This is a genomic window from Octadecabacter sp. B2R22 (genome assembly GCF_018861045.1).
Lineage (GTDB): Bacteria > Pseudomonadota > Alphaproteobacteria > Rhodobacterales > Rhodobacteraceae > Octadecabacter.
In genome coordinates, this window is record NZ_JAHKQJ010000010.1 from 111,760 (window position 1) to 168,888 (window position 57,129).

Below are 57,129 nucleotides of genomic sequence, written 5' to 3' on the forward strand. Positions count from 1 at the left end.
TTGAGCCATTGCGGCGAACGGCGGCTTTGAGCCCAAATTAGCCATAATTGCCAAGTCCAAATTTTTGTTTCCGGCCCCTGAAAGCAGAATGGCATACAGAATTTAGCTGCACATTTCGCAGTTTAACGAAACAATAGCCTGAAATGCTGAGCATTGTTGACGGAACCTCAAGATCTGGCTGAGAAAATCATAATGCGGTTGCGAAAGTCCTTAAAGTTCGACTAGAATTTGCGACAATTCAGAGAAACATTAATAAGGTCATACGCATGAAACATTTTCTACTTTCTTCAGCGCTATTAGTAGCATTAGGGACGACTGCAGGGGCTGCCACGCTATCCAACCTAGCCGACGAAAATAGTACAATAGCTGCTTGGGGTAGCACCGGCACTCATTTCTATGGGCAGACCGTTACGCTTGGCGCGGCATCTTCTCTGGATTCTGTGCAGTTCCGTATCGACGACGGCGGGGATGTTACAACGTTTGACCTGCATGTTTACGCATGGGACGGTTCGACGACGACTGGCGCGAATTTGGCGAGCAACGCAGGCGCCACAGCTGGTGTGGACGGGATGTCCGACGTGAGCGTTTTGACCGGCGGAATCTCTTTGAACGCGGGTCAATGGCTGGTCGGGTTCCAAGCTCTGGCCGGTGGTGCGAGTCAACTTTGGGGCGGCGTTGATGACAGTTCTGGCGGGTATGCTGGCGGCGAGTTTGTTTTTCAGAACAATAGCGGTGATAGCTCCGACCTTCTCGGCGGCAGTTTTGATACCTGGTCTGTCGAAGACACTGCGTTCGCATTTGAGTTTGATGAGTTGCCTAGCGTGCCTTCCGTCCCGCTACCTGCTGGCGGATTGCTTCTTCTTTCCGGCCTTGGCGGCATCGCGGCCATCAAACGCCGCAAAAAGCGCGCCGCGCAGCTGTAATTCGCTCAATCCAGCTTGGAACCATTCGTTCCAGCGCACACGATATTGCCCAAGGGGTGTCGGTTTATTCCGATGCCCCTTTTGCTAGTTGGGGGGATTTTCGATTGCGGCCTATGTCGAGCCACGTCGAACGGCAGCAAAGTCCGCATAGCAGCCGTGACTACCTCACCGGATCAAATAACGCGTCTTCCAGCGTGCAGTCGCGGATAACGTCGGAACCGCAAGTGCGCAGTTGGAGGTCCCGTGTCAGGCAAATACGTGCTTCTTGGATGCGCTGGCTCCGGCAGGTGATGGTAATCTCGTCGGCATCCAGCCCTTCGTTTTCGCGCATGAAGGCTTCTTCGATGAGCGACGCAGGCAAGGTGACTGGATCTTCCAAGCGCCGAAATACTGCGGGGCGGGTGACGTTTTCATAGGCCTGACGTGACAATGCGTAATAGTCATCGGGTGACAGGCCAGAACAACTGCCGTGTTTGTTCCACTGGTGCCATGCCAAGCCGCTGGTTCCCATGATGTCGGCCATTGCGGCGGTATCTGTGCGTGACGGATTGCGGAACGTGTGGCGGCAATCAGCAGGCCAGCCGTTTTCGTATTGCGGCCAAAGCCCGTGCAGCACCCAGCCGAAATCTTTGTCGTCATCGCATTGCGGCGAGTTGCGAGAATCGCCCTCGATCGCGCACCACGTTGGGGACCATGACAGGGACAAAACGTAGTAATCAAACTCTCCGGCGACGTCTTGTGCCTTGGCAGGAAGGGCGATCACACAGAGCAGGGCAAGCATTCGCAGCATTTGGGGTCTTTCCATAAATCAACTTCGCCCTTATATAGCAGTTAAGTTCCCCGACAATGTGAACCCGGCCCGATGCGGTCAGCCCCTTCAAGGGCGTGGGACAGGCATGTCGATTGATGTAGGAGAAGACGAGATGAGCGGCACACCGATTATGGCCAAAGCCACAGCTGTTTGGCTGTGTGACAACACAACAATGACGTTCAAGCAGATCGCGGACTTTTGCGCGCTGCACGAACTTGAAGTCCAAGGCATCGCCGATGGTGATGTGGCGACCGGCGTCAAAGGGTTCGACCCGATTGCGAACAAACAGTTGACGCAAGAAGAGATCGACAAAGGCGAAGCTGATCCAAAGCACAAGCTGCAGTTGCTGTATAACCCAGCGTCCGAGGGCGAAGAAAAGCGTCGCGGTCCGCGTTACACACCGTTGTCCAAGCGTCAGGACCGCCCTGCGTCGATTTATTGGTTGGTTAAGTTCCACCCTGAATTGTCCGATGGTCAGGTGTCCAAGTTGGTCGGCACAACCAAGCCAACCATTCAGGCGATCCGTGAGCGGACGCACTGGAACATCAACAACATTGAACCCATCGATCCTGTTGCTTTGGGCCTGTGTAAACAGTCCGAACTTGATGCTGCTGTACAAAAGGCCGCTGCCAAGAAGCTGAAAGAAGGCGGCGTGATGTCTGATGACGAACGCCGGAAGCTGGTCAGCACTGAGCAGAGCCTTGGCCTCCCAGCTGAGCCAAAAATTCCGACCGCGATTGAAGGTCTTGAGACATTCTCATTGGGTACGGATATGCCAGAGCCAGAAGAAGACACGTCAGTTCCAGATGCTGACAGCTTCTTCAACTTGCCCGATGATGCGGGTAACGACGACGAAGACTAAGGTCTGCTGGTCGTAGCAATCTTGAAAGCTTCAGCTGAAATGCTGGGGCTTTTTTGGTTCTGGGATGAGGGTGTGTGCGGGTGCCGCCTAAGGTCAAAGCGCCTTACGGGCGTTTAGCGCGGCGGTGATCGTACCATCGTCGAGGTAGTCCAGCTCCCCACCTACGGGCACACCTTGAGCAAGTGACGTCACCTGCACGCCTTGCAATTCATCTGCGATGTAGTGGGCTGTCGTTTGGCCGTCTATCGTCGCGCCGAGCGCCAAAATGACTTCGGAGATCGATTCAGTTGTGATCCGGTCCCGCAATTTCGGGATGCGCAGTTCTTCGGGGCCGATGTCATCCAGTGCGGATAGGGTGCCGCCCAGAACGTGGTAGCGTCCTTTGAAGACGCCCGCACGTTCCATCGCCCAAAGGTCAGCGACGTCTTCGACGACGCAAATCTGGCCTATGTTGCGTTTCTCGCTTTCGCAGATACCGCAGATGTCGGCGGTGCCGATGTTACCGCAGTTCAGGCATTCGCGCGCTGTCGCGCCGACTGTTGTAAGGGCCTCTGCCAAAGGGTTCAGCAACTGCCCGCGTTTTTTGATGAGATGAAGCACCGCTCGACGCGCTGATCTTGGCCCAAGACCCGGAAGGCGGGCCATAAGATCAATCAGCGCATCGATATCTTTGGGGGCTTGGCTCACCTTAGAAGGGGAGCTTCATATCCGCCGGAAGACCCAAGCCATCCGTCAGTTTTGCCATTTCTTCTTGTGCTTTGTCGGACGCCTTGCCCTGTGCGTCCTTGATGGCAGCAAGGATCAGATCCTCAACAACTTCTTTGTCGTCGCCGTTGAATATGGACGGATCGATGTCGAGCGCCTTGAGTTCGCCCTTTGCGGATGCCGTCGCCTTAACCAGACCAGCGCCGCTTTCGCCGACAACCATCATGTCGTGAAGTTCTTCTTGCAACGCGCCCATCTGCTTTTGCATCTCTTGGGCTTTTTTCATCATTCCGGCCATATCGCCGAGGCCACCTAAACCTTTGAACATCTGTCTCTCCTCAATGTGTGTTGCGCCCTAGATAAGGGGGCGGGGTGCGCCCTGCAAGATACGGGGGCTTAGCTGTCCTCAAACGGATCCCATTCCTCGTCGACCTCTGGCAGCGCTTCGAGTTCGGCTTCCGCTTGCATCGATTGGTGCGATTTGATGTCGGTTATCTTAGCGTTCGGAAACTGGCTAAAGATTGCTTGGACGATAGGATGCGCCTTGGCCTTTTCGCGCAGGGCATTGGCTTCGGCGTCGCGCACTTCGGCGATCGTGTCTTCGCCGCCTTTGTTAACGACCGTTACGGCCCAACGGTTGCCCGTCCACGCCTGAAGCCGTGACCCAAGCCGTTGAGCGAGGTCATTGGTGGCGCTGGGGGAGGGAACGAATTCAATCCGGCCCGGTTGGTAAGCGGCCAGCCTAACGCCGGTTTCGACTTCGACAAGCAGTTTCACATCGCGATGACGGCGGATCAGTTCAACCACGTGATTAAACGTCGGGTAAAGGGCAAGCGCCTCATCGTTTGCAATGGCAAGGGCGGGGCCGCCTGCTGACATTGTTGTGCCGCTGGGGCCTGAATGCGTTGGTGCAGGCGCGCTGCCTTGTGCATTTGTCGTCGGGGCCGAGGGCGCTGGGCGAGCCCCACCGCCACCACCACCGGGTCCGGCGGGAGGCGTTGCGCCGTCAAGTTTGCGCACCAGTTCTTCTGGGCTAGGAAGGTCGGCGACATGCGTAAGCCGGATAATCGCCATTTCAGCGGCCATCATCGCATTCGGCGCAATTGCGACCTCTTCTAGGGATTTCAGCAGCATTTGCCAAAGGCGCGACAGCACTCGCATGGGCAGGTCTTGTGCCATCTGCGCGCCGCGTGTGCGTTCATCGGGACCAACTGTCGGGTCTTCGGCGGCGTCTGGGGTGATCTTGATGACGCTGACCCAGTGGGCGATTTCGGCCAAGTCCCGAAGGATCGCCATCGGGTCGGCCCCGCCAGAATATTGGCTGGACAGTTCGTGCAAGGCGTCGGCTGCCTGACCTTTCAGGATCATGTCAAACAGATCCAAAACGCGGCCTCGGTCCGCAAGCCCCAGCATGGCGCGCACTTGGTCGGCGGTGGTTTCCCCTGCGCCATGGCTGATCGCTTGATCGAGCAAGGACTGCGCATCGCGCGCAGACCCTTCAGCCGCACGGGTGATCAAAGCCAAGGCATCGTCGGTGATTTCTGCGCCCTCGGATGTCGCAATCTTGCGCAATAGGCCGATCTGGTCTTCGGGTTCGATCCTGCGCAAGTCAAACCGCTGGCAACGGGACAAGACAGTGACCGGAACTTTACGGATTTCCGTGGTCGCGAAGATGAATTTGACGTGTTCAGGCGGTTCTTCGAGCGTCTTGAGCAGCGCGTTGAACGCACTGGTCGACAGCATGTGAACCTCATCGATGATGTAGATTTTATAGCGGGCAGATGCCGCACGGTAATGAACGCTTTCGATAATCTCGCGGATGTCGCCGACACCTGTGCGCGATGCAGCATCCATTTCCATCACGTCAACATGGCGGCCTTCCATGATCGCCACGCAGTTTTCGCATTTGCCGCAGGGTTCGGTCGTTGGGCCACCTGTGCCGTCATCGCCGATACAGTTCATCCCCTTTGCGATGATCCGCGCGGTCGTGGTTTTACCCGTCCCGCGAATGCCGGTCATGATAAAAGCCTGCGCAATACGGTCCGCCGCAAAGGCGTTTTTCAGGGTGCGCACCATGGCGTCCTGTCCGACAAGATCGGCAAAAGTTTCGGGGCGGTATTTCCGCGCGAGGACTTGGTACTTTGGGGTGTCGGATTCGGTCATTTGGTTAAGCTACGCGTTGCCCGATCCGGCGTCCACTAGAGAGACCACAGAATAGCGCCAGTTCCGATTGCAGCCAGCGTCATGATTGCGGCAAGGATTGTGAATGTTGTAGACGATGTCGCCTCGAAATCATTCTCTTGCAGGCGTGACAAAGTCTTACAGGCATTGCGCCGCGCTGCCCAAAAAATCAGAACGGCGACGAGTAAGAAAATGGATGCCACCGCTTTGGCCGCCCATGTGGGTTCGAACGCCCCAAATACCGCTTTCATACCGATGGCGACACCAATCGCACCCAATCCGGTGCCCATCCAACTGGAATAAGTGCGTTCGTTGGCCATGGCGGTGCGGTCCTCGGCCATGTTTGTGCGATCTTGAGACGTTTTCTTTTCTTTCATTTGGCCATCTTAACGGCTGCCTTGTTCTTCTCAAGGTTTGCTCGTAGAATTTAGAGGCCCAAGAGGGGGGCATCCAGGTTCGCGGAAAGCTGATATCGGCACCCTTATCGATCTTAGAACAGACCATTTCGGTCTTTCTCATTGTCCCGAACAGCGAACCGTTGGGACCAATCGATGAGGAAGTCCTATGACAGACCCCCTAGAACAATTCCGCCGTGCGGCCAAAACGCTCAAATCTCGTTATGAAACGGGTGATGCTGATGCGCGTGCCCGATTGAAGGCCCACCCGCCAAGGTCTGCGGGCGATCTCAAGCATGCTGATTTTTTACACGTCATCGCGCAGGAAAACTCCTTCGCCAGCTGGCCGGCGATGAAAGATGCGATCGAGACGATGGGCCTTGATCGTGCAACCAAAGTCCAGCGACTGAAGATCGCGTTGTTTCATGGCCAGACGGGAGTGGTCCAACGATTGATTTCGAACACACCCGATCTGGCGGCAGGTCATTTTGGGTTGCTGTGTGCGCTTTTGGATGTGCAATCCGTTTGGGCGATGTTGAAAAAGGACCCAACGCTTGCCGCCAAGATGGCCGGACCTGTGCAGCCTTTGGTGCATTTGTGTAAATCGCGCATGTTTAGCGTTTGGCCAGAGAGGGCCGATGATGCTGTGGCGATTGCGGATATGCTTGTCGCGAACGGGGCTGACGTAAACGCGGGCACAGTTGAGAACGGCGCGCCGTTGTCCCCGCTTTATTGGGCGCTGGGCCATGCGGGGAACATGCCGCTGGCCGAATGGTTGCTTGAGAACGGGGCAAACCCAAACGATGGCGAAAGCCTGTACCATTCGACCGAGCTGGGCCACGCAGATGGCGTTCGGTTGTTGTTGACCCACGGTGCAGACCCCAAAAAGACCAATGCGTTGCCGCGAGCGATGGATTTTGACAATGCCGAGATGGTTGAACTTCTGTTGAAGGCAGGGGCTGATCCGAATGAGGGCACGGATGCGTGGACAGTTGGTTCGGGTGTTCAGCGTGGTGTGCCCGTTCTTCATCAGGCGGCGCGACGAATGAATTCAGGCGCGGTTTTGGATTTGTTGCTGGAATATGGCGCGGACCCGACAGCAACTTGGAATGGTCACAGTGCATATGCATTTTCGCGCGTGTTCGGCAATCACGCGTTGTGCAAGCGGATCGAAGCGCACGGAAGCGTATCGGAGCTGACCGAGATTGAGACACATCTTGCCGCGGCGGCGACAGGTAAACCGGTTGAGGGATTCATAGACCCCGCAAAAATTCCTGACGCATACCGAAATATCCTGCGCGAAGTGCTGCATTTGCCAGGAAAGCTACCCCATCTAAAGGCTTTGGTTGCCATAGGGTTGGAATGGGACCGCCCCGACGGTGAAGGAATAACGCCTGTTCAGGCGGCGGGTTGGGTCGGGTTGCCTGATGTGCTGGCGTATTTCCTTAAGCTTGATCCTGACCTTAGTCATGTGAACAATTACGGCGGTACTTTGCTGTCCACGATCATTCACGGTTCTGAAAACAATCCGAACCGTGGGGCGGCGGATTATGTCGCTTGCCTGCGATTAGTGCTTGATCATGGCGTCGCCTTACCGCGAAAAACGATCGAGATGGCGGGCGATGATGACGTTCGCAGAACCTTAGAAGACTGGGCGGCGGCAAAGCCGTCACAGGTGGTGGCACATGGAATTGGCTGAATTCGCGATTTACCCTGTAGCGGTCGGGGCAGGGCAGATTGCCCTGTCTGCGATACCGGGGCGTTATGGCACCTATGAGGATAACCTATCTGCGATCTTGCATTGGGGGCCTGATCTTGTGCTGACGATGACGGGACAGGCAGAACTGGACCGTGTCGGCGCGACGGATTTTGGGGCGGATTTGTCGGCGGCGGGTGTTGCGTGGCGGCATCTTCCGATTGTCGATTTCGGTGCTCCGAACGCCGATGTTATCGCGCTCTGGCCTGAAACATCGGCGCTTGCCCATGACGTTTTGGCGCAGGGCTGCAAGATATTGAGCCATTGTTTTGGTGGTTGCGGGCGGTCCGGAATGGTGGCGCTTCGGCTGATGATTGAAACGGGTGAAGCCCCTGACGCGGCGCTTGCGCGGCTGCGCGCTGTTCGGCCCTGTGCTGTTGAGCGCGACGCCCAGTTCGAATGGGCGTCTAACGGCGTTTAAAGCGGCCCTTTTCTGCGCCGTTGTCATACATCTTCTGCATCCGTTTCATATGGGCGCGGTTTTCGCCCACAGTCGCGGTGTTGAATCGGTTTTCTTTTTCCAGCTTGCGCCACCGTTCAAGACGATCCGCATCTAGGTCACCCGCATCAATAGCCGCACGAACGGCGCAGCCCGGTTCCGTGATATGGGCGCAGTCGTTGAATTTGCACTGGGTCGCAAGCTCGGTGATGTCGGAAAAGACTTCGTCGACACCCTCGGTCGCATCCACAAGGCGCAGTTCGCGCATCCCGGGGGTGTCGATGAGCCACCCGCCCGCAAGCGTGGGGCGCAGGTTGCGGTTGGTGGTTGTGTGGCGGCCCTTAGCGTCGTCTTCGCGGATGTCTTGGGTGGTGTCGGCAATCCCAGTCAGGCGGTTCTGGATGGTGGTTTTGCCCACGCCAGACGACCCGACCAAAGCCAAGGTCTGACCGTCCGAACACCACGCATTCACACGTTTTACATCTTCGTCATCCGTCGCATTGATCGCTACAGCGCTGAGCAAAGGGGATAGTTTTTCGGCTTGGCGCACGTAGGATTGCGGATCATCGCAGTGATCCGCTTTCGTCAGGATCACCAGCGGCAAACAACCGGACGCGGCGCACATCGCCAAATACCGTTCCAGCCGCGCCACGTTAAAATCTGCGTTGCAGCTTGTGACAATGCCGAGCGTGTCCACATTGGCGGCAATCAACTGCGGTTTGGATTCTTCGCCAGCGGCGCGGCGCGTGATTTCGGTGGTGCGTTCAAGTGGCCCTGATGCGGCTGCCCCTGTGGCAATAACCCAATCCCCAACCGCGTAGACGCCGGCTGATTCCGTTGGTGACAAAGACACATCACCCTTTGCGGAAAACCCGTCCAACCGTGAGCGATGCACCGCACTCACGCGAACAGGATGCTGTTCGTCGATCAGTTCGGCTTGCCGTGAAAAATGCGCCGTCCAGCCGAGGGATTTTAGATCAGTTGTCATGGAATGCAGTTATCTTATTTCTGGAGCTCACAAAAGCTGTGCTTTCGCTTCGTCAGAAACCGCGGCAAATGCGATGCATTTGTGCGGTAGGTGAGAGGTTGGACATCGACCCAAGTGGGGCTCGTTGTGGCTGCTTCCTTCCGGACCTGACCAGGTTGGCGAGGCACTTGCCCGCGCCAACCCCTCACCGCTCATATACGAACGAAGGGGCGCTCTTGCAAGGGATTCGGGAAAAGCAGGCTCGCAAGCGATGAGAGTGTTTGCACCAGACCCTTAGCCATGCGACCTAACAGGCATGAAACATGCAGAAACAGTGACATTCGGCGGCTCAGGACTTGATCGCGCGGCACATTTGCGCGCGGACGTAACTGCGTTGGAACAAAATCCAGATGCGCGGTGTATCCTGTTATGGCGGGGAAAACTGATGGTCGAGGGCGAAGGCTTGGGTCTTGCCCGTGTGCCTTTGGACCATCCTGTGTTGGCTGATGCCGGACCCGTGCGGGTGTTTATGGGGCTTGATGACGCGGGTCCTGTTTTTGCGGCAAACCTGATCAACTGGAACCCAGAGGTGCTGGACGAAGAGGCGATGAACACGTTTCTTGATCCCACTACCCAGCATCACCCTGCGATGCCGGACGCGAACCACGCTGCCGAATTACGTGCGATCATGACGACACTGACGCCGCGCGATGCTGAATTGGCAGCCACAGCACGAGCCGTTCTGCAATGGCACGATAGTCACCGTTTTTGTTCGACCTGTGGTGTTCGAAGCGTTTCCGATGACGCAGGGTGGAAAAGGACGTGCCCAGACTGCGGCACGTTCCATTTCCCGCGCACAGACCCTGTCGTGATTATGTTGATCCTATCGGGGGACAATGTGCTTGTCGGGCGCTCACCTGGTTGGCCCGAGGGAATGTATTCTTTGTTGGCAGGCTTCGTGGAGCCTGGCGAGACGATAGAAGCCGCTGTGCGCCGCGAAGTGTTCGAAGAAGCGGGCGTTGAGGTCGGTGAAGTGGACTATCTGGCCAGCCAACCTTGGGCTTTTCCATCATCCTTGATGATCGGCTGTCTGGGGCAGGCGACATCAACAAAGATCACCGTTGATCCTGTAGAGCTGGAAGACGCACGCTGGATTTCACGCGCTGAGATGGTGCAAGCGGCGAATGGGGAACACCCAGAGATAAAGCCCGCCAGAAACGGCGCAATCGCACATTTTCTGCTAGAGAACTGGCTGGCAAATACGCTAGATTAATCAAACGAAATTAAACAGGCTGACAAGGCCGGACGAACGAGCAGGACACCATGGAATTTAGCGCACACGACGACATCTCGGCTCCGATTGATTTTGTTTACTCACAGGTTACTGATTTCAAAAGGTTTGAACGCTCCATCATGCGCCGTGGCGGCGATGTTGAACGCCTTCACGGGGGTGACACAGCGACCGTGGGCACAAAATGGCGGGTGAATTTTCGTTTGCGTGATAAAGACCGGACCGTTGATGCCGAATTGGTTGAGGTTGATGCCCCGAACACATTGAAGATCGAAGTCACATCGCCCAGCATAGATGGCACGATGGTGGTTGATCTTATCTCACTGTCCAAAACCCACACCCGCCTGAGCGTTAAGGCGAAAGCCGTTGCAAAGACAATACCGGGTAAGCTGCTGTTTCAGTCCGTCCGGTTTGCGCGCGTTAAAACCGAGAACAAGTTCAAGATGATGGTAAAAGGCTTCGCCGAAGACGTCGAAGCCAAGCATGTCCGTTAATCACCCCGCCAAGACAATATCTTTTAAGACGATGGCTTTTCGTGGCGCCGTGGCGCAGCAGGAAAGACACCCATCAATCGGATGTGGTCAGTGAAGTAGTCCAACTCTTCCATCGCCAGCGCGACATTGCGGTCATCAGGGTGGCCTTCGACCTCGGCGTAGAATTGCGTCGCCGTGAACTGGCCACCAACCATGTAGCTTTCCAGCTTTGTCATGTTGACCCCATTGGTCGCGAACCCACCCATCGCTTTGTAAAGCGCGGCTGGAATGTTGCGAACGCGGAAGACGAAGCTTGTCACCATGCCATGTTTGCCACGACGTGACAGATCGGGCTCACGACCCATGATCAAGAAACGCGTTGTATTGCGGTCATGGTCCTCAATGTGGCGGGCCAGAATGTTCAAACCATAGATGCCTGCCGCCATTTCAGAGGCCAAAGCGCCCGCCGTCATGTCGTCGCCTGCTGCGACGTCCATCGCTGCGCGGGCATTGTCGGGGCTGATCATCGGTTCAATCCCGTTTTCGCGCAGAAATTTACCACACTGCGGGAGAATCACGATGTGACCGCTGGCTGTTCTGATCTGATCGACCTGTGCGCCGGGTTTGCCAAGCAGGTTGATGTGAACCCGAACAAAGGCTTCGTCGACAATGTGCAGCCCGCTTTCGGGCAGCAGCGTATGGACATCACCGACCCGCCCGTAGGTGGAATTCTCAACTGCGATCATGCCAAGATCGGCTTCGCCCTTGCGGACGGCTTCAATCGCGGCGTTGAACGTCGGGCAGGGGAGAGGTTCATAACTGGGGCGTGCTTCGACGCAGGCTTGGTGGCCGTAGGCGCCTGGTTCGCCCTGAAATGCGATGCGTTTTGTCATCTTTCTCCCCTATTTTCCATTTTTCGCACAAAATGGGCATTTGGTCGCGGTGCTACACCTTGATAAATGGCGAGGGAAGCGGATAGATGGCGCACAAACTAGGAAGCAAGTGGATCGCGACATGTTCGACACAATGACAATGACCAAAGTTCTTGGCGGCGTATGCGGCACACTATTGGTGTTTTTGCTGGGCAAATGGGCCGCAGAAGAGATTTATCACCCCGGTGGCCACGGTGACCACGAGCAGGCTTACGTGATTCCTGTTGAGGGTGCCGAAGATGCAGCACCCGTTGAAGAAGGCCCGGACTTCGCAGAAGTTTACGCAATGGCAGACGCAGCAGCAGGCGAAGGCCAGTGGCGTGCATGTGCGGCGTGTCACAAACTTGAACCAGGTGTTAACTCAACTGGCCCGGCATTGTACGGCGTTGTAGGCCGCGCTGTTGGTGGTGTTGCTGATTTCGGAAGCTATTCTGGTGCATTGAACGATGCGGCTGATGTTTGGACACCTGAGAACCTGAACGCGTTCCTTGAAAACCCACGTGGCTTCGCGCCGGGGACTGGCATGACATACAACGGCATGCGCAAGATCGAAGATCGCGCGAACCTTATCGCGTATCTCGACAGCCTCGACGGCTAAGTTAGACGCAATCGAATTTTTGAAAGGCCGCTCAGTTTGGGCGGTCTTTTGCGTTGTGGAATCCGAAAACTGGGCGGCTGTCGGCCTAAATCACGCAGTTGTCACGTAATCTCAACTTGAATGTTAGCCCTTCGCCGTCCTAGCTTATTTATAAGGAATTTTCCGCAAGCAGGAGCGCCAAATGGCCAAAGCACAACATCACTCTCATGCCCCACGATCCAAGGCGGCAGTTCAGACCCAACAATTGGGGCTTTCAAAATGGGGGATGTTGCTGGCTGGCTCAGTATTGGTAATTGGTGCGGCAAGCATGCTGCGCGCTGACAGCCATGAAGAAGTGATCATCTCGCATGGGTATACAAACTTCGGAGAGCTGAAATACCCAGTCGACATGGCGCATTTGGATTACGTCAATCCCGACGCCCCAAAAGGCGGCGAGATGAGCCTTTGGACCCAAGGCACGTTTGATACCTTCAATAATTTCACCCGTGAAGGCGCAACAGCAGCGGGCACAACGATCCTTTACGAAAGCATCATGACCGCCACGGCAGATGACCCATATGGGTCGTATTGTTATCTTTGCACCACGATCGAGTACCCAGAAAGCAAAGACTGGGTGATCTTCAATCTGCGCGATGATGTTACGTTTTCTGATGGTTCGGCGTTTACTGCCGAAGATGTGGTGTTTTTCCACGAGCTGATCATGGATCAAGGCTTGCCTGAATATGTGGCCGTTGTTGAAGGCTATGTTGAAAAGGTCGAAGTCCTCGACACGCACCGTGTGCGTTTCACCTTCACCCCCGAGGCTCCGCGCCGAGACGTGATCGGCATCGCCGGAAGCAACCGTGCGTTTTCCAAAGCGTGGTTTGCGGAAACTGGCGCTCGGCTTGATGAAAGCACGGATGTGCCGTTCCTTGGCACGGGGGCATATGTTCTTGGCAGTTACGACACCAATCGAAACGTTGTCTATCAACGGGATCCGAATTGGTGGGGCGCAGAGCACCCGATGAATGTCGGGCAGGCCAATTTCGATTCGATCCGCTATGAGTATTTCACGGATAGCGCTGCGGCGTTTGAGGCTTTCAAAGCGGGCGAATACACCTTCCGTCAAGAAAGCTCTTCGTTGCAGTGGGCCACAGGGTACGAGTTCCCTTCCATCGAAAACGGTTGGGTGCGCAAAGAAGAACTGCCAGACGGCACGATTGGCTCTGCGCAGGCGTTTATTTTCAACCTTCGGGACGAAAGATTTCAGGACCCTAAGGTGCGCGAAGCTATTCGTCTGATGTTCAACTTTGAATGGTCAAACGAAACCTTGTTCTACGGGCTTTATGATCGCGTCGAATCGTTCTGGCAGAATACCGACCTTCAGGCGCAAGGCGTGCCATCCGAAGCTGAGCTGGCTCTGCTTCAACCGCTCGTTGATGAGGGCCTGCTTGATGCTTCTATCTTGACGGATGAGGCCGTTTTGCCGCCGACATCGAGTGCGGGCCGCCCAACAGATCGCACGAACCTGCGTCTTGCATCCGCCCTTTTGGACGAAGCGGGCTGGATTGCCGGCGATGACGGGATGCGCCGTAAGGACGGACAAGTGCTTGAGGTGGAGTTCTTGTCAGCGTCCCCCGGTTTTGATCGCATCATTAACCCTTACGTCGAAAGCCTGCAGCGTTTGGGCGTGGACGCGACCCTGAACCGAGTGGATTTCGCGCAATACGTTGAGCGTCTGGATGCACCGTCTGATTTTGACATGATTACCCACACAATGACCCAAGGGTTTGAGCCGGGTAGCGGTCTGCGCCAATGGTTCGGGTCTGAAACGGCGGCGGACAGTTCGCGCAACCTGATGGGGCTTGAAGATCCTGCAGTTGATCGTCTTTTGACAAACGTCATCAACGCGACGGGTCTGGAAGAAATGACAGTCGGAACCCAAGCGATCGATCGCGTGTTGCGCGCCAAAGGGTTCTGGGTTCCACAGTGGTACAAGTCGACCCACACGGTCGCCTACTACGATATCTATGAGTATCCTGAAAACTTGCCGCCATTTTCGCTGGGGAATACGTCGTTCTGGTGGTACAACGCCGAAAGAGCAGAAGAATTAAAAGCTGCGGGCGCTTTCTAGGCTCCGACAGTTGGCAAAAAGACCAAAAAGGCTACGCTGAATGGGCGCCTATATCCTCAAACGATTGCTTCTTGTGATCCCGACGTTGCTTGGGATCATGATTATCAACTTCGTGCTGATTCAGTTCGTGCCCGGTGGCCCGATTGATCAAGTCATCGCGCAGATGGAAGGGGGCGGAGACGTCTTTGAAGGCATCTCTGGCGGCGGGTCAGAGCTGCTTGAGAACGAAAGCGGTGATAGCGTTGCATCCCGTGGTTTGCCGCAAGAATTTCTGGACCAGCTCCAAGTCGAATTCAATTTCGCACGGATCGTTTGCGATGTCGGGTTCACAGGTGAACCTGACCTAAGTGCGGATGAGTGTAATCCAGTCCCAATCCCCGCAATCGAACGTTTTTTCCTGATGATGTGGGATTACATGCGGTTCGATTTCGGTGAGAGCTATTTCCGGTCTGTGTCGGTCGTCGGCCTTGTCATGGAAAAGATGCCTGTATCAATTACGCTGGGCCTTTGGTCCACGTTGATTGCTTATATGGTTTCGATCCCGCTGGGCATTCGAAAGGCTGTTCGCGATGGGTCTTCGTTTGATACGTGGACCTCTGCGGCGATCATTGTTGGTTATGCGATACCCGGGTTCTTGTTCGCCATTCTGCTTATCGTTTTGTTTGCCTCGAACAACTGTTTCAGGCTGCCATTCGGAATATCGGATTTCTTCCGCGAAAACGTAACGTGGCTTTATAATTCGAACCCGACCTGCATGCGATTGTTCCCACTGCGGGGGCTAACGTCATCGGATTTTGACCAGCTGAGCACGTGGGGACAGATCAAGGATTACTTCCATCACATCGCACTGCCAGTGTTGGCCTCAACCATTTCAGCGTTTGCGACTTTGACGCTGCTGACCAAGAACAGCTTTTTGGATGAGATCAAGAAGCAGTATGTCATTACGGCCAAGGCCAAAGGCCTGTCAGAAGCGCGCGTTCTTTATGGCCATGTCTTCCGCAACGCGATGTTGATCGTGATCTCGGGCTTTCCGGCGCTGTTCATTGGCGTGTTTTTTGGTGGGTCCCTAATTATCGAAACGCTGTTCTCGTTGGATGGGCTTGGCCGTCTCGGGTTTGAAGCGACATTGCAACGCGACTATCCGGTGATGTTTGGCACGTTGTTTGCGTTCTCTCTCATGGGGTTGGTTGTCGGGATTATCACCGACATTACCTACGTGCTGATCGATCCGCGCATTGATTTCGAGAGGAGAGGGTGATGACTGACTTAGCTCCTCCTCCTCCGACAAAACGCTGGTATCATTTGTCGCCGTTGAACCGACGTCGCTGGACGAACTTCAAACGCAATCGCCGCGCGTTCTGGTCGCTTTGGATATTCCTGTTCCTGTTTGTGATGTCGCTGTTCGCCGAATTCCTTGCCAATGATAAACCGATCTTGGTCAGCTATCGCGGTGAAATCCGGATGCCGATTTTCCAGTTCTACTCAGAACGTGACTTCGGCGGGGATTTCCCGACACAGGCGGAATACAAAGACATTGAGGTCAAGTGCCTGATCGAAACCGGCGGGCTTGTCGATTGTTTTGACGAACCTGAAGCGCTTATCGAAGCAGCGCAAACCGGTATCGATGATCCTGATTTTGAAAAGGGTTGGCTGATCTGGCCACCCGTGCCCTACAGCTACAATACCATCGTCGACATTCCCGGTGTGGCCCCGTCGCCACCGGATGAAAACAACTGGCTGGGGACCGACGATACAAAACGTGACGTGGTCGCACGGGTGATCCACGGGTTCCGCCTTTCGATCTTGTTCACGATTATCGTTACGTCTTGCGCGTCGGTCATCGGGATCATCGCGGGTGCTGTTCAGGGATACTTTGGCGGCTGGGTTGATCTGGTGTTTCAGCGACTTCTGGAAATCTGGGGCTCAACCCCGTCGCTGTACGTGATCATCATTCTATTTGCGATTTTGGGGCGCAGTTTCTGGCTGCTTGTCTTCTTAACAATTCTGTTTGGCTGGCCCGCTTTGGTTGGCGTGGTGCGCGCCGAGTTCCTGCGCGCTCGAAATTTGGAATACGTCCGTGCGGCCAAGGCGCTGGGTGTTCGGGATCGCACGATAATGTTCCGCCACATGCTGCCAAACGCGATGGTGGCGACGCTGACGATGTTGCCGTTCTTGATTACAGGCACAATTGCGACACTGGCGTCTCTCGACTTTCTTGGCTTCGGCCTGCCATCCTCGGCCCCGTCACTGGGTGAAATGACACTACAAGCCAAACAAAACCTGCAAGCGCCTTGGTTGGGCCTGACAGCTTTCGTCACCTTTGCGGTTATGCTGTCGCTGCTCGTGTTTATCTTTGAGGGCGTGCGTGATGCCTTTGATCCGCGAAAGACATTCTCATGAGCGCCCGTGTCCTAGACGTTCAAAACCTCACGGTTGATTTTCGCCAAGACGGGGAAACCACCCACGCTGTGCGCGGTGTAACCTTCCATGTCGATAAGGGTGAGACGGTGGCGCTGGTGGGCGAGTCCGGTTCGGGTAAATCAGTGTCCGCACTGTCGACCGTGCAGTTGCTTGGTGACAGTGCGACCGTCGGTGGGTCTATCACCTATGAAGGCACCCAGATGGTCGGCGCACCTGAAAAAGACCTTCGACGTATTCGCGGCAACGACATCAGTTTCATTTTCCAAGAGCCGATGACGTCTCTCAACCCGCTGCACACCATCGAAAAACAGCTGCGCGAGTCGATTGAGCTGCACCAAGGATTGCGCGGCGATGCGGTGCGCGTCCGCATCATCGAACTGCTGACACAAGTGGGTATCCACGAAGCAGAGCGGCGTTTGATGTCTTATCCGCACCAGTTGTCTGGCGGGCAACGACAACGTGTCATGATCGCTATGGCGCTGGCCAACGGGCCTGAGATGCTGATTGCGGATGAGCCAACGACCGCGTTGGACGTAACGATCCAAGCGCAAATTCTTGAATTGCTGGCTGATCTGAAACGCGACCTTGGAATGTCGATGTTGTTTATCACCCATGACCTGACCATCGTGCGCAAGATTGCGGACCGTGTCTGTGTCATGAAAGACGGTGAGATCGTCGAGCAAGGCCAAACGGCCGAGATTTTTGCCAACCCGCAGCATCCCTATACCCGCACCCTTCTTGAAGCCGAAAGCACTGGCTACCCCGATCCAGTCGATCCCACTGCCAAAGTGGTCGCAAAGACGAAGAACCTGAAGATATGGTTCCCTCTGACGTCTGGCTTGTTGCGGCGCACAACGGGCTACGTGAAAGCGGTCAACGATGCGACGCTCGAAGTACGTGCTGGCGAGACGTTGGGTATTGTTGGTGAATCAGGGTCCGGTAAGACGACGCTGGCCCTTGCGATGATGCGTTTGATTTCATCGGAAGGGCGCATCGCCTTTATGGGGCAGGACCTTCAGGGCTTGAAAGAAGGCCAAATGCGTCCACTGCGGTCTGAGATGCAGATCGTGTTTCAGGATCCCTATGGGTCACTGTCGCCTCGTATGACGGTTGAACAGATCATCGCAGAAGGGCTGACAATTCACGGCACGGCGCAGGGTAAAAACTCGCGTGAGATGGTTGCGGACATCATGAAAGAAGTCGGCCTCGCGCCAGAATTGATGGACCGATATCCGCATGAGTTTTCGGGCGGGCAACGCCAACGGATCGCGATTGCGCGGGCCATGATCCTGCGACCAAAACTTCTGGTGCTTGATGAACCGACCTCGGCATTGGATATGACAGTGCAGGTGCAGATCGTCGAACTGCTACGTAATCTGCAAAAGAAGTATCAGCTGGCCTATCTGTTCATCAGCCACGATCTAAAGGTCGTCCGCGCGCTGTCCCACAAAGTCATCGTGATGAAACGCGGTGACGTGGTTGAGGCAGGGGATGCCGATGCTATTTTTGACAACCCACAAACAGAATACACCCGCGAACTGATGAAAGCGGCGTTTGACTAGGCTTCGTAGCTGACGGAGACGGGGGATAGACCTTCGATTTCACAAACGCATGTTTGCCCCCGCTCAATCGGACCGACGCCAGATGGCGTGCCTGTCATGATGACATCGCCGGGCTGAAGCGTGACGAGGCCAGACAGTGTGGCGATGATTTCGGGCACGGACCAGATCATCTGTGACAGATCACCATTCTGGCGCACGTCACCATCGACCAAACAGCGAATGGCGCCTGAAGTCGGGTGGCCGACCTCGGATACGGGGTGAACAAGACCGATGTTGGCGGATTGATCAAAACCTTTACCCATATCCCACGGCTTGCCGCGTTTCTTGGCAGCCCCCTGTAAATCGCGGCGCGTGAGATCGTTACCAACGGCATAGCCATAGATATGACGCAGCGCCTCTTCCTCAGCGATACTCGTGCCACCGCGCCCGATCACCACGACCAGTTCCGCCTCATGGTGGAGGTTCTCTGTCGCAAGCGGGAAGGGGATCGTGCGGCCTGACGGCACATATGCGCTGGCCGGCTTCATAAAGAAGATCGGCGGATCGGCCTTGGGATCGCCGCCCATTTCGGTGACGTGTTCCGCATAGTTTTGGCCGACACAGAAAATCCGGTGCATTCCGACATAGTGGTCGGCTTTGCTGCTTTTCAGTTTCGGGATGCCGGGTGCTTGTACGTCTAAAACCGCCATGGTGTTTCCTCGGGCTGTTATTCAGGCCCGATCATGAAACACGTGGTGCCACGGGCTTGCAAGCGTGCACATGCACGTTCCGCACCATCACGGGTCAACCCCATGAAATTGGCGTCAAAGCCGCGGCTGGATTGATTTACACGTCGCAATGATCCGTCCAGCGTGGACATTTCATTCAAAGCGACGCGCAAAAGTACACGTTCTGCCTGATACCGAGACCCGTAGCGGCCCACGTTCACACCCCAAAGACGACTGCCAGAGGTAGAGATGCGGGTGACGATTTCAGGTTCGTTCGGGGTCGGGCTGGCCTGTTGGACAGCGGCAAGAACGACATCGGAGGGTCGCGAAGGCGGCGCTTCGCTGGCTTCGGGCGCTGCTGCCGCGGTTTGAATAACGTCTGCGACGACGTCTTGGACCGCGTCAGCATTCACAGCGACAAGAGCTTCAGCAACTTCTGGAACATCAGGCACAGCACGTGCCTGTGGGCGTAGGGACCGCGCAACCAGACCGTTTACGCGAACTGTGCGGGCTGTCGTGCCTGGGGCAGGGGTGTCAGCGCCTGCGCTTTGCGGACCAACAGGGCGTGGACGGTCAATGCGGGCCGTACTTGGTGCGCGGGCAAAACCCATATCAAGCAATTCAGCAACGCGTGCGTTACGGGCAGCAGTGGAAGACCCGCCAAACATTGTTGCGATGATGCGTTCTTGTCCACGTTCAGCGGATGCAACAAGGTTGAACCCTGCGGCGCGTGTGTAACCAGTTTTGATGCCATCTGCGCCGCGATAGGCGTTCAGGAAACGGCGGTTTGTGTTGGCAACTTCGCGCACACCAGCGTCGGTCGTGATGCGGCCAAAGATGTTATAATACTGGGGATAATCGTAGATGATGTGACGACCAAGCACGGTCATATCGCGTGCGGTGGACAAATGGCCTGCTTCGGTCAGCCCGTGGGCATTGCGGAATGTTGTACGGCTCATGCCCATGGCTTGGGCTGTTGCTGTCATACGGCGGGCAAAGGCGGCTTCGTTGCCTTCCAAGGCAATCCCGATCGCGGTCGCGGCGTCATTGGCGGACTTAACGCCAGCAGCTCGGATCAAATAACGGAACTGGATACGTTGGCCTGTTACCAAACCCAATTTGCTGGGCGGTTCGTTCGCGGCCAACGGAGTGATTGTCACCATGTCATCTAGACTGATTTCACCGCGCTCAATTGCCTGAAACGCAATATAGAGCGTCATCATCTTGGTCAGGGACGCCGGATGCAACTGGGTGTCAGCATTGCGCGAATGCAAGACCTCACCTGTTCGGGCATCCATTACCATAGCGGCATAGGGCGCGGCTCGACCTGTGGCGGGCGCAAGTGCGGCCAACAGGAGTGTCATCAATAGAAGAATACCCGCCAACGCGGGGTGTTGAATACGACGTTTCACGCCACTGCCTCTTTACTGCCTCGTGAGCCCCAGTTTTGTCGGGGTCTCCTTATTATGGAATAAGGCTAACATAGGGCGACGGTTCAGAAAATACCTTATTTTCAAAGGCTTTTGGTGTGGCATCCCTGCACAGGTAGGGCTTGGGGAACCATATCTAGCGGTCGTCTTCAAAATTACCCCCTAGATGCTGAAATATGGCAACAATGCGGCAGGTGATAATATTGTTGTGACCGCGGGGCGTGGGACGTTGCCCCGCACGACGCGATGCAAAAAAAAACCGTTTACCGATCACGTCATTGCACGCCCCCTTTTCATAAGCCCCATGAAGGCTATATTAAGCGGCTGACATCACACTGAGCCGGCGAGTCGGCAAGGGAATCGATATGCTGCAAGACATCATCATGATGGCCGACAAGAATGAAGACGACGATGGTGACATCGGCGTTAAACTTGAAACGCGCCCAAAAACAAAACGCCCACCTTTATATAAGGTGATGATTTTGAACGATGATTATACTCCGATGGAGTTCGTTGTGCATGTCTTGGAACGCTATTTCGGCATGACCCATGACCAATCCGTAGAGCTGATGCTTACCGTTCACCAAAAAGGGTTGGCGGTTGTTGGTGTGTTTTCCCATGAAATTGCTGAGACTAAGGTGGCCCTTGTGATGGACCTTGCAGCACGTCACGAACACCCCCTGCAGTGCACAATGGAGAGAGAGTAGGCCGCGCGCCCTCTTAGCTCATGAAACATTCAAGATTATTCACCGCGCTGAGCGAAGGCCTGACATTGGACGGGCCGTTACATGTCTTACGTCCACCTATGGGGTATGACCTTGCTGGGCTCCAAAACGTCACCGTTGAGGCGACGTTCTTTGCAGATCATCAGTATTGGTCCTCTATGGGCATGATTGGTGATGGCGCTGGGTGCATTGGCACGCTCGTTGTTCTTCCCCGCTCAAAGACGCTCGCGCGGCAAATGGTTATGCAGGCCATCACTGCGGGCGGTACAGTAATCGTGGATGGCCAAAAGACTGACGGTGTTGAATCGATCTACAAAGACATTCGCAAAACCAGCGCGATCAATGGCGTCGTGACCAAGGGCCATGGACGGTTGTTTTGGTTTGAGGCTGGTAACGCCCCGAAATGGGACACTTCTGTCAAATCACCTGCGGGATACGAAACTGTGGCTGGCGTGTTTTCCGAGACCAAGATCGATGCGGGGTCCGCGCTGTTGGCACCCCAGTTGGACACTCTCAAGGGGGACGTGGCCGATTTGGGCGCTGGTTGGGGCTACTTGTCTCGCGAGATTCTGGCCCATGACGGTGTGACGCGGCTTGATATGGTTGAGGGGGAGCAAACCGCACTAAACTGTGCGATTGCCAATACCAATGATGCGCGCGCCCACGGGATCTGGGCTGACGCGCTGACCCATAAAGGGTCTTACGATGTTGTTGTGTCTAACCCGCCGTTTCATGCCGGCCGTGTTGGCGATCCGGATTTGGGCCGTGGTTTTATCGCCACGGCGGCGCGTATCCTGAAACCGCGCGGCGTGTTTTATATGGTCGCCAACCGCCACCTCCCTTATGAGGCCGATCTCGACGCAAAATTTGCGCGTGTCGAAGAACTGAACGGAACGGGCGCTTTCAAAACTTTCCGTGCGACTCGCCCTCGCCGATAATTCCCGCTAGCGTCGCATCATCTGCGCGGGCGAATAGGAGCCATCATGTCTTTTTCAATCGACGGTAAGACCGCTATCGTAACGGGGGCTGCCAATGGTGTTGGCCTCGCGATTGGGCGGCATTTTTTGTCTAAGGGTGCGAATGTTATCTTTGCGGATATGGACGAAGAACGACTAGAGGCGGAGCTTGGGGACGGTAAGGCCGAAACCGAAAGCTATCGAACGTTTGCATGTGATCTGCGAAAGAAGCTTTCCATCAACAACCTGCTGTCCATGACGATCGATAACTTTGAAAAGGTCGACATCCTTGTGAATGCGTCGCGTCAGATCGTGTCATCCGATCCGCTTGACCCAAAAGAAGACAACGTCGAAACGATGCTGAACCAGAACCTGATGACGTCCCTGCGCCTGACGCAAGCGATCTCGAAACGGATGATCAAGCAAGCAAGCGGAGACGAAGAAGAGACCGGAAATGTCGGGTCTATCATCAACCTCAGTTCAATCGCGGCACGACGGGCCAATCCTGATCTTCTGGGGTATTCGATCGCGACGGCGGCTCTTGATCAGATGACACGCTCGATGGCCGTGGCTTTGGCTCCGCACCGCATTCGGGTGAATGCAGTGGCGTTCGGGTCGGTTATGTCGTCCAGCCTCAAGCACCAGCTGCGCGACAATGAAGAGTATCGCAGCGACATTATCGACAACACACCGCTCGGCCGTATCGCGGGCCCGGGTGAGGTTTCAGACGCCGTGCAATACCTTGCGTCTGATGCGTCCAGCTTTGTAACCGGTCAGGTCATTACAGTGGATGGTGGCCGAACCTTGATTGATCCGGCCACAGCACCAGCACATTAGATCGCTTATTCTGGATGAACCGCGATACATTGCTGCGTGGTTGCCTGTGCCTGTTGCACGGCCGTTTCGCGGCGTTCGATAAACTGCGCAAGTTTGCGGCGCTCGTTGGCGATATCGATAGTGACAGGTTCACGACGGGTGAAGGTTTCGGTTTCGTCGCAGCGGTAACGGAATTTTGTGCCGTCTTCACGTACGCCTTCGCAGGTTCTACGCAAAACACGGACATCTTCGACCTCAACCAAGGCATAGCCGCGTTCGATATTGCCGCGCGTGGTCGCGATGAGTTGGTCCAGCGAGGCAACGGGGCGGTTCGCACCCGCGATGCAGCGTTCGCGCGGTGTGCCGCAAGCGGCCAGCGCGATGAGAGGGATTAAAACAAGGGTCTTGTGTAACATGGGTCTTCCTTTGGCAGCCAAATGGTCGCGTATGTTTGACAGGGTGTTGGCCTGCACGTTTAGTCAATGCTAGTGGTCATTGATAAGCAATAACAAGGGTGCGGATCATGGGTCTGGGTGACATGGAAACCGAAAAAAATGAAGCGTCTGCGTGGTTTCGAACCTTGCGTGATGAGATCGTAAAGACCTTTGAAAATTTAGAAGACAGCCAAGTCACCGGACCAATGTCTGACCAGCCCGCGGGTCGCTTTGAAATAAGCGAGACCAAACGCAGTGGTGACAGCGGCGAAGATGCTGGCGGCGGTTTGATGTCAGTGATGCGCGGTGGGCGTGTGTTCGAAAAGGTTGGCGTTAATATCTCGACTGTTTATGGAACTCTGGGCGAACGCGCGCAGGCTGCCATGATGGCCCGCAAGGGTTTGGCAGGCATGGCCGATGATCCACGGTTTTGGGCGTCGGGAATCAGTCTTGTAGCACATATGCAAAACCCGCACGCCCCTGCGGTTCATATGAATACGCGGATGTTCTGGACGCCGCATGCATGGTGGTTCGGCGGCGGGTCTGATTTGAACCCATGCCTTGAGTATGACGAAGACACAGCGCATTTTCACGCGACACAAAAAGCGTGGCTCGACCCACACGGAGAGGCGCATTACCCTAAGCTAAAGGCATGGGCAGATGAATATTTCTACATCCCCCACCGTCATCGCGCGCGCGGCGTTGGCGGCGTTTTCATGGATGATCATTGCACGGGTGACTGGGTGGCCGATTTCAAGCTGACACAGGATTTGGGCAATGCGTTTTTACCAGCTTATGTTCCGCTTGTTGAAAAACGCAAAGGCACGCAGTGGAACGATGCCGATAAGGACGCGCAGCTGGTGCATCGTGGGCTCTATGCGGAATACAATCTGGTTTATGATCGTGGCACAAAGTTTGGCCTCGAAACTGGCCATGATGCGAATGCAGTGTTGATGAGCCTGCCACCTTTGGCAAAATGGGTCTGACGGAACGACGCTCTTGAAGCCCTTCGGCCTCAAGACGCCCCGCCCGCCATCCCGTTAATTGCCGCGTACGGTATCGATCATCAATTGGACATTCTCAGGGTCTGCATCAGGCGTGATGCCGTGGCCGAGGTTGAAGATATGCGGGCCGTTGCTAAGCGCGTCGACAATGCGGCGCGTTTCGCTGACCAGATCATCTCCGCCCGTGACCATATGCGATGATTTCAGGTTACCTTGAACGCAGCCATTGATCTGAACTTTCTCTGCGGCCCAATGGGCAGTCACACCATCGTCCAGCGCGATGCAATCGGCGCCAATGGCTTCGTGTAGACCGACGTATTTTTCCCCTGCACCACGCGGGAAGGCGATGATCGGCGTGGTCGGGTGTTTCGCCTTAAGCGCGGCGACGATCCGAGCCATGGGTTTGATCGAATAATTCAGGAAGTCGGACCCCTGCAGGGATCCAGCCCAACTGTCGAAGAGTTTGACAACTTCGGCACCTGCTTTGATTTGTTCGGACAGATAATCAATTGTCCCTTCGGTGATGCGATCCAGAAGGGCTTCGAAGACGTCTTTATTCGCATCTTTTAACGCGTGGGCTGGCCCTTGGTCCGGTGTGCCTTTACCGGCGATCATATAGGTCGCGACTGTCCATGGTGCGCCTGCAAACCCGATGAGTGTGGTTTCTTCGGGCAACTCGCGGGACAGGATTTTGACGGTTTCATAGATCGGGGACAGCGTGTCGTGGATCGCGCTGACCGGTTTCAAGGCGTTGAGTTCAGCGGCGGAGGTGATTGTCGACAGCCGTGGCCCTTCGCCGGTTACAAACCATAGATCCGCGCCCAAAGCCTGAGGCAGCAACAAGATGTCCGCGAAAAGGATTGCGGCATCGAACCCATAACGGCGGATTGGTTGCAGGGTCACTTCGGCGGCGAGTTCTGGATTGTAGCACAGGGACAGGAAGTCACCTGCTTGTGCACGGGTTGCTTTGTATTCTGGAAGATAACGACCAGCCTGTCGCATCATCCAAATCGGTGGCGTTGGCAGTGTTTCTCCTGCGAGGGCTCGAAGTATGGTTTTTTGCGTGCTCATCTGGGCCTCCTAAAGTTGAAATGAGGTCTGTGGTTTGCAGCAGCGCAAGTCAAGGGATTGTAAGGCCGCAAGGGCGCGGCTAATTGTGCTTTATGGAATATGATATGCCCTCTGCCGCCGCGCCGCTGAAAATCGGCACCCGTGGATCACCGCTTGCGCTTGCTCAAGCTCATGAGACCAAAAACCGTTTGATGGCGGCGTTTGAACTGCCCGAGGACGCGTTTGAAATCTGCGTGATCAAGACCACGGGCGATGACCGGACGTTGATTGACGCGGACATCGCGCTCAAGACGATTGGCAATAAGGGATTGTTCACAAAAGAAATCGAAGAGGCCATGTTGGCGGGGCGCATCGATATTGCGGTGCATTCGACCAAGGACATGCCGGTTGAACAGCCCGACGGGTTGGTGTTGGATGTGTTCCTGCCGCGCGAAGATTCGCGAGATGCTTTTGTTTCGATCAAACACGCAGGGATCGCTGATTTGCCGCAGGGTGCTATTGTCGGCACGTCTAGTTTGCGCCGCCGAGCGCAATTGCTGGCCAAGCGGCCCGATCTGCAAGTGGTCGAATTTCGCGGCAATGTTCAGACCCGTCTGAAAAAACTAGGCGATGGTGTGGCTGACGCGACATTTTTGGCGATGGCGGGCCTGAACCGCATGGACATGGGCGTTCATGCGACGGGCGCCATAGATGTTGATGAGATGTTGCCCGCGATTGCCCAAGGCACGATCAGCATTGAGCGGCGCGCTGATGATCTGCGGGCGCGCGATATGTTGGCTGCGATCCACGATGTCGCCGCAGGTCAGCAGATGGCCGCCGAACGCGCGTTCTTGGGGGCGCTGGACGGGTCTTGTGAAACACCGATTGCAGGGCTGGCTTTGATTGAAGGTGATGAAATCTGGCTGCGCGGCGAGATTTTGAAACCGGATGGCAGTCAGGTGTTCACAGGTGAGCGGCGCGGTGCGATTGCGGATGGTGCGGCCATGGGCAAAGCACTGGCGCAGGAATTGTTAGCCCAAGCCGGGCCGGATTTTTTTGAGGCTGTTACTGAGGGTTGAGTGAAGTCCGCTCTGCGGACTTAGCTGCCGTCGCCGATAGCTTCCACGTTACCGATATTGTTTAAGTTTCCTGAAAACTCAACCTAAAGTGTGCAGCGTTCTAATATTGCATTTGCATTACTGATGGCTTGGTCTTTGAAAATCTGAGCAACGAAGTTGGCGGAAACGCAGGCAAAGGTATCGCTAACCGAAAAACTCTCATTGAAGAAAACTATAGTGATTTCGCCACCGTCACCATGAAGGGCATCCCCGAAAACAAATTTTAAGAAAGCAGGGTTAGGAGACCCAGCTTCTGCATAAATTTTCTGTGCGAAGCGCGGAAGATTGCCTAACTCCGTCGACCCTCCGTCAGCAATAAAAAACACCCATAGATTGGCCGCTGAATGAGAGTACCACTCCTTTGAAAGAGCTAGATTGGGATATGCCTCAAGAGCTTCTTCAAGCTCGTCGTTAAAGCCAAATGGCGGGTTGTGTGAAACCAACCGAATGACTTCCTCACCAACCATTGGCTGAGCACCAAGAGTTGTCGCGGCGATTAGTGCCATGGTGGTTACGCGTTTCATGTTGGTGTTCTTTTTTGCTGATCAATTTTCAGATAACTTAGTTTCCAAAACGTGACAAACTCAAACAACGTCATTTGTGGGCTGCGATACTTGGCCGAATACTTCTTCGAGCTGGTTGCATTCGGAAAGAAGATGAAAAGGTCGTTCTAATTCAGTGCCAAATTTCTAACATGAGCATGCCAAATACTGTGTTCGTTTGCAGTGCAGAAAAATGTCACTTTGGGCTCCAAGCAGACATGTGCATCACTTCTCTTTAATCCGGAATCATCTTCCCCGGATTGAGAATACCATTGGGGTCGAGGACCCCTTTGATTTTGCGCATCATATCCAACGCAACGGGGTCTTTGCGGCGGCGCATTGTGTTCAGCTTGGACAGGCCGACGCCGTGTTCGGCTGAAAAACTCCCGCCCAACTCTTCGACCACGTCTTCGATGGCTTCAACGATTTTATCCTTGAGGGCGGCGTCATCGCGGGATGGGTAGACGCTGTAGTGCACATTGCCGTCGCCGAGGTGGGCGACGAAGTTTGGCTCAAAACCCGCATCGAGCGCCGCCATGCGAACGGCTACCTTTTCAAAAAACGCAGGAACCAGATCAAGCGGCAGCGCGACGTCGGTGTCCACAATGGGCTGGCGCCAAAACGCGAGCTCGGCAGCGGCTTCGCGGCGGTCCCACATTTCGCGGCGCTGACCCTCATTCTGGGCGACGACCGCGTCTAGCACAGTCCCGTCTTCCATCATGTCAGCCATGATGCCGAGCAGGGTCTCGTTCACATCAAAATCGGTCGTGGTGGCGACTTCGACCATAATGTTGATGTCATGGGGCGCGTCAAAGGGTTCACGCGCGCCGTCTATGCGCTCCATGTGGACGTCAATGTAGTTGCGCGGCATGTACTCGAACGCCTCAACAGAGCGCCCTGTGGCGTCTTGTGTGCGGTTCAGGAGTGTGAGTGCGTCCTCAAGCGTCGGGCAGGCGACCATGGCTGTGGCGTAGCTGTGCGGCTTTGGGGCCAGCTTTAGAACGGCTTTCGTAATCACACCCAATGTGCCCTCAGATCCTATCAGCAGTTGCCGCAGGTTCAGGCCGGAATTGTCTTTGTGAAGGGACGACATCAGGTTCACGACACGCCCGTCGGCCAAGACTGCCTCAAGCCCCAAAACAAGGTCGCGGGTATTCCCGTAGCGCAGCACGTTAGAGCCGCCTGCGTTGGTCGACATCACACCGCCAATCATCGCGGATCCGCGTGCGCCGAAGGTGAGCGGGAAAATCAAATCCTGCATCTCTGCTGCATCATGAAGGGATGACAGAATCACACCGGCATCGACGGTTGCGGTGCGGGCTGTGGTGTTAACCTCATGGATCGTATTCATGCGGTCCAGCGACAGGAGCACCCCACCGGGCGCATAGGTCCCGCCTACCAGCCCCGTGTGGCCACTGACAGGCGTGATGGATTGTCGTTCTTGATTGGCGAGGGCCATAATCCGCGAGACTTCGATGGTAGACGCAGGGCGCAATACAACGCCCGGTTCGGCGCAGTATTTACCTGTCCAGTCTTTGGACCAGCGGGCGGTGTCCGCGCCAGTCAGCGCATACTCGTCCCCCACGATAGCAGCAAAATCTTGCAGCAATGGCATATCAATCTCCCCCAAGCCTGAACCTAGGTAACTACGTCAGTGAGTCAAAGAAAAATACTATGAAAAGGGGGTGTGTGGTGGCGTTACCTGGATTTGAACCAGGGACCTAACGATTATGAGTCGTTCGCTCTAACCAACTGAGCTATAACGCCATGCACAGCGGGCGGGATAGTCGCGCTTGAGCGTCCTGTCAAACCGATTCTGCTGCTTTTGTGGGGTTGTTCTTTCTTCGTGCCCTTGATCAAGTCTACGGACGAGGCGAAGGGGCGCAAAATGACAGATAAACAGTGGGAATTTTGGGTCGATCGTGGCGGCACGTTTACCGACATCGTGGCGCGCACCCCAGACGGTGATGTGCGCACACATAAACTGTTGTCAGAAAACCCCGAACAATACGCCGATGCAGCCGTTCAAGGGGTTCATGACCTGATCGGAACATCCGATCCAGCGCTCGGATCGATTGCAGCTGTCAAAATGGGCACGACGGTTGCGACCAATGCGTTGCTTGAACGCAAAGGTGAAAAAGTTCTGTTGTTGATCACGGACGGGTATCGCGATCTTTTGAAGATCGGCTATCAGACCCGCCCCGATTTGTTTGCGTTGGACATCGTGCGCCCAGAATTGCTGTATTCTGATGTGGCCGAAGTTGCCGAACGGCTGGACGCTGAGGGCCATGTTCTTGTGCCGCTAGATGAAGACGCTGTTCGCGCATCGTTGCAGCAGGCGTTTGATTCTGGCCTGAGGGCAGTCGCGGTCGCGTTTCTGCACGCCTATCTAAATCCTGAACACGAAATTCGCGTGGCCCAAATCGCGTCCGAAATCGGGTTTACCCAGATCAGCGCCAGTCATGAGGTCTCGCGGCTCGCCAAACTGGTCGGGCGCGGGGACACAACGGTGGTGGATGCCTATCTGTCGCCGATTCTGCGGCGCTATGTTGATCAGGTTGCAGGTGCTTTGGATGTGGGGCGCGTCTGTGAAAGGCTGTTTTTCATGCAATCGAGCGGCGGGCTAACGGATGCTGCGCGGTTCCAAGGGCGTGATGCCATTTTGTCCGGTCCTGCGGGCGGGATTGTCGGCATGGTCAAAACTGCCGAGGCCGCCGGTCACCCTAAGTTGATCGGCTTTGATATGGGCGGCACGTCGACCGACGTCAGCCACTATGCGGGCGAATATGAACGCTCGTTCGAAACCGAAGTCGCAGGCGTGCGGATGCGTGCGCCGATGATGGATATTCACACCGTTGCAGCGGGCGGCGGGTCGATCTGTCGTTTTGCGGACGGGCGGTTCCAAGTTGGCCCTGAAAGTGCAGGCGCGAACCCTGGCCCAGCATGTTATCGGCGCGGCGGTCCGCTGACCGTGACGGATTGCAATGTTCTGCTCGGAAAGCTGAACCCTGAACATTTCCCTCAGGTGTTTGGACCAAATGGGGACCAACCACTGGACGTGGCCACGGTGCGGGCGAAGTTTGAATCGCTGGCCGCAAGCGTGGCACGCGAAACAGTTGACACACCACTTGCTGTAGAAGACATCGCTGAAGGGTTCCTCGCGATTGCTGTTGATAACATGGCCAACGCGATCAAAAAGATCAGTGTTCAACGCGGCCATGATGTGACGGATTACACCTTGCAGTGTTTTGGCGGCGCGGGCGGGCAGCATGCTTGTTTGGTGGCCGAAGCCTTGGGCATGTCGCGTGTGCTGATCCATCCATTCGCAGGTGTCTTGTCGGCATTCGGAATGGGTCTGGCTGAGCTGCGGGAACTGCGCGAAGTGCAGTTTGACGCGCCTTTGTCGGACGTAGGCCGCGCCGAGGGTGAACTGGCCGAGATGGCCGATGACGCGCGTGACATTGTCTTGGGGCAGGGCGCTTCTGATGTGCGTACGATGGCATGGGCGCATTTGCGGTATGACGGAACCCAGCAGGACTTGCGGGTGGTTTTCGATAGGGCTGATGCCATGAGGGCCGCCTTTGAGGCTGCACATCTCGCGCGGTTTGGCTTCACCAGCCCCAACGCCGATATCTTGTTTGAAATGCTGAGCGTCGAAGCGATTGGTGAAGGCGCAGACCTGCCAGACCTCGGTGTGAAATCCGCGCAAAACCCCGAGCCGGTCGCGACCCATGATAGACCCTTTTATAACCGTGAGACGATGGGCGTCGGTGACAAAATCAACGGCCCCGCGATTATTCTGGAACCCACCGGAACCAACGTCATCGAAGCCGGTTGGCAAGCCGAGGTCGACCCCTTGGGCAATCTGATCCTAACGACGGACAGCACGTCCCGGTCCCTCAGCGCGAGCAGCGATGCGGACCCTGTGGTGCTTGAGGTCATGTCCAATCTGTTCATGTCCGTGGCAGATCAAATGGGCGCGACGCTCGCCAACACCAGCCAGTCCGTGAACATCAAGGAACGGTTCGATTTTTCCTGCGCGATCTTTGACAGTGCGGGTGATTTGGTGGCCAACGCACCGCACGTGCCTGTGCATCTCGGGTCGATGTCAGACAGCATCAAAACGGTGATGAAAGGATGGCCGGACGTGCAAGACGGCGATGCATTCATGCTCAATTCGCCCTACAACGGCGGTACTCACTTACCTGACGTGACGGTGGTGACGCCTGTGTTCATCGACGGCCGACCACGGTTCTGGCTGGGCTCTCGCGGGCACCATGCCGACATCGGTGGGCGCACGCCGGGGTCGGCACCGCCAGACAGCCAGCACATCGATGAAGAAGGCGTTTTGATCGACAACATGAAGCTGGTCTCAAAAGGGCGTTTCCTTGAGGATGACGCGCGGACGACGTTGGCGTCGGGTAAATATCCCTGCCGTAATCCAGATCAAAATATCGCCGATCTAAAGGCGCAAGTGGCGGCCAATGCGACGGGCCAAGCTGAACTCAACCGTATCTGTACCAGTTACGGCGTTGACGTGGTCAGCGCTTATATGGGCCATGTGCAAGACAACGCCGAAGCCAGCGTGCGCCGCGTGATCGACAGCCTTTCGGATGGGGTCTTTAGCTACCCGATGGACGAAGGCCAAAGCATCGAGGTTTCGATCACTGTCGACAAACCAAACCGCACGGCGACGGTGGATTTCACAGGCACAAGTGCGCAGCATACTGGCAACTACAACGCGCCCTATGCGGTGTGTCGCGCGGTGGTCCTGTATGTGTTTCGCACGCTTGTAGGGTCTGCGATCCCGCTGAATGAGGGATGTTTGAAACCGCTCAACATCATCGCGCCCGAGGGCACGATGCTGAACCCAACCTATCCGGCTGCGGTCATTGCAGGGAATACAGAGGTGTCTCAGGCGACGTGCAATGCGCTTTTCGGGGCGCTTGGGGTGATTGCCGGATCACAGGCCACAATGAATAACTTTGTTTGGGGCAATGAGACGTTTCAGAACTACGAAACCATCGCAGGCGGCACAGGCGCAGGCCCCGATTTCAATGGCTGTGATGCCGTCCAAAGCCATATGACAAACACCCGCATGACAGACCCTGAAGTGCTGGAAAAACGCTTTCCTGTCCGCCTTGATCGCTTTGAGGTGCGGGATGGATCAGGAGGCGCAGGTGCTCATGTGGGCGGAAACGGTGCGCGCCGTGTGATGACGTTCCTAGAACCCGTCACCGTGACGACGCTGTGTTCGCACCGTATTGTGCCGCCCTTTGGCGGGGCAGGTGGTGGTACGGGTGCGGTCGGGCGCAACTGGGCTGTTATGCCTGACGGCACGCGGCATGACCTAAAGGGAAACGATGAAATTGATCTTCCAGCAGGCGGACAATTCGTGATGGAAACACCCGGAGGCGGTGGCTGGGGCGAACCTTAGGTTACAGGATCACCTGATGTTCTGCCTGTCCCACCGCATCAACGGGGGTCGCGAATGTTTTACCGTCATCTGGCTCTGACTGTCCTATTCCGGCTGAGGTGCAGAACAGCGTCTTGAACCCGACGCCACCAAAGGCAGGGCAACTGGTCTGTTTTGCTGGAAACGAGATTGTTTGGGTGAGCGTGCCGTCGGGTGCATAACAAGCCACCCGATTAGCGCCCCACTGCGCATTCCAAAAGTTTCCATCCATATCAACCACCGCCCCGTCTGGCCCCCACGGGGTATCGCCAAAGTCGAGCCAGACCTCGGGGTCCCCAACGGGCCAGCCATCTTTTTCTGCCAGCTTTTGGCGCATGATCTTGCGGGTCTTCGTGTCGGTGAAATAAGCATGGGTGGCATTGGGCACGAAACAAATCGCGTTGGAGGTAGAGATGCCTGCGAACAGTTTGCGTACCTCACCACGGTAGTAGCGATAGATCGCGCCAGCCTTGGCTTCTCCGTCAACACCCATTGTTCCGATCCAGAACCCGCCCCACGGATCGGCACGACCATCGTTTGAACGGGTAATCGGGTTGTCGACCTCGATTTCGGCGATCTGATCACCGGTGCTGGTTGCCAGATCAAAGACATGCAGTCCAATGCTGTCCGCAATCAGCAGGCGGTTGTCATCCACCCAACCAGCGGCCGAAACGTAACGGGTAAATTGCCAGTGATGGTCCTTGGTGTGCAGACGTTTTGACAGGATATCAAACCAATACAACTCCCCGCGCGACGGGTGCCAAAGGGGGCCTTCACCCAGAGTACATTTGGTTTCGTCAAAGATCATGAGAGCGGTTCCCCTTCGCGCCACATTATGGGCGCCGGATTGTCCAAGGCAAGCTCCGGCCTGCCTTGGACAGCTCGATTATGAGAAGCATGCCGCATGAGTCGGGTAATCGTCGCCGAACGCAACTGCCGCAGCAGCATGGTCCTGACCGGACGCCATATAGGCGCGGTATGCTTTGAATATGCCTGATTGTTCGGGGTCTACGCCGCGGGAGGAATAGCCTGCGGCTACGTCAGAAACAGAGGGGCGAACGTTGCGCAACCAGTCGTCGCGCTCTGGAACGCTATTGGAACATGCCGCGGCGGCGACTTGATCTGCCATCGACATCGCGGCAGGTACCGCTGCATCTACGGTGTCTGGCGTGTTGGGCACTGGTTGGCACGCACTTAGGAAAAAGGCAGCGGCGGCTAAAGAAGTGGAGAGTTTAAACATAAAAAACGTGGTCCTTAGTAAGCTAATTGGCAATATCGCCTAGGCTAGCCTAGATCACGCGAGTTTAGTGTCAAAAAATCGCCTTTAGCGTTTCCCGTAATACAACCCGACGACATGTTCGGCTTGCGCAAAGAACAACCAACGAGCGGTGAAAACACCGACGAGGTGGCTAGTCGCGGCCAGAGCGACGAAGATGAACGACTGCCCAAGAAGGACCAAGACAAGCGGAACAACAATCATCAAGACCAACGCAATGATACGCAGTTTCAAAGCATGTTTGCGCCCGATCACATAAACGAATTCGTTCAGCAGGTAGTTGGTGCCTGTGTGTGGCGGCTCAAAGGCACGGACCTCACCGCGCGCACCTAGGCCCGTTGCGGTGGCCAATGTTGTACCACTGTCCGCTAGGGCGCGATCCCCAAACAGCCAATGCCCGATCTGAGCGGCCGCCGCGAGGATCAGCAATGGCACTGCAAACTTGACCTCCCCCGCAAGCAAAGCGCCACCGGCGATGCAAAGCGACAGGAACATCGCAGGGGTCGTCGTGTTGTTCCAACGGGGCACGGTTTTGATTTGGGCGTAAATCATTGAGGTCGTGAACACGGTCCCAAACGACAAGATAGCGCCGATAATGCCCAATAACCCAATGCGCATGTCAAAGAACACAAGCCCCGCGCCGTAGATCGCCATGACAATCAGTGCAGCGACGGCGCAAATACCTTCGCGAGACAACCAGCTGGAGCGCCACTGCTTGAACGCTTTCATCGCGCGTTCAGGATGGCCAAGGTGGAAAGTCGACGCGATCAACCCGCCGACGGCCAGCAGGTATGCGAGGGTGAAATATCCGAATGCGGCCCAGCCCGTAACAGCGGGGAGCCCGAAGCCGAGGAATGCCAGCAGGCCAAAGCCCGCACCGGACAACGTGGAAAACAGAATGACAGAAGGTGCTGGATGCATCAGTTTGATCCTCCTTTAGGGCCGCCTGGCATGGCATCGAGTGCTTTATCCAGCCAGCCAAGGAACCCCTTTGGGGCCTCTGTGATGGGTTCAAGGAACGGCGCGAGGATATCGACCTCTTCCTTGAGAGATTGGTCTTTGGGACGCGGTGGCAGATATTTGTTCACGGGTTTTGTACCCATCTCTGGCATCAGGTCCATACCGCCGCGCTGCGCGGTCAACTGCGAGACATTGCTGTTTGGGTCCGCGAAATCACCAAAGTGACGTGCGCCTGCTGGGCAGGTCCGAACGCATGCTGGCTCACGGTCTTCTTCGGGCAGGTTTTCGTTATAGATGCGGTCCACGCACAATGTGCATTTCTTCATGACCTTTTCTTCGGCATCCATTTCGCGGGCGCCATATGGGCAAGCCCACGCGCACAATCCGCAGCCAATACAGTCGCTTTCGTTGACCAGAACGATCCCGTCCTCGACCCGCTTGTAGCTGGCCCCTGTCGGGCAGACGGTGACACAAGGCGCGTCTTCGCAGTGCAGGCAGGATTTTGGGAAGTGAATCAGCTGGGCAGGCGCAGCCTCGGGTTGAATTTCATAAGAATGCACGCGGTTCAGAAACGTGCCAGTCGGGTTCGCGCCATATGGGTCTTGGTCCGACAAGGGCGCGCCATAGTTTTCCGTGTTCCACCCTTTGCAGGAAATCACACAGGCATGGCAGCCGACACAGGTATCAAGGTCGATTACAAGACCGAGCTTACGGTCCGTTGATGTGGGAAGCGTTGTCATGTGGTGGCCCCTATTTGAATGGGTCGGATCAAGCTGACGGGTTCTTCCTTGCTGGCGTCCCATGTGGCGACGAACCAGATGAACGATCCGATCATCAGGGCGAGAAAGGCGAAGATGAGGAGGAGGGTTTTGGTCATTTCCCGACCTTCCATGCGAGCGTTTCCGGACCTTTAGGCACGGGGGTCTTTTGCGGCGGTGTGGCAGGCTGGGATTGGTTGCCTTTCGGGGCCGTGGTTTTTTCGATCTTCACGCGCAGGTCGAACCATGCGGCTTGGCCGGTGATCGGATCAGAGTTGGACCAGCGCATGCCGTCGCCTTTTTCGGGCAACAGTTCGTGGATTAGATGGTTGAGCAAGAACCCTTCTTTGGTTTCCGGCGCATCGTTGTCCAACGCCCAAGCACCCTTGCGTTTGCCGATCGCGTTCCATGTCCAGACGGTGTTTTCATTCAACGCCGCCATGTGGGCAACAGGGACGGTGATCTCACCTGAAGGGCTGGTTACTTTGGCCCAATCGCCGTCCTCAAAACTATTTTCCTGCCAAATCTTGGTCGGCACATACAACGGATTGTGTCCGTGTATTTGACGTAACCAAGCGTTTTGTGTCCCCCAAGAATGGTACATTGCCATCGGGCGCTGGGTCAGCGCGTGGACGTTGTATACATCGCAGTCGATCATGTCATCCGAAAGCGGCGCATACCACATCGGTAGCGGGTCCATTGTGTCCTTTACCTGCTGGCGTAGGTGATCGGGCGGCTGCACACGTCCGTGCCCTTCGGCGGCCAATTGCATACGGCGAAGCGGTTCGACGTAGGGTGTAAAGATGTAGGGCTGAACGGAATCGTAAAAGCCCATTTCAACCGCCCAGTTTTGGTAGGCCATGTTGAAGGGCTTATAATAAGACGCCTCTTCAGGGACGTGAGAGACCCAGAAGCCGCCGTTCTTGATGTAGCTGTCCAACTGACCCTCGTTGGGGTCACCGCGACCGTCTTGCAGCCCATCTTCGCCCATGCGCCACCCCGCCAAAGGCCCAATTCCAGGGCGGCGGATGTGGTTGGTGATGTAATCGGCGTAGTCTTCGTATTTCTGACTGCCGTCTTCGTTCACAAACCCAGTGAGGCCAAGTCGCGCACCGAGTTCGCAAAGCACCGATTGAAATCCGCGCACATCGCGGTCGGGTTCGACCACAGGCCAACGGATTGCGTCAGCTACGCCGTCGGCTTCGCTGATGGGGCGATCCAACAGGCTGATGCAATCGTGGCGTTCAAGGTAGGTCGTATCGGGCAGGATCAGATCGGCGTAGGCCACCATTTCGGATGAATAGGCGTCTGAATAGATGATGTGCGGGATAACGTAATCGCCGTTCTCATCCTTATCCGTCAGCATTTCCATGACACCAGTCGTGTTCATCGAAGAATTCCACGACATATTCGCCATATACATAAACAGCGTGTCGATCTTGTAGGGATCACCCGCATGGGCATTGGAAATGACCATATGCATCATGCCATGGGCACTCAGCGGGTTTTCCCATGTGTAGGCTTTGTCGATGCGAATGGCGGACCCATCTTCGTTCAGCATCAAATCATCTGGACCATGGGGGTAACCAAGGTGCGGCCCATTGAGAGCGGCCCCAGGAGTGACTTTGCCGTGGGGTTTTGGATGGGCCGTTGCGGGTTTCGGGTAGGGTGGTTTGAACCGCATCCCACCAGGGGTTTCGACCGCCCCAAGGATAATCTGCAAGGTATGGAGCGCACGGCACGTCTGGAACCCGTTCGAGTGCGCTGAAATCCCGCGCATGGCGTGCATCGACACAGGCCGACCCACCATCTTGTCGTGTTTCTTGCCGCGAAAATCTGTCCACGGACGATCCAGTACGATTTCTTCGTCAAAGGCGACGCGGGCCATGTCCGCGGCAAGCCGTTTGATCCGAGACGCTGAAATACCGGTCTTTTCGGCGGCTTCTTCGGGGGCGTATTTCGGATCAAGGAACCGATCTGCCATAAGGTGGAACACGGGACGATGTGTAACACCAGCCGCGCGGTGTGTGCCTGACAGGTCAGGTTCAACCCCTTGGCCATTCCACGGCGCAAGATGACCTGTGTTGCGATCCATCACCAACGGTTCGCCGTCATCATCGCGCATCAACAGGCCGAATTGGTCTGACTTAGTGTCCTCATTCACAAGGCAGGACGCGTTGGTGAACCGCGCAAGGTAATCAAGGTCAAGCTTGCCCGCCTTAAACAGTTCATGAATCAGCGCCATGATCAGCAATCCGTCCGTACCCGGAGTGATACCAAACCAGTCGTCCGCCACGGCATTGTAGCCGCTACGGATCGGGTTGACGCCAATCATACGTGCGCCGCGGTCTTTGATCTTGCCGATGCCCATTTTGATCGGGTTGCTGTCGTGGTCTTCGGCGACTCCGAACAGCACGAACATCTTAGTGTGGTCCCAATCGGGTTGGCCAAATTCCCAGAATGCGCCGCCCATCGTATAGATGCCCGCTGCCGCCATGTTCACAGAACAGAACCCGCCATGTGCGGCGTAGTTCGGTGTGCCGAACCCCTGCGCCCACAAGGACGTAAACGATTGCGACTGATCGCGGCCCGTGAAGAACGCCAGCTTTTCGGGGGCTTCTTTGCGGATGGGTTCTAGCCACTCAGTGGCCAGTGTTAGGGCTTCTTCCCAGCTGATTTCCTCAAACTCGCCAGACCCGCGTTCACCGACCCGTTTCAGCGGAGCCTTAAGACGGGATGGCGCGTTGACCTGCATGATTCCTGCGGACCCTTTGGCGCATAGAACACCTTGGTTGACGGGGTGGTCTTTGTTGCCTTCGATATAGGCAACTTTACCGTCCTTCATGTGGACATTGATGCCGCACCGGCAGGCGCACATGTAGCAGGTCGTCTTACGCACCTCATCAGAGACAGGGGGCGACGTGTCGAGGTTTGGCTGGTCTTTGGGCATTGAAAGAAACCTCTAGCTTACGAGTGTTCGGATAAGCCCGGCTGACGCGAGACTGATCAATAGGATAAGGCAAAATGGACGATAATAGGCAGATAGCCGTTCGGTAAAGAGCTGTTGTCCCAAAAGAACGCCAAACATGGTCGGACCTGCAAAGACCAAACCACGTGCCGCGCCCGAAAAATCCATCACGCCGAATAGCAGCAAAACAATCATCGACGACGCAGACCCAAGAAACAAATACAAGACCAAAGAGGCCCGCATCACACGGGCGGATTGATCCGCCGCAAGCACGTAAAACGCCACGACCATGCCGCCCACATGGGCAATTCCAGATATGATGCCAGCGACAATTCCGGTGCAGTAAAGGCCCGGTTTGGTTGCCAAGAAAGACAATCGCACCTTGGCCAACTGGCTGATCGCAAGCACAACAATAACGCTGAGTGCCAGTGCTTTTGATGTCTCAACTGGAAGCGACAACGTAAGCCACAATCCAATCGGCCAACCAACCAACGCACTGATAACGAGGCCATAGGCCATAGGGCGGTCCGCTTCGGCCCAGCCGCTTTTCATCATCAACAGGGATGCAGACATTTCCAACCACCACAGCATCGGTATCAATTCAATCGGAGGAAGGATAACGACGGCAGTGGCCATAACCATTGCAGATAAGGCAAAGCCTGAAAAACCGCGCACGACGCCAGCCAAAAGCGTCAGCCCGAAAAGAATGAAGAAATGATCTCGGCTGAGGTTTGTTGTCTCTAGAACCCAATCCATCAAGCGGTGACCTGCATCGCATCTTGCGCGATTTGACGCTCTTCGCGGGCCTCTACGATATGAACGGTTACATCGCCCAAGAAGCTCAGGTGCGCCATGATGCGCTCGCGAATAGCTGCGCTGTTTTCACCAATGCCGCCCGTAAAGGCCACCGCATCAACGCCGCCCATGGCGACAATCGCACTGCCCGCATGGCGCGCAGCCCAGTAGCAAAAATGATCAACCGCAAACTGTGCATCGTCGCTGTCAGACGCCAGCAAGTCGCGCATGTCATTGGTCCCCGCGAGCCCCTTGAGACCCGATTGTTTGTTGAGAAGGGTTCCCGCCGCTTCGATCCCAATTTCATCAGCGATCCGCAGCACAGCCATGCCATCAATACAGCCCGTGCGCGTCCCCATCGTAAGCCCTTCGAGGGGGGAGTACCCCATCGATGTAGCTACAGATTTACCGTCGCGGATTGCGCATAGCGACGCACCATTGCCAAGATGAAGCGCCAGAAGGCGCTTGGGAATACCAGCGCCGAAATGATCCACCATCGACGCATAAGACAACCCGTGGAACCCGTAGCGCCGAATGCCCGCGTCGCGCTGGGCTTTGGGCAAGGCATAGACGGTTGCCAGATCAGGTTGCGTGGCGTGAAACGCGGTATCAAAGCTGGCAAACTGCGGCAGGTCGGGACGGGCGGAGGCCATTGCATAGATGCCCGCCAAAGCAGGGGGATTGTGAAGTGGCGCAAGCGGCACGTTCGCCTCAATCGTCGCAATTGCCGCGTCGGTGAGGCGTGTGGGTGCGGTTAACGCCGTGCCGCCATGCACAACGCGGTGCGCAACGGCGGTGATCTCGTGCCCAGAAAGCGCATCAAGAATGACAGCGATTCCCGCACTGTGATCATGGGCCGCGACAGTCTGTTTTTTCCCCGCAACAGAGAGCACTGCATCATCATCGCCATCCCCCAATCCGGTGAGGGTCGCGCCTGCAATTTCAGTGAGAGAGCCGTCAAAGATTGCGGCCTTAATAGAAGACGATCCGGTGTTGAGGACCAGAATCATCCAGCTGCCCCCGCCAAGACAACGCCAAGTGCTGCCGACGCCAAACGCGCGGGCGCTTTTTGGCTGCGCGACGTGAGCAGGATCGGGACTTTGGCGCCCATTACGATACCACCTGCACAGCAGCCCATGCCCAGTACCATCAATTTGAAAACCGCGTTTCCTGTTGTGATGTTGGGCGTCATGATGATGTCTGCGTCTCCGGCGACAGGGTTTTCATACCCTTTTACAGCGGCCGCTTCTTTTGAGAGGATCAAGTCCATGGCAATGGGGCCAGCAACATCCGCATCAGGCAAATGATCCTTTGCCCATGCCGTAATCGCGGCACTTTCCATTGTGTTGTTGATCGACGGGATTGGGTCTTCTGTTGGGGCCAAAAGTGCCGCCTTAGGCCGCTGTGTCCCAAGTATTTTGGACAGCTTCACGGCGTGGGTCAAACACGCCTGTCGTGTTTCGATGCTAGGATCGACGTTGAGCGCCGCATCCGTCAACAGCAACGGGCGGTCGTGTCCCGGTGCCGTGATGTGAAAAACATGGCCACAGCGAGTGCCCTTTTCGCGCAGGCCCGCCTTGGACGGCAGTAGCCCCTTAAGGAACGTTGAGGTGTGGACCTGACCCTTCATGATCGCATCTGCCGCGCCTTCGCGGGCGAGTTCGGCGGCTTTGACGGCGGCATCTGCATGGGGTGCGTGGATCACGGTCAGGTCGGAAATATCGTAATTGATCTCTTCGGCGGCGGCGTAGATCTTCGCCTCATCGCCAATCAAGATTGGGTCGGCGAGGCCCGCTTCGGCTGCTTCTTTAATGCCAGTAAGCGGGGTGACAGCCCCCGCATTCACGAGTGCGACGCGTGGAACCGGAAGGCTACGCGCCTGATCCAGAAGGCGCTGGGGGGCAACAGGTGATTGGGCGGATAGAAACGGATACTCGGACATGAAAACGCGGGCCTTTCAATGGGGGCGGTTCGGGGTGGATTTCTCTACCCCGAACCTATCTTTCAAGGCCAGTTACGCAAGCGGTTGCTTACGCATGTCGTCTTTGCTGATGCCTGCAACTTTTACAGGCTTCTTCATGGCGTCACGACGGAATGGCTCACCGAGTTCTTGGTTGATCATGGCTTCGATCAGAGTGGTGATGCCGTTTTCCATCTGGTCTTTGATCGCTTGATCCAAAGCCGCTGTCAGCTCGTCTTGAGTGCGCGCGACGACGCCCTTCAGGCCACAAGCTTTGGCGATGCCAGCGTAGGACACATCTTCGTCGAGCTCTGTGCCAACAAAGTTGTCGTCAAACCACAGGGTCGAGTTACGCTTTTCCGCGCCCCACTGATAGTTGCGGAACACGATTTGCGTGATCGCAGGCCAGTCACCACGGCCAATCGCCGTCAGTTCGTTGACGGAAATACCGAACGCCCCGTCACCCGCGAAACCAACGACCGGAACATCAGGGCGGCCGATCTTCGCACCAACGATGGACGGCAAGCCGTAGCCACACGGGCCAAACAGACCCGGCGCCAGATACTTGCGGCTGTCATTGAAGGACGGGTAGGCGTTCCCGATCGCACAGTTGTTGCCGATGTCAGAACTGATGATCGCCTCAACAGGCAAAGCTGCCTGAATAGCACGCCATGCCATGCGCGGTGCCATCCAGTCTGGTTTGGCATTACGAGCGCGTTCGTTCCATGTGGTGCCCGGATCGTCCTGCTCGTCCGTCATAGACGTCAGTTCTTGCGCCCATGCGGATTTGGTTTGTGCGATGGTGTCTTTGCGGGCGCTGCGGTTTGCGTCACCTGCGCTGTCGGACAGGTTTGCCGCGATGCCGGATGCCACCTTAGCTGCATCACCAACAATTCCGACTGTGACTTTCTTGGTCAAACCGATGCGGTCAGGGTTGATATCAACCTGAATGATCTTGGCCTCGGACGGCCAGTATTCCATGCCGTAACCTGGTAGGGTGGAGAATGGGTTCAGGCGCGTGCCAAGGCACAAGACAACATCGGCCTGTTTGATCAGCTCCATGCCAGCCTTGGATCCGTTATAGCCCAATGGACCAGCAAACAGTGGGTGATTGCCGGGAAATGCGTCGTTGTGCTGGTACCCAACACAAACAGGCGCATCCAAGGTCTCAGCCAGAACGCGGGAGGCTTCGATGCCGCCCTTGGACAGGATTGTGCCTGCGCCGTTCAGGATCACTGGGAATTTCGCGTTGGACAAAAGGTCAGCCGCTTCTTGCACGGCAGCTTCGCCACCTTGTGGCAATTCAAAGTCCACGATGACAGGCAGTTCAATGTCGATGACCTGTGTCCAGAAATCACGTGGAACGTTGATCTGTGCAGGTGCGGATGCGCGTTTTGCCTGCATGATCACACGGTTCAGCGTTTCGGCAATACGGGTGGGGTCGCGCACTTCTTCTTGGTAGGCGACGCAATCGGCGAACAGGTTCATCTGTTCCATTTCTTGGAAACCACCCTGACCGATTGTTTTGTTCGCGGCTTGTGGTGTCACAAGAAGAACAGGCGTGTGGTTCCAATACGCTGTTTTAACAGCTGTCACGAAGTTGGTGATACCTGGACCGTTTTGCGCGATCATCATGGACATCTTGCCAGTTGCGCGCGTGAAACCGTCAGCCATCATGCCGCCGGAAGTCTCATGGGCGCAGTCCCAGAACTTGATCCCTGCATCAGGAAAAATGTCTGAAATAGGCATCATTGCGGAACCGATAATCCCGAAGGCGTTATCGATGCCATGCATCTGAAGTGTTTTTACGAAGGCTTCTTCGGTCGTCATTTTCATATGGGAATCCCCTGTGTCCAAGCTTGCTGCGAAGGTAAGGTTTTTGGCGGGTTTGGGTTAGGTCCAGTTGGGCGGCTCGCTTATGGCCACTTGACTGGTCTTACCCCATCTCTTGCAGGGTTCGCGCCAGAATGTCGATGCCCTGCGCGATACGCGACGACGGGATCGAACTATAGGCAAGGCGGTAGTAGTTCTGCGGGGCATCTTCGCCCGCAAAAAACTTCTGTCCCGGTTCGATCAGAACACCCTTGGGGCGCAGTCGTTCTGCGAGGTCAGCGGTGTTTATGTGGTCGGGCGCGCGCATCCACTGCGCCGAGCCGCCAAAGCTCCCCGCGCCAGCCACTCTGAGGTCGTGGTCATGAACCGCCTGATCCATGACTTTGCGTCGATCATGAAAGGCACGGCTCATCCGGCGCACAAGGGCGTCATAGTGCCCGCGTGACAGAAAATAGGTGACCGTGCGTTGAATGTGGCCCGGTGGGTGGCGCAAGACCGAGGCACGAAGGGCGCGGGCCTCACGGATAAAGGGTGCAGGTCCCACGAGGTAGCCCAACCGTAACCCCGGAAAGATCGATTTCGAGAAACTGCCGACATAGATAACCCGCCCATTCTGGTCGAGCGATTTGAGCGCGGGCGATGGCGGCTTGAGAAAGGACATCTCGAATTCATAGTCGTCTTCAACGATGATAAAATCATCGGCTTCCGCTTTGTCGAGTAAGGCCCGTCGCCGCGCCATCGTCATGGTCGCCGCTGTCGGGCATTGGTGGCTTGGGGTTGTGAAAACGACGTCCGTTCCATCGGGCAGCGCATCAGGTGGCAGCCCATCGCTGTCCACGGGAATCGAGTGCAAATGGCAGCGCGATTGCTCAAGAATGCCGCGTAGGTTCGGATAACACGGGTCTTCGATGGCGGCCGTACGGCGTTGCGTTAACAAGACTTGCGCCGTCAGCCACAGCGCGTTCTGCGCCCCAAGCGTCAGAAGGATTTCATCCGGCTTGGCAAGGATACCGCGGCGGGGCAGGGTCTGGCGTGCAATGAAATCCAGAAGTTTTGGATCGTCGGTGTCGAAATAGTCGGCCGTCAGTGCGCCAAAGTCCTTACGCCCCAATGCTTCGAGCGCGCAAAGCCGCCAGTTGGCGGTATCAAATAAGGTCGGGTCGGCTTGTCCGTAGATGAACGGGTAACGGTAACTGGCCCAGTCAGAGGGCTTTGTCAGTCTATCGTCGGTCGTGAATTTCTGACCAATTGCTCGGGTCCAATCGACTGTGCTGTTCTCGCTTGCGGTGGCGGGAAAGGCGGGCGGTTCAGGGGCGTTGTCGGACACAAAATATCCAGACCGACCCTTGGCCACGATATAATCATCCGCAAGCAGTTCGGTGAACGCCAAGGTGACGGTAATGCGGCTCACGCCGAGGTGGTGCGCCAATTTGCGCGACGAGGGGAGCTTTTCTCCTGCACGGAATCGACCTGTCAGGATGCCCTCAGCGACCAACTGTCGGATTTGGGTTTGCAGGGTCCCCTCTGCATTGGATTCTAAGAAAAAGGTTTCAACAGGAAGCGCCATGGGGCCAGCTTATCTGGCCCCATGTGTCGCGTAAACTGGTCTTATTGCCTTATTGGCGAGCAGCAACTTCGGCGGCAAACGCACGGCTATCAACCGCCAAGTTGGCTTGACCAAACGGTGATTTCTCGTCCTCGGTGTCAAAGAACTGGCTGTCGAGCGCTACAACGTTCCATTCCCCATTCAGGTTCAACAAGAACGGCGATCCGCTGTCGCCTTTCGCTGTATCGCACTCATGCAGAACTGAGCTGTCGTTGAAGGCTTGGACGATGCGGCACCCGCTGTTGCCTGACAGGTTGTCGCCCGTGTCCCAAGAATATCCCGCCTGATTGACGATCAATCCGGAACGGCCGATCTGCGTCAGTTCAGTCGCGGTCAATTCATGGACGTTCAAATAGCCGACTTGGTCGCCAAGCGGCGAGGCGAGTTCAAGCAAAGCCCAATCGTCACCGTTGCCGCCGCCCGCTGGGGCTGAATCCGGTGTGTAACCTGGGAAGGCATAGGCGCTGCGCACTTTGGCTTCGCCCATATTGTTGCCAAGCGACTGCCCCGCATAAAAGAAGTCTGGTGTGATAAGGTGGTTGTCTTCATCAAAGATGCAGTGTGCAGCGGTCAGAACCAAAGACGGACCAACAAGCGTACCGGTGCAATACCCGTCGATTGACCCGATCGCCCGCCAAGGCATTTGGGTGGCATCGACAAGAAAGCGATCATCACGACCAAAGAAGTGATTTTCCAATCCAGCAGGGCGCGATCGGCCAAGACAATCGGCCGTGTCCGTGAACGCCTCGCAGGTGTTGTCGCCGCCGCTGGCCTCGTTGCAGATACCATCAAAAGCGGTACTGCAGGTGTCCGTGCGGTTGCGAAGGTAAGCAACATCGGCGCAATCCGTGACGTCTGTTCCGGAAGTGCAGTTGTTCGTCCCGATGCCGGGTTCGTCGCATTCGTTGTCATTGGCCCAGCGACAAGAATCCTCACCGCCCAGCGCCATCGCACGGCAATCGGACGCATCCGTACCCGGTGTGCAATAAACAGTCCCGCCAAAGTTCACATCATCGCATTCCGCGTCGTTTGCATATTCGCAGCTGTCATCGCCCAATTGCGCGCGCAACGTATCTGGGACCAACTCCAACAGCCGCGCCAAGGCCTCTGGCGAGTTGCCGAAGTTATTGCAGTCCGTGGAATCCGACCCGTCAACACAGGCGCCGCCACCGCCGTAACGCAATTCGTCACACTCGTTGTCGTTGGCCCATTGGCAGCTGTCATCATCAAGACCAGCGGCCAGTTGGCGGCAATCGGTGGTGTCTGTGCCTTCGGCGCAATAATCGCCTCCGCCGTAGCGGAGCTCGTCGCATTCGTTGTCATTTGCGTATTCGCATGTATCACCGGGGCCGCCTGTGGGGGTCTCGGAAATGTTGGCCCCGCCAGCGCTACAATCATTCGCGTCCGTGCCGTCGGCGCAATACCCGCCGCCGCCGAACCGCGCTTCGTCGCATTCATTGTCGTTGGCATAAAGACAGGAGTTGTCACCATCAGCCGCGCCTGCGGTTCCGTTTACCAAGGCGATACAATCGCTCGCGTCTGTTCCGGGCGTGCAAGCCCCCGTTCCGCCAAGGTTTCCATCATCGCATTCGTCGTCATTGTTCCAGCGGCAGGTGTTGTTGCCAAGGCTGCGGATTACGTCGTTTTCAAGCTCGAGCGCCAATGCGCGTTCCATAAAGTTACGTTCCCGATCACCCTGCCATTGCAGGCAATCTGTCGTGTCAGACCCGTCCAGACAGGCCCCGCCGCGGCCATATCGGAATTCATCACACTCACCATCATTGGCCCATTGGCAGCTATCATCTGCAATGCCTTGGCTAACCAACCGGCAATCGGTGGTGTCTGTTCCGTCGTCACAATAGCCCTGTCCGCCGTATCGAGCTTCATCACATTCATTGTCATTGGCAAATTCGCAGCTGTCTTGGGCATTAGCAGGTAGCGCGATCACAAATGTCACGAGGATGATGAAATATCGAAGCATAAGAAAACCTATTGTCTAACTTGAATTGCTTTATCATGGGCAAAACAAAGGGCTGGGTCCACTAAGAACCCAGCCCTCAATTGAAAATCCGGAGCGTTGTGCGCTTCGGGCCTTAGTTTACGGGTTTGAGCGCAACGCAGTCCATCGCGTCTGTACCTGCATCACAAGCGCCAGTGCCGCCAAAGTTCGGGTCATCACATTCGTCGTCATAGGACCAGCGGCATGTGTTGTCGCCAAGCAGTGTCACGATTGGGGCAGCCACACCAAGGCCTGCTGCGCGTTCAAGGAACGTTGCCTCGCGGTCGACTTGCCAAGCGGCACAGTCTGTCGCGTCAGATCCATCCTGACATGCGCCGGTGCCGTTGTAGCGGTATTCGTCACATTCGCCATCATTGGCAAAGGAACAGCTATCGTCGTTGACCCCAGCGCTGAGCAATGTGCAGTCGGTGGTGTCTGTTCCATCGTCGCAGTAGCCCATACCACCGTAACGCACTTCGTCGCATTCATTGTCGTTGGCGAATTCGCAGCTGTCATTTGCAAGCGCTGGCAAGGCGATAACGCAGGTAAGCAATATGAGGAGAGACCGAAACATGAGGGGAACCTTTCAAGGTATTAAAAACTGTGCGCCCATCATGCGGAAAACAAAAGGGCGGGTCCAGTCGTGAACCCGCCCCTTGCCAAACTTAGTTTTGCTTCTAGCCGAAAACGCGACCCAAGGCGTTGCCAACGGCGTCGGTAATCTGGTCAATGTCGTCCGCGGTGGCAATCAATGCAGGCGAAAAGCATAGCGTGTTGTTCTTCCCTGGGACCGAACGGTTTGTGGCCCCGATGATCACGCCATTCTTGGCGCAATCGGCGACAACAGCGCCCACGCGCTTTTCATCCATGGGTTCTTTGGTTGTGCGGTCCACAACCAATTCAGCACCAACAAACAGCCCTTTGCCGCGTACATCCCCGATGACGTCGTATTTTTCAGCAAGCGCTTTCAGGTTCGCAACCATGCGGTCGCCCATGGCGACGGTGTTTTCCAACAGGTTCTCGTCTTCGATGATCCGCATGTTTTCAAGCGCCGCAGCTGGACCAGCAGTACAACCGCCGAACGTCGAGATATCGCGGAAGTAGTTCAGCGGATCGGATGGGTCATCCTTGAACAGTTCAAACACTTTTTCAGACGTCACACAGCACGAAATCGCCGCATAGCCAGAGGCCACGCCCTTAGCCATCGTCACGAAATCAGGTTGGATATCGTAGTGTTGATAGCCAAACCATTTCCCAGTGCGGCCAACGCCGCAGACAACTTCGTCGATGTGCAGCAAGATGTCGTACTTCTTGCAGATCTCGGCAACGCGCGGCCAGTAGCCTTCGGGTGCTTCGATAACGCCGCCACCTGCAGTGACAGGTTCAAGGCACAGCGCGCCCACGGTGTCGGCACCTTCGCGCAAGATGACCTCTTCGATCTGGTTGGCAGCCCATTCACCATAGTTCTCGTCCGGTGCGCCGTCTTGTTCGTGCTTGCGGTATTCCATGCAGTGGGGCACGCGAATGAACCCCGGTGCAAAGGGGCCGTATTGTGCGTTGCGTTCGTCTTGGCCGCCCGCAGACATCGCAGCAATTGTAGACCCGTGATAGTCGCGGTCCCGATAGAGGATTTTGTGCTTCTTGCCGCCATAACGTTTGTGCGCGATCTGGCGCACCATCTTAAAGGCTTTCTCGTTCGCCTCGGATCCGGAGTTCGCGTAATAGACCCGCGTCATTCCCGGCATTTTGGACATCAGCTTTTCTGCGAACAAAGCCCCCGGAATAGATCCGGCCGTGCCGCCAAAGAAATTCATCTTCAGGATTTGGTCGCGGACGGCATTTGCGATGCTTTCACGGCCATAGCCAACATTGACGGTCCAAACACCGCCAGACACAGCGTCGATGGATTCTTTGCCGTGCTGGTCCCAAACGCGCATGCCTTTGCCTTCGACAATGATCCGCGGCTCGCCGTCTTCAAAGGGCTTGTGCTGAACAAGGTGGTGCCAAACGTGAGCGCGATCGGCGTCAACAACGTGGCTCAGGTCGTTTGCAGTCATTCCGTCCATGGGGACCTCCGTTTGGAATCAGGGGCATTGAAGGGGTATTCCCTTAAACTATTGCGGTTTTGCAGTGCCGCAGATAGGGCCAGTCGCTTTGTGCTCATAGGTCCAATGCTGTGTGCACTCCGTCGCTCCTTGACCTTCCCGTTACTGGAACCTCTATATGTCACGCTGAAACAAGGAACTCCCATGACCACTCTCCGATTCGATATTGATGGAATGACCTGTGGCGGCTGCGCTGCGCGAGCCCAAAAGGCGCTGGCTGGGGTCGAGGGCGTCATCTCGGCGAATGTGAACTTGGCGGATCATACGGCAACAGTAGATGCGCCAGCGAAACTTGCGGCCCAGATTGCGGCAGCGTCCAAACGGGCAGGGTATGCTGCCACGCCTCTGGCAGTTGGAGATTTGCCGCAAGACCACGACGATGAAGCGCCGGCCTTATTGCGGAATACCTTAATCGCGGCGGCCCTGACGCTCCCGATATTTGTGGTCGAGATGGGCGGGCACATGTTCCCTGCCGTTCATCATTTCATTGCTCGGGTTGTCGGAAGTCAGACCAGTTGGATGATCCAATTCGTGCTGGCGACGCTTGTTCTGATCGGCCCCGGTCTGTCGTTCTACCGCAAAGGTGTGCCTGCCTTGTTACGCCGCGCGCCAGACATGAATTCGCTTGTTGTGCTCGGGGCCACGGCCGCTTGGGCCTACTCAACCGTCGCAGTCTTTCGCCCCCAGTGGCTGCCCGACGGGTCTGTCGCCGTCTATTTCGAAGCTGCCGCCGTCATCGTCACCCTGATCCTGCTGGGTCGCTATCTCGAAGCCCGCGCCAAGGGGCGCACGGGGGCGGCGATCAAACGGCTTATCGGGTTGCGCCCTGACACGGCCCGCGTCGAAAGGGGTGGCGCGGTCGAAGACGTCCCACTCGATGCTGTGCAAATTGGCGATGTGATTCACATCGCGGCGGGGGGGCGTATTCCGGTTGATGGAGTTCTGCGCAAGGGCGCGGGTTTTGTCGACGAAAGCATGATCTCGGGCGAACCAATGCCCGTTGATAAGGTAATCGATGATGCGCTGGTCGCGGGTACGGTTAATGGCACATCTGCCCTCGTGATGGAGGCCCGCGCAGTTGGGGCCGATACAATGCTTGCGCGGATCATCGCCATGGTCACGCAAGCGCAGGGCGCACAACTGCCGGTGCAAGACCTCGTTAACAAGATCACGCTGTGGTTCGTGCCTGCGGTCATGGCCATCGCCACCGCGACAATCTTTGCGTGGCTCCTGTTTGGCACCTTGCCGCAAGCTCTCGTGGCGGGGGTCTCTGTGCTGATCATCGCGTGTCCTTGTGCCATGGGTTTGGCCACTCCGACGTCGATCATGGTTGGCACAGGCCGTGCGGCGGATCTTGGTGTGTTGTTCCGAAAAGGCGATGCATTGCAGGCGTTACACGGCGTTGATGTTGTGGCGTTTGATAAGACTGGGACCTTAACGGTGGGCAAACCTGCTGTGGTCTCTTCCACGCTGTCTGACGTTGACCTCGCTGCTGTTGCCGCTGTTGAACGTGCATCAAATCACCCCTTGGCAGGCGCCATTGTTGCCTTTGCCAATACCGCGTTGCCCACCGCTGAGAACGTGGAAACCATCCCCGGTCACGGGCTGATAGGCACTGTTGATGGGCGCCGCATTGTGATCGGTAACGCTGCAATGATGGAACGTTTCGGGGCTCACGACAAAACAACGGCAACCGCTGGCCTGACACCTGTATATGTTTCGATAGACGGACAGGGTGCAGGGATTCTGGCGTTGCAGGACGCGGCAAAACAGACCGCGCCTGCGACGGTACAAGCGTTGCAGGAACGCGGGGTTGAGGTTGTGATGATCTCTGGCGACACGCAGGCCGCTGCGGACGCGCTTGGCGCACGATTGGGGATCGATCACGTCATCGCGGGTGTGCTTCCCGAAGGAAAAGTCGACGCGGTTCGTACGCTCCAGAAAGGTGGTCGAGCGGTCGCCTTTGTCGGGGATGGCATCAACGACGCGCCTGCATTGGCAACGGCGGATGTCGGCATCGCCATGGGTGACGGCACCGACGTGGCTGTCGAGAGCGCGGATGTGGTGCTGGTCTCGGGCAATCCGCTGGGCGTGGTGCGTGCCGTTGAAATCAGCCGCCGCACCATTCGCAACATCTGGCAAAACCTCGGTTGGGCCTTTGGTTACAACATCGTGTTGGTGCCCGTGGCCGCGCTGGGCCTGTTGTCGCCGCAACTGGCCGCCCTCGCGATGGCGGCGTCCAGTGTCTTGGTGGTCAGCAATGCCTTGCGGCTGCGTTGGGTCAAAGGAGGGGTCTGATGAACATCAAAGACGCAGCAGAAAAATCCGGACTGCCCCCAAAGACGATCCGCTACTACGAAGACATCGGGTTGGTCACGCCGGACCGCGCTGCCAATGGGTATCGTGATTTCGACGTGGCGCATTTGCACAAACTCACCTTCTTGGCGCAGGCCCGCGGCCTTGGGTTTTCGATTGAGGATTGCCGCAACCTGCTGGCGCTTTGGGAAGACCAAGATCGCGCCAGTGGCGATGTGCGTGCCATTGCCAAACAGCATCTGGCCGAGATCGAAAACAAGATCGCTGGCCTGCAAGCAATGCGCGAAACCCTTGCGGATCTTGTGCACTGCTGCGCTGGGGATGATCGCCCCGATTGCCCGATTATTGACCGCCTACAAGGCAAAGCACAGTAACGGCTGCGCAAAAACAACCAGAACGTGCCTAATTTTTGCCTAAGATGTCTGCGATTTTGTAGTCGAATTTTCGCAAGGAGCAGCATTGATGGCACTCGGCATTGCAAACAATTTGACGACTGAGCGGGCACCCATGGTGCTGGGCATGATAGCGCTTGCTGTTCTGGCAGCGGGCGCTTTCCTGCAGACATACGGTTTGGGCGCAGGTCTCCTTGAGACGTTTTCGCTTGGTGCGACTACGATCTTTGGCTTGATGGCCAAAATCGCTGGCGGTGTCGGTTTCGCGGCGCTGGGGATGTTCGTGTTGCATTCACGTCCGGTTGACGGACCGGTCGAACCCCAAGACGCAATCCCCGTCGCGCCAGAGCCGATCCAAACCTACGAGGCTGTCGAACCAGACGACACCCCCACCACGCCCCGCAAAGCTTTAGGGCTGCGCAAAATTCTGATTGTCATTGTTGGTGCGCTGTTCTTGTTGGGGCTAGCGTCCGCATTGCCTGATTTCATGGGCACAGGGGCCACAGGGCTCAACCCAGCTTAGAAATCGACGGTCACACCCGGCAAATTCAGCGATTTGATCAAGTCGCGAAGTTCTTGGCGAGCCGCGACGTTTGAGATGTTCAAACCCTTTACGCCCAAATCGCGCAGGTCCAGCAATGTCAGGCCACGTGGGAACAATTCACGAAAGATAACCCGCTCGTTAAACCCGGGTGCCGTGCGAAAGCCGATCCGCTTTGACAGTTTTTCGATCGCGGCTTCCATCTTTTGTTTGTTTACCATGTTCTGCGCGCCCATCCGATTTCGGACGACAACCCAGTCAATTGGTTCGAAACCGGCTTGAGCCCGTAACTGACGCGCATTCCAGACCATTTGGCTATAGACCGCCGGACCGGTGATCGTTTCACCGTCGCTGTCAATATGCGCCAACAAGTCGAAATCAATAAAACTGTCATTGAGCGGGGTAATCAACGTGTCCGCCAGCGAATGCGCGACTTGGGACAGGCGCGTGTGGCTACCTGGGCAATCGATCAGGATGAAATCATTGTCAGGTTCCAGCCCCGCGACGGCAACAGACAGGCGATGGTCGAAGATGTTTTCACCATCGCGTAAGGTCGCAGGATCTACCTCGGGGAGGTTGTGGTAAGTGGGCGTTGGCAAGTCCAAGCCTTGCTCGGCCATGTATTTCTGGCGATTGGTCACATAGCGGCCCAGCGTTTTCTGGCGCAGGTCCAGATCAAGCGTGCCGACCTTATGGCCCATGCGCGAAAGGGCCGTTGCTACGTGCATCGATACGGTTGATTTACCCGCACCGCCCTTTTCGTTCCCCACGACGATAATATGTGCCACTGCCATTTGCCCCTTTGTTGATCCGGATCGTTGTCCGAAGTGCGTGGCGTAACTATAGGCGCGACGGGACGCAAGGCAAAGAGGGATTGACTTGTGGGCATATAGGCCCCATTTGCCCCTCAGGTCTGATACCGGCTGCCGCGTGAGCAGGCGCCCCCAAACTACAAACGGGGCGCACAGGAGTATCAGCCAAAGGTTCCCACCATCACGCAGGGGCGCCGCGCCAGTCGGCGGGCCTCGATTTTGTTAGGCATGGGCATTCGGCCCACCGCGAGCCTTTGGCGCATCCCTTTTGCGATGCCGCGGCCATTCGGGCCTGTGGCGACACTTTTACGCGGGCGCTGATGTGTCCGCCCCGATCCAAGGATATATAATGGATTTCGATATGCTGGGCCTCGCGCCCCGACTGATTAAAGAACTGGAACGCCAAGGGATCACTGATCCGACGCCGATCCAAGCCCAAGCCATCCCGCATGCTATGAACGGCCGCGACGTGATGGGCCTTGCTCAAACGGGCAGTGGTAAAACGGCGGCCTTTGGCTTGCCGATGATTGATATGCTCTTGAAAGAACAGGGTAAACCAGACCCAAAAACAGCCCGTGCGCTGATTTTGGCCCCAACCCGTGAGTTGGCAAAACAGATTCAAGAAAACCTTGCAGCTTACACAACAGGCACGCACCTCAAGACCATGTTGGTCGTTGGTGGTGCTGGCATCGTAGGCCAAATCCGAAAGCTGGAACGCGGTGTTGACCTGTTGGTCGCAACGCCAGGCCGTCTGATTGACCTGCTGGACCGCAAAGCCGTGCGCTTGAACGACACTAAATTCCTCGTGCTCGACGAAGCTGACCAAATGCTCGACATGGGGTTCATCCACGCGCTGCGCCAGATCGCGCCGCTGTTGGCGACACCGCGTCAGACAATGTTATTCTCTGCGACCATGCCAAAACTGATGGCTGAACTTGCAGGGGCCTTCCTTGATAACCCGATGCGGGTGCAAGTGAATGCACCGGGCAAGGCCGTGGACCGGATCGAACAATCGGTTCACTTCGTTGCCAAGGCCGCAAAGACCGATCTACTTTTGGAGCTCATAGACAAGCACCGCGATGAGCGCGCGATTGTTTTTGGTCGCACAAAGCACGGGTCTGAAAAGCTCCATAAATTGCTGGAAAAGAAGGGCTTTAAGTCCGCATCCATTCACGGCAACAAGAGCCAAGGCCAGCGTGACCGCGCGATCACCGACTTCAAAGCCGGCAAGGTGAAAATCCTTGTGGCGACGGATGTTGCGGCCCGTGGCCTCGATATTCCTGAGGTAAAGCACGTCTATAACTACGACTTGCCGAACGTACCTGAAAACTATGTCCACCGGATCGGCCGGACTGCACGTGCCGGTGCCGAAGGTATGGCGATTGCATTCTGTGCGCCTGATGAAATGGGCGAACTGCGCGATATTCAAAAGGCGATGAAGGCGGATATCCCTGTCGCTGGTGGCCGCCCTTGGGCGCGTGACGAAGAAGAAGCCAAGCCTAAACGTGGCGGGGGCGGCGGTGGTCGTCGTTTCGGCGGCGGCGGTGGCGGTGGCGGCAAAGGACGCGGCAAACCTGGTGGCGGACGGCCTCAGGGTGGCGGTGGCAACCCTGGTGGCGGAAAGCCCGGCGGTGGTAACCGACGCCGCAAACCGCGCAAGCCGAGCGCCTAAGTTGCAATTCGGCGGGCATCTACCTATATTGTTAGCAAATAATAAAACAAAAACTGGCAGTTAGTAGTAGATGTCCAAAGTAGATACGTTTCTTCGTGACTATGTCGCGCCCATGTTCCGTCGCCCCAAAAGGCTTCAGGTGGCCGCTTTGTGCCACCGTGAAACAAAGCGCGGCAAAGAAGTCTTGTTGGTTACCAGCCGTGGCACTGGCCGTTGGATCATCCCCAAAGGATGGCCCATCGACGGTCTCGCCTCGGCTGAAGCCGCAGCACAAGAAGCATGGGAAGAAGCAGGTGTTGAAAGCGGTCCGGCGAATAGCACCTCCATCGGCAGCTACAGCTACGACAAGGTCATGAATTCTGGCCTGCCTGTTCCTGTTGAAACGCTTGTTTACTCGGTTGAAGTCGACAACCTTGCCAATGATTTCCCCGAGGCGGGCCAGCGCGAACGTAAATGGGCTACCCCAGAAGAAGCAGCAAAACTGGTCGATGAACCCGAACTAAAGTCAATTCTAAGCGTTATTGGCGATTAACGCTGCGGGCGTCACGCTGTTGCGGGATTGAAATTTAGGCGACTCGCTGTCACAGGTAATCCCACTTAATGCGGGGGGGAACCAATGAGTGACAATAACAAGGGCGACGTACGCCACCTTGAAACGCTAGACCGAGATTTGGCGCGCTATTCAACATTAGAAGTCGCGACACAGTATGTGGCCCGCCCGATGGTTGGCCCGGGGATATCTTTGTTGTTCATCGTGCTCGCGGGTTTGGCGGCTGCGCTGTTCTTCGGGCAATCTACAAATTCTATGGTCGTGATCGTTGCGACCTGTTTGGGCGCTTACATGGCTCTCAACATTGGCGCCAATGATGTGGCCAACAACATGGGTCCAGCCGTGGGTGCCAACGCGCTTACTATGGGCGGCGCGATTGGTATCGCCGTCGTGTTTGAAAGCGCAGGGGCCTTGATTGCGGGTGGGGACGTTGTTTCGACCATCGCCAAAGGTATCATCGCACCTGAAAGCATGGGCACTGCGACGACGTTCATTTGGGCGATGATGGCCGCGCTTTTGTCAGCGGCCCTTTGGGTCAACCTCGCGACGTTCGTAGGTGCGCCAGTTTCCACGACACACTCGGTCGTTGGGGGCGTGATGGGCGCTGGTATTGCGGCTGCAGGTTTTGGTGCTGTCAGCTGGGGCACCATGGGCGCGATTGCCGCGTCTTGGGTGATTTCACCTGTTCTAGGGGGTGCGGTTGCCGCGTTCTTCTTGTTCGTCATCAAGTCGCGCATCATCTACCAAGACGACAAAATCGCAGCGGCGCGCCGTTGGGTGCCGATCTTGGTCGGTATCATGGCAGGCGCGTTTGGCGCTTATTTGGCGCTCAAGGGCCTTAAGAAGATCATCAAAATCGATATGCCAACAGCCTTGTTGATTGGTTTGGCGATCGCCGTGTTGGTTTGGATGGTGATGATCCCAGTGATCAAAAAGCAATCCGAAGGGCTGGAAAACCGCAACAAATCTCTCAAGGTTCTGTTTGGTATTCCGCTGGTCGTGTCTGCGGCATTGCTAAGCTTTGCCCATGGTGCCAACGATGTTGCGAACGCGGTTGGCCCACTTGCGGCTATTGTGCAGGTCTCGCAGTCCGGTGATTTTACGCATTCGTTCGGCATCCCGTTCTGGGTGATGGTCATCGGTGCGTTTGGTATCTCATTCGGCTTGTTCTTGTTCGGGCCGAAATTGATCCGCATGGTCGGCAGCCAGATCACCAAACTGAACCCGATGCGCGCCTATTGTGTGGCGCTGTCCGCGGCGATCACAGTGATCGTCGCGTCTTGGTTGGGCCTGCCAGTAAGCTCCACACACATCGCTGTTGGTGGTGTGTTCGGGGTCGGGTTCTTCCGTGAATGGGACGCCGAGCGTCGCCTGCGCAACGCCCGTGCAGCAATGCCGGACAAGCCCGTCTATTCCGTAGAAGAACGCCGCCGCCGCAAACTGGTGCGCCGCTCGCACTTCCTGACGATCATCGCAGCTTGGGTCATCACAGTGCCCGCCGCCGCGCTGTTGTCCGCCGCGATCTTCTTCGTGCTGAACGCGGTGCTGGGGGCGTAAGGGCCAACGGTGGTCGATGCCCTCTCAACAATATATCTCAAGGGCCGCATCTATCTGATGTGGCCCTTTGTTGTTTTTGGATTTTGACTTGGTGCAGGTGTCGTTTGGGATAACATGGCGATATGAAAACTCTTTTTACGCTTTTGGGTTTGGCTTGTGCGTTAGGCGATGCCTCGCAAGTTAGCGCATGTTCGTCTCCGGGGCCGGTATCGTTATCCTACGCGGTTGAACGTGCAGAAATCATTGTCGCGGGTACGATAACGGGGCAATCGGCTTACGAACGAACACGCGCCAGTAATTTGCAAGTTGCGGACGTTTCGACGGTGGTCTTTGATGTGGAACGCGTCCTTCGGGGCGATGTCG

At 56.2% G+C, this 57,129-nt stretch carries 53 protein-coding genes, 1 tRNA gene and 1 other RNA gene (2 of these 55 cut by a window edge); 25 read left to right on the forward strand and 30 right to left on the reverse strand.

From position 1 onward, the window contains the following. A protein-coding gene (locus KO486_RS13480; protein ID WP_252734794.1) for an NAD(P)H-quinone oxidoreductase crosses the window boundary here: on the forward strand, positions 1–4 show its 3' portion. The gene continues 983 nt to the left of window position 1, outside the view; 4 of the gene's 987 nt are visible here — the last part of the coding sequence; its start codon lies beyond the left edge, outside the window; the stop codon is at positions 2–4. 262 nt (positions 5–266) lie between these two features. Next, a complete protein-coding gene (locus tag KO486_RS13485) occupies positions 267–923 on the forward strand; it encodes a VPLPA-CTERM sorting domain-containing protein (protein ID WP_216037801.1) in 657 nt (218 codons plus the stop codon). A gap of 160 nt (positions 924–1,083) precedes the next feature. On the opposite strand, the gene KO486_RS13490 is transcribed toward KO486_RS13485, so the two are convergent. Next, positions 1,084–1,728: a ribonuclease T2 gene (locus tag KO486_RS13490; RefSeq protein ID WP_216037802.1), complete on the reverse strand. Its 645-nt coding sequence runs from the start codon at positions 1,726–1,728 to the stop codon at positions 1,084–1,086. Between the two features lie 118 nt (positions 1,729–1,846). Here KO486_RS13490 and KO486_RS13495 point away from each other — a divergent pair, with 118 nt between their 5' ends. Beyond that, positions 1,847–2,596, forward strand: a complete 750-nt coding sequence (locus KO486_RS13495; RefSeq protein ID WP_216038356.1) for a cell cycle transcriptional regulator TrcR — start codon at positions 1,847–1,849, stop codon at positions 2,594–2,596. A gap of 93 nt (positions 2,597–2,689) precedes the next feature. Here KO486_RS13495 and recR read toward each other — a convergent pair whose 3' ends face one another. The 4 genes from recR to KO486_RS13515 form a co-directional block, all read right to left on the reverse strand. Next, entirely contained in the window at positions 2,690–3,283 is a 594-nt protein-coding gene (gene recR, locus KO486_RS13500; protein WP_216037803.1) for a recombination mediator RecR, read from the reverse strand. A gap of 1 nt (position 3,284) precedes the next feature. After that, the gene (locus tag KO486_RS13505; RefSeq protein ID WP_216037804.1) at positions 3,285–3,629 is read right to left on the reverse strand and encodes a YbaB/EbfC family nucleoid-associated protein; all 345 of its coding nucleotides are present in this window, start codon (positions 3,627–3,629) and stop codon (positions 3,285–3,287) included. A 68-nt stretch (positions 3,630–3,697) separates the two neighbouring features. Next, positions 3,698–5,464, reverse strand: coding sequence for a DNA polymerase III subunit gamma/tau (locus KO486_RS13510; protein WP_216037805.1), 1,767 nt, complete (start codon positions 5,462–5,464; stop codon positions 3,698–3,700). A gap of 35 nt (positions 5,465–5,499) precedes the next feature. Continuing rightward, positions 5,500–5,859 (reverse strand): DUF202 domain-containing protein, encoded by a 360-nt coding sequence (locus tag KO486_RS13515; protein ID WP_216037806.1) that lies wholly within the window; start codon positions 5,857–5,859, stop codon positions 5,500–5,502. 187 nt (positions 5,860–6,046) lie between these two features. Between KO486_RS13515 and KO486_RS13520 the strand changes: the two genes are divergently transcribed. After that, positions 6,047–7,576 (forward strand): ankyrin repeat domain-containing protein, encoded by a 1,530-nt coding sequence (locus KO486_RS13520; RefSeq protein WP_216037807.1) that lies wholly within the window; start codon positions 6,047–6,049, stop codon positions 7,574–7,576. After that, positions 7,563–8,054, forward strand: coding sequence for a dual specificity protein phosphatase family protein (locus KO486_RS13525; RefSeq protein WP_216037808.1), 492 nt, complete (start codon positions 7,563–7,565; stop codon positions 8,052–8,054). The genes KO486_RS13520 and KO486_RS13525 overlap by 14 nt, the downstream gene beginning before the upstream one ends. Here the strand turns inward: KO486_RS13525 and rsgA are convergent. Together rsgA and ffs are read right to left on the reverse strand one after the other, a co-directional pair. Then, positions 8,041–9,060, reverse strand: coding sequence for a ribosome small subunit-dependent GTPase A (rsgA, locus tag KO486_RS13530; RefSeq protein ID WP_216037809.1), 1,020 nt, complete (start codon positions 9,058–9,060; stop codon positions 8,041–8,043). The two genes, KO486_RS13525 and rsgA, sit on opposite strands and share 14 nt — an antisense overlap. A gap of 88 nt (positions 9,061–9,148) precedes the next feature. Continuing rightward, an RNA gene (gene ffs, locus KO486_RS13535) (signal recognition particle sRNA small type) lies at positions 9,149–9,247 on the reverse strand. Between the two features lie 108 nt (positions 9,248–9,355). Here ffs and nudC point away from each other — a divergent pair. After that, on the forward strand, positions 9,356–10,312 hold the full coding sequence (gene nudC, locus KO486_RS13540; protein ID WP_216037810.1) for an NAD(+) diphosphatase: 957 nt from the start codon (positions 9,356–9,358) through the stop codon (positions 10,310–10,312). Between the two features lie 50 nt (positions 10,313–10,362). Further along, positions 10,363–10,824, forward strand: a complete 462-nt coding sequence (locus tag KO486_RS13545) for an SRPBCC family protein (protein WP_216037811.1) — start codon at positions 10,363–10,365, stop codon at positions 10,822–10,824. 23 nt (positions 10,825–10,847) lie between these two features. Here KO486_RS13545 and KO486_RS13550 read toward each other — a convergent pair whose 3' ends face one another. Further along, positions 10,848–11,696, reverse strand: a complete 849-nt coding sequence (locus tag KO486_RS13550; protein WP_216037812.1) for a prephenate dehydratase — start codon at positions 11,694–11,696, stop codon at positions 10,848–10,850. A 121-nt stretch (positions 11,697–11,817) separates the two neighbouring features. Here KO486_RS13550 and KO486_RS13555 point away from each other — a divergent pair, with 121 nt between their 5' ends. From KO486_RS13555 to KO486_RS13575, 5 genes are all read left to right on the forward strand, one after another. Continuing rightward, complete coding sequence (locus KO486_RS13555) at positions 11,818–12,333, forward strand: c-type cytochrome (protein WP_216037813.1); 516 nt, start codon at positions 11,818–11,820, stop codon at positions 12,331–12,333. A 181-nt stretch (positions 12,334–12,514) separates the two neighbouring features. After that, positions 12,515–14,446, forward strand: a complete 1,932-nt coding sequence (locus tag KO486_RS13560) for an extracellular solute-binding protein (protein WP_216037814.1) — start codon at positions 12,515–12,517, stop codon at positions 14,444–14,446. A gap of 40 nt (positions 14,447–14,486) precedes the next feature. Next, positions 14,487–15,704, forward strand: coding sequence for an ABC transporter permease subunit (locus tag KO486_RS13565; RefSeq protein WP_216037815.1), 1,218 nt, complete (start codon positions 14,487–14,489; stop codon positions 15,702–15,704). Further along, positions 15,704–16,846 (forward strand): ABC transporter permease, encoded by a 1,143-nt coding sequence (locus tag KO486_RS13570; RefSeq protein ID WP_216037816.1) that lies wholly within the window; start codon positions 15,704–15,706, stop codon positions 16,844–16,846. Before KO486_RS13565 ends, KO486_RS13570 begins: the two co-directional genes overlap by 1 nt. Next, complete coding sequence (locus tag KO486_RS13575) at positions 16,843–18,429, forward strand: ABC transporter ATP-binding protein (protein ID WP_216037817.1); 1,587 nt, start codon at positions 16,843–16,845, stop codon at positions 18,427–18,429. The genes KO486_RS13570 and KO486_RS13575 overlap by 4 nt, the downstream gene beginning before the upstream one ends. Here KO486_RS13575 and KO486_RS13580 read toward each other — a convergent pair. After that, positions 18,426–19,118 (reverse strand): fumarylacetoacetate hydrolase family protein, encoded by a 693-nt coding sequence (locus tag KO486_RS13580; RefSeq protein ID WP_216037818.1) that lies wholly within the window; start codon positions 19,116–19,118, stop codon positions 18,426–18,428. The two genes, KO486_RS13575 and KO486_RS13580, sit on opposite strands and share 4 nt — an antisense overlap. Positions 19,119–19,135: 17 nt before the next feature. After that, entirely contained in the window at positions 19,136–20,500 is a 1,365-nt protein-coding gene (locus KO486_RS13585; protein WP_216038357.1) for a D-alanyl-D-alanine carboxypeptidase family protein, read from the reverse strand. A 431-nt stretch (positions 20,501–20,931) separates the two neighbouring features. Here KO486_RS13585 and clpS point away from each other — a divergent pair, with 431 nt between their 5' ends. From clpS to KO486_RS13600, 3 genes are read left to right on the forward strand one after another with little or no spacing between them, the layout of a single operon-like run. Then, on the forward strand, positions 20,932–21,273 hold the full coding sequence (gene clpS / locus KO486_RS13590; RefSeq protein WP_216037819.1) for an ATP-dependent Clp protease adapter ClpS: 342 nt from the start codon (positions 20,932–20,934) through the stop codon (positions 21,271–21,273). A gap of 20 nt (positions 21,274–21,293) precedes the next feature. Beyond that, positions 21,294–22,229: a methyltransferase gene (locus tag KO486_RS13595; protein WP_216037820.1), complete on the forward strand. Its 936-nt coding sequence runs from the start codon at positions 21,294–21,296 to the stop codon at positions 22,227–22,229. A 45-nt stretch (positions 22,230–22,274) separates the two neighbouring features. Next, on the forward strand, positions 22,275–23,084 hold the full coding sequence (locus KO486_RS13600) for an SDR family oxidoreductase (RefSeq protein WP_216037821.1): 810 nt from the start codon (positions 22,275–22,277) through the stop codon (positions 23,082–23,084). Positions 23,085–23,089: 5 nt separating this feature from the next. On the opposite strand, the gene KO486_RS13605 is transcribed toward KO486_RS13600, so the two are convergent. Beyond that, positions 23,090–23,479 (reverse strand): hypothetical protein, encoded by a 390-nt coding sequence (locus KO486_RS13605; RefSeq protein WP_216037822.1) that lies wholly within the window; start codon positions 23,477–23,479, stop codon positions 23,090–23,092. 107 nt (positions 23,480–23,586) lie between these two features. Here KO486_RS13605 and hemF point away from each other — a divergent pair, with 107 nt between their 5' ends. After that, entirely contained in the window at positions 23,587–24,483 is an 897-nt protein-coding gene (gene hemF / locus KO486_RS13610; RefSeq protein WP_216037823.1) for an oxygen-dependent coproporphyrinogen oxidase, read from the forward strand. 54 nt (positions 24,484–24,537) lie between these two features. Here hemF and hemE read toward each other — a convergent pair whose 3' ends face one another. Beyond that, complete coding sequence (gene hemE, locus KO486_RS13615; RefSeq protein WP_216037824.1) at positions 24,538–25,572, reverse strand: uroporphyrinogen decarboxylase; 1,035 nt, start codon at positions 25,570–25,572, stop codon at positions 24,538–24,540. Between the two features lie 92 nt (positions 25,573–25,664). Between hemE and hemC the strand changes: the two genes are divergently transcribed. After that, positions 25,665–26,630 (forward strand): hydroxymethylbilane synthase, encoded by a 966-nt coding sequence (gene hemC, locus KO486_RS13620; RefSeq protein ID WP_216037825.1) that lies wholly within the window; start codon positions 25,665–25,667, stop codon positions 26,628–26,630. 83 nt (positions 26,631–26,713) lie between these two features. On the opposite strand, the gene KO486_RS13625 is transcribed toward hemC, so the two are convergent. The 3 genes from KO486_RS13625 to KO486_RS13635 form a co-directional block, all read right to left on the reverse strand. Continuing rightward, positions 26,714–27,193 (reverse strand): hypothetical protein, encoded by a 480-nt coding sequence (locus KO486_RS13625; protein WP_216037826.1) that lies wholly within the window; start codon positions 27,191–27,193, stop codon positions 26,714–26,716. Positions 27,194–27,446: 253 nt separating this feature from the next. Further along, a complete protein-coding gene (locus KO486_RS13630) occupies positions 27,447–28,826 on the reverse strand; it encodes an FAD-binding oxidoreductase (RefSeq protein ID WP_216037827.1) in 1,380 nt (459 codons plus the stop codon). 75 nt (positions 28,827–28,901) lie between these two features. After that, a tRNA-Met gene (locus tag KO486_RS13635) sits at positions 28,902–28,978 on the reverse strand. A 121-nt stretch (positions 28,979–29,099) separates the two neighbouring features. On the opposite strand from KO486_RS13635, the gene KO486_RS13640 reads away from it, so the two are divergent. Further along, positions 29,100–32,648 (forward strand): hydantoinase B/oxoprolinase family protein, encoded by a 3,549-nt coding sequence (locus tag KO486_RS13640; protein WP_216037828.1) that lies wholly within the window; start codon positions 29,100–29,102, stop codon positions 32,646–32,648. A 1-nt stretch (position 32,649) separates the two neighbouring features. On the opposite strand, the gene KO486_RS13645 is transcribed toward KO486_RS13640, so the two are convergent. From KO486_RS13645 to KO486_RS13710, 14 genes are all read right to left on the reverse strand, one after another. Beyond that, positions 32,650–33,474: an SMP-30/gluconolactonase/LRE family protein gene (locus tag KO486_RS13645; protein WP_216037829.1), complete on the reverse strand. Its 825-nt coding sequence runs from the start codon at positions 33,472–33,474 to the stop codon at positions 32,650–32,652. 78 nt (positions 33,475–33,552) lie between these two features. Next, entirely contained in the window at positions 33,553–33,906 is a 354-nt protein-coding gene (locus KO486_RS13650) for a hypothetical protein (protein WP_216037830.1), read from the reverse strand. Positions 33,907–33,990: 84 nt separating this feature from the next. Continuing rightward, the gene (locus tag KO486_RS13655; protein WP_216037831.1) at positions 33,991–34,863 is read right to left on the reverse strand and encodes a DmsC/YnfH family molybdoenzyme membrane anchor subunit; all 873 of its coding nucleotides are present in this window, start codon (positions 34,861–34,863) and stop codon (positions 33,991–33,993) included. Further along, entirely contained in the window at positions 34,863–35,642 is a 780-nt protein-coding gene (locus tag KO486_RS13660) for a 4Fe-4S dicluster domain-containing protein (RefSeq protein ID WP_216037832.1), read from the reverse strand. Before KO486_RS13660 ends, KO486_RS13655 begins: the two co-directional genes overlap by 1 nt. Then, on the reverse strand, positions 35,639–35,779 hold the full coding sequence (locus KO486_RS13665; protein ID WP_216038385.1) for a hypothetical protein: 141 nt from the start codon (positions 35,777–35,779) through the stop codon (positions 35,639–35,641). The genes KO486_RS13660 and KO486_RS13665 overlap by 4 nt, the downstream gene beginning before the upstream one ends. Next, the gene (locus KO486_RS13670) at positions 35,776–38,610 is read right to left on the reverse strand and encodes a molybdopterin oxidoreductase family protein (RefSeq protein ID WP_216037833.1); all 2,835 of its coding nucleotides are present in this window, start codon (positions 38,608–38,610) and stop codon (positions 35,776–35,778) included. The genes KO486_RS13665 and KO486_RS13670 overlap by 4 nt, the downstream gene beginning before the upstream one ends. Before the next feature lie 12 nt (positions 38,611–38,622). Then, positions 38,623–39,384 carry a sulfite exporter TauE/SafE family protein gene (locus KO486_RS13675; RefSeq protein ID WP_216037834.1) on the reverse strand — a complete coding sequence of 254 codons (762 nt, stop codon included), beginning with the start codon at positions 39,382–39,384 and terminating at the stop codon, positions 38,623–38,625. Next, complete coding sequence (locus tag KO486_RS13680) at positions 39,384–40,433, reverse strand: acetate kinase (protein ID WP_216037835.1); 1,050 nt, start codon at positions 40,431–40,433, stop codon at positions 39,384–39,386. Before KO486_RS13680 ends, KO486_RS13675 begins: the two co-directional genes overlap by 1 nt. Continuing rightward, positions 40,430–41,365, reverse strand: a complete 936-nt coding sequence (locus KO486_RS13685) for a phosphate acyltransferase (RefSeq protein WP_216037836.1) — start codon at positions 41,363–41,365, stop codon at positions 40,430–40,432. The genes KO486_RS13680 and KO486_RS13685 overlap by 4 nt, the downstream gene beginning before the upstream one ends. Positions 41,366–41,437: 72 nt before the next feature. Continuing rightward, entirely contained in the window at positions 41,438–43,219 is a 1,782-nt protein-coding gene (gene xsc, locus KO486_RS13690; protein ID WP_216037837.1) for a sulfoacetaldehyde acetyltransferase, read from the reverse strand. 100 nt (positions 43,220–43,319) lie between these two features. Further along, the gene (locus KO486_RS13695; RefSeq protein WP_216037838.1) at positions 43,320–44,783 is read right to left on the reverse strand and encodes a PLP-dependent aminotransferase family protein; all 1,464 of its coding nucleotides are present in this window, start codon (positions 44,781–44,783) and stop codon (positions 43,320–43,322) included. Positions 44,784–44,832: 49 nt separating this feature from the next. Further along, positions 44,833–46,803: a trypsin-like serine protease gene (locus KO486_RS13700; protein ID WP_216037839.1), complete on the reverse strand. Its 1,971-nt coding sequence runs from the start codon at positions 46,801–46,803 to the stop codon at positions 44,833–44,835. A 112-nt stretch (positions 46,804–46,915) separates the two neighbouring features. Next, positions 46,916–47,395, reverse strand: a complete 480-nt coding sequence (locus tag KO486_RS13705) for a hypothetical protein (RefSeq protein WP_216037840.1) — start codon at positions 47,393–47,395, stop codon at positions 46,916–46,918. A 103-nt stretch (positions 47,396–47,498) separates the two neighbouring features. After that, positions 47,499–48,887: an aminotransferase class III-fold pyridoxal phosphate-dependent enzyme gene (locus KO486_RS13710; protein ID WP_216037841.1), complete on the reverse strand. Its 1,389-nt coding sequence runs from the start codon at positions 48,885–48,887 to the stop codon at positions 47,499–47,501. 183 nt (positions 48,888–49,070) lie between these two features. Here KO486_RS13710 and KO486_RS13715 point away from each other — a divergent pair, with 183 nt between their 5' ends. The 3 genes from KO486_RS13715 to KO486_RS13725 all read left to right on the forward strand — a co-directional run bounded on the left by KO486_RS13715 (position 49,071) and on the right by KO486_RS13725 (position 52,157). Next, positions 49,071–51,224 carry a heavy metal translocating P-type ATPase gene (locus KO486_RS13715; RefSeq protein WP_216037842.1) on the forward strand — a complete coding sequence of 718 codons (2,154 nt, stop codon included), beginning with the start codon at positions 49,071–49,073 and terminating at the stop codon, positions 51,222–51,224. Then, positions 51,224–51,616, forward strand: coding sequence for a Cu(I)-responsive transcriptional regulator (gene cueR / locus KO486_RS13720; protein WP_216037843.1), 393 nt, complete (start codon positions 51,224–51,226; stop codon positions 51,614–51,616). The genes KO486_RS13715 and cueR overlap by 1 nt, the downstream gene beginning before the upstream one ends. Before the next feature lie 88 nt (positions 51,617–51,704). Continuing rightward, entirely contained in the window at positions 51,705–52,157 is a 453-nt protein-coding gene (locus tag KO486_RS13725; protein WP_216037844.1) for a hypothetical protein, read from the forward strand. On the opposite strand, the gene KO486_RS13730 is transcribed toward KO486_RS13725, so the two are convergent. After that, positions 52,154–52,963: a division plane positioning ATPase MipZ gene (locus tag KO486_RS13730; RefSeq protein WP_303435330.1), complete on the reverse strand. Its 810-nt coding sequence runs from the start codon at positions 52,961–52,963 to the stop codon at positions 52,154–52,156. The genes KO486_RS13725 and KO486_RS13730 overlap by 4 nt on opposite strands. A gap of 373 nt (positions 52,964–53,336) precedes the next feature. Between KO486_RS13730 and KO486_RS13735 the strand changes: the two genes are divergently transcribed. The 4 genes from KO486_RS13735 to KO486_RS13750 all read left to right on the forward strand — a co-directional run. Continuing rightward, positions 53,337–54,659: a DEAD/DEAH box helicase gene (locus tag KO486_RS13735; protein WP_216037846.1), complete on the forward strand. Its 1,323-nt coding sequence runs from the start codon at positions 53,337–53,339 to the stop codon at positions 54,657–54,659. Between the two features lie 70 nt (positions 54,660–54,729). Continuing rightward, a complete protein-coding gene (locus KO486_RS13740; RefSeq protein WP_216037847.1) occupies positions 54,730–55,191 on the forward strand; it encodes an NUDIX hydrolase in 462 nt (153 codons plus the stop codon). 84 nt (positions 55,192–55,275) lie between these two features. Then, on the forward strand, positions 55,276–56,766 hold the full coding sequence (locus KO486_RS13745; protein ID WP_216037848.1) for an inorganic phosphate transporter: 1,491 nt from the start codon (positions 55,276–55,278) through the stop codon (positions 56,764–56,766). Positions 56,767–56,888: 122 nt separating this feature from the next. Continuing rightward, positions 56,889–57,129, forward strand: the start of a protein-coding gene (locus tag KO486_RS13750; protein ID WP_216037849.1) for a hypothetical protein. The gene runs 299 nt beyond the window's last position; only the first 241 of its 540 coding nucleotides appear in the window; the start codon lies at positions 56,889–56,891; its stop codon lies off the right edge, out of view.

Excerpts from the sequence above, each read along its gene's own strand:
- KO486_RS13485 (WP_216037801.1), top strand. The coding sequence starts at position 267 with ATGAAACATTTTCTACTTTCTTCAGCGCTATTAGTAGCATTAGGGACG.
- KO486_RS13490 (WP_216037802.1), bottom strand. The coding sequence starts at position 1,728 with ATGGAAAGACCCCAAATGCTGCGAATGCTTGCCCTGCTCTGTGTGATC.
- KO486_RS13495 (WP_216038356.1), top strand. The coding sequence starts at position 1,847 with ATGAGCGGCACACCGATTATGGCCAAAGCCACAGCTGTTTGGCTGTGT.
- KO486_RS13505 (WP_216037804.1), bottom strand. The coding sequence starts at position 3,629 with ATGTTCAAAGGTTTAGGTGGCCTCGGCGATATGGCCGGAATGATGAAA.
- KO486_RS13510 (WP_216037805.1), bottom strand. The coding sequence starts at position 5,464 with ATGACCGAATCCGACACCCCAAAGTACCAAGTCCTCGCGCGGAAATAC.
- KO486_RS13515 (WP_216037806.1), bottom strand. The coding sequence starts at position 5,859 with ATGAAAGAAAAGAAAACGTCTCAAGATCGCACAAACATGGCCGAGGAC.
- KO486_RS13520 (WP_216037807.1), top strand. The coding sequence starts at position 6,047 with ATGACAGACCCCCTAGAACAATTCCGCCGTGCGGCCAAAACGCTCAAA.
- KO486_RS13525 (WP_216037808.1), top strand. The coding sequence starts at position 7,563 with ATGGAATTGGCTGAATTCGCGATTTACCCTGTAGCGGTCGGGGCAGGG.
- rsgA (WP_216037809.1), bottom strand. The coding sequence starts at position 9,060 with ATGACAACTGATCTAAAATCCCTCGGCTGGACGGCGCATTTTTCACGG.
- nudC (WP_216037810.1), top strand. The coding sequence starts at position 9,356 with ATGAAACATGCAGAAACAGTGACATTCGGCGGCTCAGGACTTGATCGC.
- KO486_RS13545 (WP_216037811.1), top strand. The coding sequence starts at position 10,363 with ATGGAATTTAGCGCACACGACGACATCTCGGCTCCGATTGATTTTGTT.
- KO486_RS13550 (WP_216037812.1), bottom strand. The coding sequence starts at position 11,696 with ATGACAAAACGCATCGCATTTCAGGGCGAACCAGGCGCCTACGGCCAC.
- KO486_RS13555 (WP_216037813.1), top strand. The coding sequence starts at position 11,818 with ATGTTCGACACAATGACAATGACCAAAGTTCTTGGCGGCGTATGCGGC.
- KO486_RS13560 (WP_216037814.1), top strand. The coding sequence starts at position 12,515 with ATGGCCAAAGCACAACATCACTCTCATGCCCCACGATCCAAGGCGGCA.
- KO486_RS13565 (WP_216037815.1), top strand. The coding sequence starts at position 14,487 with ATGGGCGCCTATATCCTCAAACGATTGCTTCTTGTGATCCCGACGTTG.
- KO486_RS13570 (WP_216037816.1), top strand. The coding sequence starts at position 15,704 with ATGACTGACTTAGCTCCTCCTCCTCCGACAAAACGCTGGTATCATTTG.
- KO486_RS13575 (WP_216037817.1), top strand. The coding sequence starts at position 16,843 with ATGAGCGCCCGTGTCCTAGACGTTCAAAACCTCACGGTTGATTTTCGC.
- KO486_RS13580 (WP_216037818.1), bottom strand. The coding sequence starts at position 19,118 with ATGGCGGTTTTAGACGTACAAGCACCCGGCATCCCGAAACTGAAAAGC.
- KO486_RS13585 (WP_216038357.1), bottom strand. The coding sequence starts at position 20,500 with ATGACACTCCTGTTGGCCGCACTTGCGCCCGCCACAGGTCGAGCCGCG.
- clpS (WP_216037819.1), top strand. The coding sequence starts at position 20,932 with ATGCTGCAAGACATCATCATGATGGCCGACAAGAATGAAGACGACGAT.
- KO486_RS13595 (WP_216037820.1), top strand. The coding sequence starts at position 21,294 with ATGAAACATTCAAGATTATTCACCGCGCTGAGCGAAGGCCTGACATTG.
- KO486_RS13600 (WP_216037821.1), top strand. The coding sequence starts at position 22,275 with ATGTCTTTTTCAATCGACGGTAAGACCGCTATCGTAACGGGGGCTGCC.
- KO486_RS13605 (WP_216037822.1), bottom strand. The coding sequence starts at position 23,479 with ATGTTACACAAGACCCTTGTTTTAATCCCTCTCATCGCGCTGGCCGCT.
- hemF (WP_216037823.1), top strand. The coding sequence starts at position 23,587 with ATGGGTCTGGGTGACATGGAAACCGAAAAAAATGAAGCGTCTGCGTGG.
- hemE (WP_216037824.1), bottom strand. The coding sequence starts at position 25,572 with ATGAGCACGCAAAAAACCATACTTCGAGCCCTCGCAGGAGAAACACTG.
- hemC (WP_216037825.1), top strand. The coding sequence starts at position 25,665 with ATGGAATATGATATGCCCTCTGCCGCCGCGCCGCTGAAAATCGGCACC.
- KO486_RS13625 (WP_216037826.1), bottom strand. The coding sequence starts at position 27,193 with ATGAAACGCGTAACCACCATGGCACTAATCGCCGCGACAACTCTTGGT.
- KO486_RS13630 (WP_216037827.1), bottom strand. The coding sequence starts at position 28,826 with ATGCCATTGCTGCAAGATTTTGCTGCTATCGTGGGGGACGAGTATGCG.
- KO486_RS13640 (WP_216037828.1), top strand. The coding sequence starts at position 29,100 with ATGACAGATAAACAGTGGGAATTTTGGGTCGATCGTGGCGGCACGTTT.
- KO486_RS13645 (WP_216037829.1), bottom strand. The coding sequence starts at position 33,474 with ATGATCTTTGACGAAACCAAATGTACTCTGGGTGAAGGCCCCCTTTGG.
- KO486_RS13650 (WP_216037830.1), bottom strand. The coding sequence starts at position 33,906 with ATGTTTAAACTCTCCACTTCTTTAGCCGCCGCTGCCTTTTTCCTAAGT.
- KO486_RS13655 (WP_216037831.1), bottom strand. The coding sequence starts at position 34,863 with ATGCATCCAGCACCTTCTGTCATTCTGTTTTCCACGTTGTCCGGTGCG.
- KO486_RS13660 (WP_216037832.1), bottom strand. The coding sequence starts at position 35,642 with ATGACAACGCTTCCCACATCAACGGACCGTAAGCTCGGTCTTGTAATC.
- KO486_RS13665 (WP_216038385.1), bottom strand. The coding sequence starts at position 35,779 with ATGACCAAAACCCTCCTCCTCATCTTCGCCTTTCTCGCCCTGATGATC.
- KO486_RS13670 (WP_216037833.1), bottom strand. The coding sequence starts at position 38,610 with ATGCCCAAAGACCAGCCAAACCTCGACACGTCGCCCCCTGTCTCTGAT.
- KO486_RS13675 (WP_216037834.1), bottom strand. The coding sequence starts at position 39,384 with ATGGATTGGGTTCTAGAGACAACAAACCTCAGCCGAGATCATTTCTTC.
- KO486_RS13680 (WP_216037835.1), bottom strand. The coding sequence starts at position 40,433 with ATGATTCTGGTCCTCAACACCGGATCGTCTTCTATTAAGGCCGCAATC.
- KO486_RS13685 (WP_216037836.1), bottom strand. The coding sequence starts at position 41,365 with ATGTCCGAGTATCCGTTTCTATCCGCCCAATCACCTGTTGCCCCCCAG.
- xsc (WP_216037837.1), bottom strand. The coding sequence starts at position 43,219 with ATGAAAATGACGACCGAAGAAGCCTTCGTAAAAACACTTCAGATGCAT.
- KO486_RS13695 (WP_216037838.1), bottom strand. The coding sequence starts at position 44,783 with ATGGCGCTTCCTGTTGAAACCTTTTTCTTAGAATCCAATGCAGAGGGG.
- KO486_RS13700 (WP_216037839.1), bottom strand. The coding sequence starts at position 46,803 with ATGCTTCGATATTTCATCATCCTCGTGACATTTGTGATCGCGCTACCT.
- KO486_RS13705 (WP_216037840.1), bottom strand. The coding sequence starts at position 47,395 with ATGTTTCGGTCTCTCCTCATATTGCTTACCTGCGTTATCGCCTTGCCA.
- KO486_RS13710 (WP_216037841.1), bottom strand. The coding sequence starts at position 48,887 with ATGGACGGAATGACTGCAAACGACCTGAGCCACGTTGTTGACGCCGAT.
- KO486_RS13715 (WP_216037842.1), top strand. The coding sequence starts at position 49,071 with ATGACCACTCTCCGATTCGATATTGATGGAATGACCTGTGGCGGCTGC.
- cueR (WP_216037843.1), top strand. The coding sequence starts at position 51,224 with ATGAACATCAAAGACGCAGCAGAAAAATCCGGACTGCCCCCAAAGACG.
- KO486_RS13725 (WP_216037844.1), top strand. The coding sequence starts at position 51,705 with ATGGCACTCGGCATTGCAAACAATTTGACGACTGAGCGGGCACCCATG.
- KO486_RS13735 (WP_216037846.1), top strand. The coding sequence starts at position 53,337 with ATGGATTTCGATATGCTGGGCCTCGCGCCCCGACTGATTAAAGAACTG.
- KO486_RS13740 (WP_216037847.1), top strand. The coding sequence starts at position 54,730 with ATGTCCAAAGTAGATACGTTTCTTCGTGACTATGTCGCGCCCATGTTC.
- KO486_RS13745 (WP_216037848.1), top strand. The coding sequence starts at position 55,276 with ATGAGTGACAATAACAAGGGCGACGTACGCCACCTTGAAACGCTAGAC.